Here is a 57671-nt window from a genome sequence, read left to right on the forward strand (position 1 = left end):
CCGAACAGGGTCATGAACCACGGCGCGCCCGCGGCGATCGTCGGCGCCTCGTCCGGCTTGCCGGGCTCGAAGAGCCGCAGCGCGCCGAGATCCGCCTTGGAACGCTCCAGGACCTTGGTCAGGACGCGGTCGGAGGTGACGATGATCGGGCTGAGACGCTCCCAGTCGGCGCGCCGCCTGGCGGGCTCCGCGTGCTCCAGCGGACGGTGGGTGGAGAACCACGCGGGCGACTCCTCGCCCTCCAGGATCGGGTTGACCTGCAGGCTGGCGCTCCACTCACCCCGCGCGGGCACGACGACGCGGAAGATGAGCACCCCGGGCACGGCGAACGGCGACGGCTCGGCCACCACCCTGGTGCCGCGCGAGCGGCAGGTGGAGAAGATCAGCAGTCCCGTCCTGTCGGCCGTCATCTCCACGTCGGTCACGTGCCGGATCCGGCCGGCCTTCACCTCGAACAGGTCGGCCACGTCGGAGGCGACGTGGATGTCGACCACGCATCCCGCGGGCTCCCCGGACAGGTTGCGCAGGGTCAGGTCCTCGCGCAGGCCGCCCCCGACGTAGCGGTCCCTGATCACGAGCAGGCTGCCCTCGGCCCGCCCGGGGCGGGGGGCTGCCCTGCCGAGAAACATCGCGTGGTAGGGCTCGGCCGGAAGCACCCTGAGCGCCTCCACGGACAGCTCGTCCACCCTCAGCTCCCAGCGCGACAGGATCCTGGTGTCGGCGTGGTAAACACCCTGCGCCCCGCCGGGAAGGATGTCGCCGTTACGGGCGCACACGCAGAAGGAACCGCCCTCGACCAGCGTGACCGTGGTGTCGCCCAGCGCGCCCGGCTGGCCCTCGAACGTCCATGCGTTCACTGTTCTCTCCCGGATGTACGAGATGTCGGCTATATAGCCATTCCCGCCACAAACAAGAAAGAACTATGTAAAAGAAGTACATTGTCGCACTTTGCCGTATAAGAGGGATTTTGTCCGAGTCGATCCGGCGCCCGTCCCCCGAGGCCGCCCACCGGCGGAACCGCACACCCCTCCCGGACGGGCCCGCACTCCCTCCAAGGAGGGGCACGCACTCCCCATACGACAAAAGCCGCGAAAGACGGATCCTGCGTGACCGGTTGGAGTCACAACCACAAAGACCCTGGCATACCTGAACTTGAACCGATAGTAGTCATTCAATTACTTACAGTGACTACGAAAGGGAGGATGTCGTGCCAGGGATGAACCGGCGAGGGTTCGCCAGGTTGGCCGGGCTGGGCGCCGTGGGAGCGATGGGCTCGGCCGTGGAACCGGCGGTCGCGGCGGCGGTCTCGCTCACGGGCCCGGCTCCCGCGCGCACCGGGCGGGAGCCGCGCGACGCGGGGCGCTGGGAGACCTGCACCCGGGTGGCCCGGGATCTGCTGCTCGTCGGCGAGGACGGCTCGGACCTCAAGCTCGAATACCTCAAGGTGCTGATCGACAAGGGCCTGCCCAGGACCCGCTCCCCCAAGAGGATCCTCGTCGTCGGCGCCGGGATCGCCGGGCTGGTGGCCGCGACGCTGCTGAAGCGGGCCGGGCACCGGGTCACCGTCATCGAGGCCAACGGCAACCGGATCGGCGGCCGGATCAAGACCTTCCAGACCGGTTTCGCCGACCGGCGGCAGTACGCCGAGGCGGGGGCGATGCGCATCCCCGACTTCCACCCGCTCACCCTGGCCCTGATCGACAAGCTCGGCATCTCCCGGCGCCTGTTCTACAACGTCGACGTGCGGCCGGGCGACGCGGCGAGCGGCCCGACACCGCCCGTCGTCTACACCCCGCGCCGCGGCCCGGTCTGGCGCTCCGGCCCGTCCCGGGGGGAGTTCACCGCGCCGGAGCGGGCGAACCACACCCTGATCCGGGTCAACGGCATCACCCGGCGCCGCGACGAGTACGCCAGGAACCCGCGCGAGATCAACGCCTCGTTCGGGCTGCGGGACGGCAGGACCGCGGGGAGGATCCTGGACGACGCGCTCGACCCGGTCAGGGACTACTTCTCCGTCGTCCGCGGCGCGACGCGGGTCGACAAGCCGCTGCCGGAGCTGATCGAGGGCTGGGCCCGCGTCCTGTACGACTTCGACGACTACTCCATGAACCGCTTCCTGCGTGAGCACGCCCGGCTGAGCGACGCGGCGATCGACGCCATCGGCACCCTGGAGAACCTGACCTCCCGGCTGCCGCTGTCGTTCATGCACACCTTCCTGACCCGGAGCCTGGTCAATCCTTCGGCGACCTACTGGGAGATGGAGGGAGGCAGCCGGGAGCTGCCGTACCGGCTGGCGCCGGGGCTGCGCGGCGACATCCGGATGGACCGGCGGGCCGTGCGGATCCGGCACACCGCGCGGGGCGTCCGCGTCGAGACGGTCACCGAGACGGGCAGCACCGAGTCCGCCTCCAGGCCTCAGGGCAGGGGCGAGACGTTCGAGGGAGACCTCGCGATCATCACGATCCCGTTCTCCGCGCTGCGCCACGTGGAGATCACCCCGGCCCTGCCGTACCCGAAGCGGCGCGCGGTGATCGAACTGCACTACGACTCCGCGACCAAGGTGCTGCTGGAGTTCCGCAGGCGCTGGTGGGAGTTCGACGAGCGGGACTGGCGGCGCGAGCTCGGCTCCCGCTACCGCCCGGGGCCCGCGGCCCACGTGACGGGCGGCGGATCGGTCACCGACAACGCCAACAGGTTCGTCTACTTCCCCTCCCATCCGGTGCGCGGCAGCGAGGGCGGCGTCGTGCTGGCCAGCTACGCGTGGGCCGACGACGCCTCCCGCTGGGACTCCATGGACGACGCCGAGCGCTACGCTCACGCGCTGCGCGGGCTGCAGGAGGTGCACGGGGAGCGCATCTCCGAGTTCTACACCGGCCACGGCAGGACCCAGAGCTGGCTGCGCAACCGCTACGCCTTCGGCGAGGCCGCCGTCTTCACCCCGGGCCAGATGACCGAGATCCACCCCGCCATCGCCGCCCCCGTGGGGCGGCTGCACTTCGCCGGTGAGCACACCTCGCTGAAGCACTCCTGGATCGAGGGCGCCCTGGAGTCGGCGGTCCGCACCGCCCTGGAGGCCAACGCCTGACCCCTCACCCCTCGCCCCTTCGCCGCGGGGGTCTCTCCGCGTGGCCCGCGGCACCGACCTCCGCGGGCCACGCGCCACCGGGGCGCCGTACGATCGGGCGCGCTCCGGGGTCACGGCGCCGGGAACCTCTCTCGGGCGCCAGGGATCGAGTGCTCAACCCTACCCACCTCACCACGCAACGTGTCGGCACGCGGACACTTCCGGAAAGCGCCGGTGTCGTGACGCCGTCCGTGAACGTCGTCCGTGAACGTCGTGCGCGAAGACCGGGTACGAGACCCCGCACGGCCGCTCACCCCCGTTGACCCCTCGGGAACGCGAAGACCCCCGTGCCCCTCGCCGGAAACCGGGAGGAGCACGGGGGTCCCGCCGTCCGGCGCGCGCCGGACGGTCACGTGGTCAGCGCAGGGTGCCGTTGGTCATGCCGACGGGCTCCTCGGGCACCGCGACCAGGCCGAGCTCCGAGGTCGACGCCACCAGCGGGTGGTCGGGAACGACCCGGACGGTGTAGCCGAAGGGCCCGGTGCGGTCGAGGGGGATGGTCCCGGCGAAGACGGCCCTGCCGTCGTCGCCCTCGGACTCGACGGTCAGGTCGGCGTAGGAGGGGGCCGCCAGGTCGTCGTGGTCGCCGACCCGGCCGTAGGCCGCCTGGACCCGGATGTCCCCGGGCTCCAGCTCGCCGAGGGCGATGGTGGCCTTCAGCTCCACGGACGTCCCGAGCTCCGGGGTGCTGTCGCCCAGGCCCGAGGCCTCCACGTGCTCGACTCGCACGCCCGGCCAGGCCCTGCCGACCTTGAGCTTCCACGCCGCGAAGCTCCTGGCCTGCTCGTACCCCTCCCCGGAGAGGGCGCGGGCGGACCTGGCGGCCGGGGCGTAGAGGTCGACCACGTAGTCGCGGAGCATCCGCCCGGCGAGCACCTTGGGGCCGAGCGAGGTCAGGGTGTGCCTGACCATCTCCAGCCAGCGCCGGGGCAGCCCGTCGGCCCGGTCGTAGAACCGGTCGGCCACCTCGTGCTCGATCAGGTCGTACAGGGCGGCGGCCTCGAGCTCGTCGCGGCGGTCGGGGTCGGCGACGCCGTCGGCGGTGGGGATGGCCCAGCCGTTGGTGCCGTCGTACCACTCGTCCCACCAGCCGTCCCGGATGGACAGGTTGAGCCCGCCGTTGAGCGCGGCCTTCATCCCGGACGTGCCGCACGCCTCCAGCGGGCGCAGCGGGTTGTTCATCCACACGTCGCAGCCTTGGACGAGCAGCTGGCCCAGGGCCATGTCGTAGTCGGGCAGGAAGACGATGCGGTGCCGCACGTCCTCGGAGTCGGCGAACTTCACGATCTGCTGGATGAGCTTCTTGCCGCCCTCGTCGGCCGGGTGGGCCTTGCCCGCGATCACGATCTGCACCGGCCTGGCGGGGTCGAGCAGCAGCGCGCGGAGCCGGTCGGGGTCGGACAGCATCAGGGTGAGCCGCTTGTAGGAGGGCACCCGGCGGGCGAAGCCGATGGTGAGCACCTCGGGGTCGAGGGCGTCGTCGATCCAGCCGAGCTCGGCCTGCGAGGCGCCCCGGTTGATCCACGACTGGCGGAGCCGCGCACGGGCCGCGACGACCAGCTTCTCGCGCAGCCGGCCCCTGATGCCCCAGACGTCTCCGTCGGAGATCTTGCCGATGCTCTCCCAGCCCTGGGCGCGGTCGACCAGGGTGGGCAGCTCCCTGCCGGCCAGCTCCATGATCTCCCGGCCGACCCAGGTGGGGGCGTGCACGCCGTTGGTGATGAACCCGATCGGGACCTCTTCGGTGTCGAAGCCCGGCCACAGGCTCTGGAACATCTCCCGGCTCACGGCGCCGTGCAGCTCCGAGACGCCGTTGACCCGCTGGGCCAGCCGCATGCCCATCGCGGCCATGTTGAACTTGCCCGGCTCCTCCTCGGCGCCCAGCGCGAGGATGCGGTCGACGGGGACCGTGGGCCACGCGTTCTCGCCGCCGAACTGGCGGCCGATCATCTCCGCGGGGAAGCGGTCGATCCCGGCGGGCACGGGGGTGTGCGTGGTGAAGACGGTCCCGGCCCGCACCGCCTCCAGGGCCTCGTCGAAGGAGAGCCTGGCCTCGGTGAGCTCGCGGATGCGCTCCAGGCCGAGGAAGCCGGCGTGGCCCTCGTTGGTGTGGAACACCTCGGGCTCGGCGTGCCCGGTGACCCGGCAGTAGGCGCGGATGGCGCGGACGCCGCCGACGCCGAGCAGCAGCTCCTGGAGCAGCCGGTGGTCGCCGCCGCCGCCGTACAGGCGGTCGGTGACGTCGCGGGCGGCGGTGTCGTTCTCGGCCACGTCGGAGTCGAGCAGCAGCAGCGGCACCCTGCCGACCTGGAGCACCCAGACCTGGGCGTGCAGCGTGCGGTGCTCGGGAAGGCTGATCTTGATGCGTACCGGGGTGCCGTCCTCCTCCCGCAGGAGGGTGAGCGGCAGGCCGCCGGGGTCGAGGGAGGGGTAGTGCTCCAGCTGCCAGCCCTCGGGCGACAGGGACTGGGTGAAGTAGCCGTGCCGGTACAGCAGGCCGACGGCCAGGATGGGCACGCCGAGGTCGCTCGCGGCCTTGAGGTGGTCACCGGCGAGGATGCCGAGCCCGCCCGAGTACTGCGGCAGGGCGGCGGCGATGCCGTACTCGGGGGAGAAGTAGGCGATGGCCTTGGGGGCGTCGGACATGGTCTGGTACCACCGGGGGGCGGTCATGTACTCGCGAAGATCGTCGGCGGCGTCGGCCAGTCGCCTCAGGAAGCGGCGGTCGGCGGCCAGCTCGCGGAGCCGGTCGGCCTGCACGGCGCCCAGCAGGGCGACGGGGTCGTACCCGACACGCCCCCAGATGGCCGGATCGACCTCGCCGAACAGATCCAATGTCTCCGGGTGCCACGACCAGCGCAAATTGAGGACGAGCTCGCCGAGGGAGGCCAGCTCCGGCGGCAGGACGGTGCGGACGGTAAACCTGCGGATTGCTCTCACGGTGCCAGACCCTAGTTACTCAGCGCCACGAGGGCGACCCCAACACTCACGCGTCTCCCTCTCACCGCTATCAATCCACCCCAAACACATCAAAGGCAGGTGATCGACTGTTAGGGCGACTCGCGGAAGAGTAAGAGGTGCCGCACTCTATCCAGAGGGACGCATGAAGCTGGACTATTGGGGCACCGGACATACGAGCCAGAACATGCCGCCCTCGGGAACCGGCCGTCCCATCAGGGCATGCTCCCGCTTGCCCCGAGACCGGCCGCCCGGGGATGCTTGAAAAAACGAAGATCCTTCCTTGCTGACTTCCCCGGCGGTACCGGGCGTGCCGCCGCTACCTTGAGACGCGATGATCGGACGAATCCCAATCCAGGACATCCACCCCACGGTCGACTGCGGGCGCCGCCCCGCCAAGGCCGCCGCGGGTGAGACCTTCGAGATCTCCGCGACCGTGTTCCGCGAGGGACACGACGCGGTCGCGGCCGGGGCCGTGTTCACCGGCCCCGGCGGCGTGCGCGGTCCCCTGCTGCCCATGCGCGAGCTCGCCCCCGGCACCGACCGGTGGGGCGTGGAGGTGACGCTGCCCACCGAGGGTGAGTGGCGTTTCCGGGTGGAGGCGTGGAGTGATCCCATGGCCACCTGGTTGCACGACGCGGGCATCAAGATCCCGCGTGACCTGGACGCCGACCTGATGTGCGAGGAGGGCGCCCGTCTCTTCGACCGCGCGGCGAGGGCGGTGCGGGCCGCCGAGTGCGGGCCGGCGGCCGTCCCCGCCACCGGCCCGGTGGCGACCGGCAGGCCGGCGGGCGGCAGGACCCCGGCGGCGAGGACGGCCAGGAGCGCCAAGGTGACGCAGCAGCACGTCTGCGGGCACCGGGCCGCGCTCCAGGCCGTCGCGGCGAGGCTGCGCGACACCGAGATCGACCCGCGCGCCCGGTTCGCCGTGGCCCAGATGCCGGAGACGGCGGCGATGCTGCGCGCCCACCCGCTGCGCGACCTGGTGACGAGATCGGCCCCGCGCACGGTCCTGGTGCACCGCCGCAGGGCGCTGTTCGGGTCGTGGTACGAGTTCTTCCCGCGCTCCGAGGGCGCGATCATCGAGCAGGGCGTCGCCCCCAAGTCCGGGACCTTCCAGACCGCCGCCAAGCGGCTGCCGGCCGTGGCGAAGATGGGCTTCGACGTCGTCTACCTGCCGCCGATCCACCCGATCGGGCACAGCTTCCGCAAGGGCCGCAACAACACCCTGACGCCCGAGCCGTACGACCCCGGCTCACCCTGGGCGATCGGCTCCGAGGAGGGCGGCCACGACGCCATCCACCCCGACCTGGGCACGTTCGAGGACTTCGACGCCTTCGTGGCCAAGACCCGCGAGCTGGGCATGGAGGTCGCCATCGACCTCGCCCTGCAGTGCGCGCCCGACCACCCGTGGGTCAAGGAGCACCCGGAGTGGTTCAACATCCGCGCCGACGGCTCGATCGCGTACGCGGAGAACCCGCCGAAGAAGTACCAGGACATCTACCCGCTGAACTTCGACAGGGATCCCAAGGGGATCTACGAGGAGATCAGGCGGGTCGTGCGGCTCTGGATGGACCACGGCGTGCGGATCTTCCGGGTGGACAACCCGCACACCAAGCCGGTGGCCTTCTGGGAGAAGCTGCTGGCCGACGTCCACACCACCGACCCTGACGTATTGTTCCTGGCGGAGGCCTTCACCCGCCCCGCGATGATGCGGACGCTGGCCAAGGTGGGTTTCCACCAGTCGTACACGTACTACACGTGGAAGAACTCGCGCTCGGACGTCGAGGACTACCTGAGCGAGCTCTCCCACGAGACGTCGCACTACATGCGACCCAACGTGTTCGTCAATACTCCGGACATTCTCCACGAATACCTTCAACACGGGGGAGTCCCGGCATTTTATATCAGAGCAGTACTCGCAGCCACGGCGATGCCGACGTGGGGCGTGTACGCCGGATATGAACTTGCGGAGAATGTACCGGTTAGACCGGGTAGCGAAGAATACCTTGATAGCGAGAAATATCAGTACAAACCCCGCGATTGGGTAGAGGCCGAGCGAGAAGGCCGTAGCCTCGCCCCGTTCATCACACAACTCAATTTGTTCCGAAGAGCACACCCGGCACTCCAGGAACTGCGTAATCTACGGTTTCACAGCGTCAACAACCCGGATGTGATCTGCTTCTCCAAGCGGTTGCCCGGCGCCTACGACACGGCCACACGACGGCACGGCCTGGGCGACGTTGTCCTCGTCGTCGTGAACCTGGATCCGCACAACACCCACGAGGCGACGGTGTCGCTGGACATGCCCGCCCTCGGGCTCGACTGGCAAGCCGAGTTCGTCGTGGACGACGAACTGTCGGGCGAGTCGTATCGCTGGCGGCAGGACAACTACGTGCGTCTCGATCCCCACATCCACCCAGCGCACGTCTTCACTCTGCGTGCCGCGGCGGCGAACCAGCGGTGAGCCGGCCGGGTACGCCTATACCGGCAGAACAGCGGGGAGTCACTGGTGAGTCAGCTACCTGAGCCAATTCCTAACACCTTCGACGAGGAAAAGCCGCGCGACCCGTACTGGTTCAAGCGCGCTGTCTTCTACGAGGTTCTCATCCGGGGCTTCGCCGATTCCAACGGCGACGGCACCGGAGACATCCGTGGTCTCATCCAGAAACTGGACTATCTCCAGTGGCTCGGTGTCGACTGCCTCTGGCTGCTGCCGCTGTACGAGTCGCCGCTGCGCGACGGCGGGTACGACATCGCCGACTTCATGAAGATCCTTCCTGATTTCGGCGACCTCGGAGACTTCGTGAAACTGGTCGACGAGGCGCACAAGCGCGGCATGCGGGTCATCGCCGACCTGGTGATGAACCACACCAGCGACCAGCACCCGTGGTTCCAGGCCTCCCGCCACGACCCCGAGGGGCCGTTCGGCGACTTCTACGTCTGGAACGACCACGACGAGCTCTACAAGGACGCCCGGGTCATCTTCATCGACACCGAGACGTCCAACTGGTCCCACGACCCGGTCCGGGGCCAGTACTACTGGCACCGCTTCTTCTCGCACCAGCCGGACCTCAACTACGAGAACCCGGACGTGCAGGACGCGATGCTGGAGGTGCTGCGCTTCTGGCTGGACCTGGGCATCGACGGCTTCCGGATGGACGCCATCCCGTACCTCTTCGAGCAGGACGGCACCAACTGCGAGAACCTGCCCCGCACCCACGAGTACCTGAAGCGGGTCAGGGCGGAGGTCGACCGCCTCTACCCCGACCGGGTGCTGCTGGCCGAGGCCAACCAGTGGCCCGCCGACGTGGTCGAGTACTTCGGCGACCCCGCCACCGGGGGCGACGAGTGCCACATGGCGTTCCACTTCCCGCTGATGCCGCGCATCTTCATGGCGGTCAGGCGGGAGTCGCGCTACCCCATCTCCGAGATCATGGCCCAGACGCCGAAGATCCCGGAGAACTGCCAGTGGGGCATCTTCCTGCGCAACCACGACGAGCTCACGCTCGAGATGGTCACGGACGACGAGCGCGACTACATGTACTCGGAGTACGCCAAGGACCCCCGGATGCGCGCCAACGTCGGCATCCGGCGGCGGCTCGCCCCGCTGCTGGAGAACGATCGCAACCAGATTGAGCTGTTCACGGCGTTGCTGCTCTCCCTTCCTGGATCTCCCGTGCTGTACTACGGCGATGAGATCGGGATGGGGGACAACATCTGGCTGGGCGACCGCGACGGTGTCCGTACCCCCATGCAGTGGAGCCCCGACCGCAACGCGGGATTCTCCGACTGCGACCCGGGCCGCCTGTACCTCCCGGTCATCATGGACCCGATCTACGGCTACCAGGCGCTCAACGTCGAGGCGCAGCAGCGCAGCGCGGGCTCGCTGCTGCACTGGACCAAGCGGATGATCGACATCCGCAAGCGGCACCCGGTCTTCGGCCTGGGCGAGTTCACCGAGCTGAACTCGTCCAACCCGAGCGTCCTCGCCTTCGTGCGCGAGCTCGGCGACGACCGGATGCTGTGCGTCAACAACCTGTCCCGGTTCCCGCAGCCGGTGGAGCTCGACCTCCGCCGCTTCGAGGGATCGGTCCCCGTGGAGACGATGGGCGGGGTTCCTTTCCCAGCGATTGGCGAGCTTCCGTATCTTTTGACTCTTCCTGGGCATGGGTTCTACTGGTTCACCCTGCCACCCGCATCCCAGGAGGCGTAAAGCCGTGTTGACGGAGCTCCTTACCGGTTGGATCACCCAGCAACGATGGTTCGCCGGTAAGGGGCGCCCGATCGACGACCTCGTCGTCGACTCGGACGTGGAGCTGTCACCACGCCTGCGCCACCTGATCATCTCCGTTCACCAGTCGGGGGCCCGCGACCGCTACCAGCTGCTGCTCGGCAGCGAGGCGCCGGAGTGGGCCCGCTTCAAGCCGGCCCACATCGGCGGCGGCTACTACGACGCCGCCTACGACGCCGACCTCACCGGCACCCTGCTCGAGGGCATGGCCTCCGGCCGCGACCTGGGCGCGCTCCGCTTCCGCCACCTCGACGGGGTGGAGATCGACACCTCCAAACGCAGCCTGGTCCTCGGCGCCGAGCAGTCCAACACCTCTCTGGTGTACGGCGACACCTACATCTGCAAGCTGTTCCGCCGCCTGACCGCCGGGGTGAACCCCGAGCTGGAGATCGTCACCGCGCTGGCCCGCCGCGACGGCACGCACATCGCCCAGCCGTACGGCTGGATCGAGACCGACCTCGACGGCGAGACCACCACGCTGGCGATGACCCAGGAGTTCCTGTCGAACGCCAACGACGGCTGGGCCCTCGCCCTGGCCAGCGTCCGCGACCTGTACGGCTCCCTCGAGCCGTCGGCCTCGGACGCGGGCGGCGACTTCAGCTCCGAGGCCTACCGCCTCGGCGTCACCACCGCCACGGTCCACCAGGAGATGGCCGCCGCCTTCCCGACCGATGTGATCGAGTCGCAGGAGGTCAAGCGGATGGTCGAGGAGTTCCGCCGCCGCCTGGGCGTCGCGGTGGACGAGGTGCCCGCTCTCGGCGAGCACGCCCACGTCGCCGAAGAGGCGTACCAGCGGGTCTCCGACGTGGCCGGGGAGATGCCCGTCCAGCGCGTCCACGGCGACTACCACCTCGGCCAGGTGATGCGCACCACCAGCGACTGGATCATCCTCGACTTCGAGGGCGAGCCCGGCCAGCCCATCGCCGAGCGCCGCGCCCTGTCCTCCCCGCTGCGGGACGTGGCCGGGATGCTCCGCTCCTTCGACTACGCCGCCCGCCACCTGCTGGCCGACCACTCCAACGCCGACGAGCTCCGCCCCCGCGCGGTGGAGTGGGCCGAGCTCAACCGCTCCTCCTTCCTGGCGGGCTACTCCGCCGGAGGCGGCCACCTCCGCGCCGAGGACGCCGTCCTGCTGCGCGCCCTGGAACTCGACAAGGCCGCGTACGAGGTGGTGTACGAGTCCCGCAACCGGCCGACCTGGCTGCACATCCCGATGTCGGCCTTCCAGCTGGGCCGCTGACGGTCCGCGAGATCGTCCGGCGCCTCCGGCGGCCGGCCGCGTCCGGCGGCCGATCCGCGGTCAGCGCGGTTCGCTCGCGCCCTCCGTCTGTACGGGGGTCGTCGGTACGGGGGTCGTGGCCTCGGGAGGCGGCGGGCCCTCGGGCGCGGGCGGGACGCGGTAGTCGCGCAGGGGGCGGTTGACCAGGCCGACGGTGACGACGGCCAGCGCGGCTCCCAGGCCCCCCACGACGAGCGCCACGGGCGCGGACGTCAGGGAGGCGAGAAGTCCCCCGCGGAAGTTGCCGATCTCGGGGCCGGCGACGCCGATGACGTGCTCGACCGAGGAGACCCGCCCGCGGTATTGGTCGGGGGTCTCGAGCTGGACCAGCGCGCCCCGGGTGACCACGGAGACGGTGTCGGCCGCACCGGCGAGAACCAGGCAGCCGAGGGCGAGCCAGAGGGGTCCGGCCAGGCCGAAGCCGGCGAGGGCCAGGCCCCAGACCGTGGCCGCGAGGAGCTGGACGAGGCCGCCGCGACGGAGCCGGGTCACGGTCCCGGAGAGGAGGCCCGCCCCCAGCCCGCCGACCGCGATCGCGGACAGGAAGAGTCCCAGGGTCTGGGGCGCGCCCTCGAAGCGGATCTCGTTGATCAGGGGGAAGAGCGCGATGGGCATGGCCAGGAGGGTGGCGGCGAGGTCGGTGGCGAGGGAGCCCCACAGGGTGGGGCGCCGGAGGATGATCCCCCAGCCTCCCCGGGCCGGGCCGTGCTCCCGGCGCTCCCGGCGCTCCCGGCGCTCCCGGCGCCCGCCGTACCCGGACGGCCGGTCGTCGCCGGCGCGCAGCACGGCCATCGGAGGCAGCCGGACCACCGCGACCAGCGACGCGACGGCGGCGAGGGCCTGGATCGCGTACGCGGCGGGATAGTGCCACCGCGCGAGCACGAGACCGGCGAGGGCGGGCCCGAGGAGCATGGAGGCCTGGAAGGCGACGTTCTGCAGGGCGAGCCCGGCGGCGACCTGGTCGGCGGGGAGCAGCCGGACGGGGAAGGTGCGCTTCGCCGGGGCTCCGAGCGCCGCGCAGCCGGACTGGGCGGCGACCAGGACGAGCAGCAGCAGGACCGACCGGTTGCCCGCGGCGGCCTGCGCCACGAGGCCCGCGGCCAGCAGGACCTGGCCCGCGGTGGTGGCACGGACCAGGGTCCTGCGGTCGACGGCGTCGGCGAGCGATCCGCCGACCAGGCCGAGGACGAGAAGGGGTACGGCCGTCGCGAGGCCGATGGCGCCGGTCCAGAGCGGGCTGCGCGTGAGCTCCCAGACCTGCAGCAGGACGGCGACGCCGGCGATCTGCCGGCCGAGCGAGGAGAGGGAGGAGCCGATCCACAGGTCGCGGAACGGCCGGCTGCTCCGCAGGGGGCGGACGTCGATCAGCCGCTCGCGCCAGGTCACGGGTGCGGCTCCCCCGCCGAGGCGGCCGGGGGCTTTTGGGTGGCGGGAGGCTCGTCGAGGTGGGCCAGGATCCGATCCCGCATGGGCCGCCGTTCCAGGGCACGTTCCAGCTCGGCGACGACGGCGCTGAGCGCGTGCGGGATCTCGTCGTCGAGTTCGGCTACGGCGGCCTCGGTCGCGCGCCACTCGGCTTCGAGGAAGGGGACGAGCGCGCGGCCGCGGTCGGTCAGGGTGATGCGGCGCGTGCGCGCGTCGGTGCCGGACTCGGAGTCGACCAGCCCCTCGCGGCGCATCGCGGTGAGCGTCTGGCTCATCGCGGAGTGCGAGCGGCCCAGCGATTCCGCCAGCTCGCGGATCGTGAGCGGTCCGGTGTGCGCGAGGCGGATCAGCGGATAGGCGAACCGGGGACGGACCCCCCGGATGCCCCGCTCGGTGTACAGCGACTCGATCTGGGCGTCCAGGGCGGCCAGCAGGGCGTGGACCGTGTCCCACCGGCCGGGCGAGGCGGTGGGATCCAGAGATGTCATAGCGCTAATATAACAGCGCTCATACAATCTTCCCCGTTTCGGCCGGTTGACGACGACCGCGCCTCCCGGCCCCGGGACGGTCCGCGCGCCACGCGTCTCGACCGCCTCCCCGGCGGGTACGGCCGCGCGAACGGGCCCGGCCCCTCCCGGGCACGGTCAGCCGGCCGGCGTGACGGAGTGGTTGGCGTGGATCAGGTCGGTGGGGTCGTAGGCGGCCTTGATCCGCTGCAGCCTGATGTGGGTCTCGAGGCGGTCGAACCTCGGCCCGGACCGTTCGGTGAAGTTGCGGTAGGCGGTTTCCGCCTTCCAGGGGGCGAGGCCGGCACTCACCTCGTCGAGGGCGGCGTGCACGGCGGCCACCGCGTCCGCGTCCGGGGTGATCCCGGCGGAGAACACGGCGATCTCGGCGTCCATGCCGGAGACCGCGCCGCCTCCCGGCCGCCCGGGGGCCAGCGCCCCGCCGAGATGGCGCAGCTCGATGGTGAGCAGCGGGACGTCCGCCCGCGGGCCGGCGACGCGCAGCAGGGCCTCCAGGGCGGCGGGCGGGAACCCGGCCAGCTGGAGACCGTCGCCGGTGACCGGGGTCGGCTCCTGCGGGTCCATGTGCAGCGCGCCGAGCTCGGTGATCGGGGTCGGGCGGACGGTGTCCAGCTCGGGGCCGAGCGCGCGCAGCGGGGCGAGCAGGAGGTCGGCCGCGGCGGGGTCCAGCAGGCACGCGGCCTCGACGGCGACGAAGGAGCGCCCGCGCAGCGGCTCGGGGATCTGCGGTATCGGCGGGAGCCTCAGCAACCTGCCCAGCGAGGTCACCGTCTCCGGCGCCGACCGGGTCCACTCCCACCAGGCGCCCAGGACCTCGGCGGCGCGCTCGATCGGCCACAGCAGCATGCCCGCGTGGACCTGGGTGATCGGGAACAGCCGGAACTCCAGGGCGGTGACCACGCCGAAGCTGCCTCCGCCGCCGCGGATGGCCCAGAACAGGGGGGCGTCGCGCCTCGCGTCGATCGTGCGCAGCTCGCCGTCGGCGGTGACGATGTCCGCCGACAGCACGTGGTTGGCCGCCAGGCCGTGCAGGCGGGCGAACCACGACAGCCCGCCGCCGAGGGTGTACCCGACGACACCGACGTCCGGGGCCGAGCCTGCCAGCCCGGTCAGGCCGTGGGCACTCGCCGCCGCGGTGACGTCCGCCCACAGGGCGCCGGCCTCGACCCTGGCGATCTGGCGCTCGGCGTCGATCGTGACTCCTCGCATCGCCGACGTACGCAGCAGGATCGTCCTGTCGAGCGGTCCGAGGGGGGCGGCGTTGTGCCCGGTCGCCTGCGGTGCGACCCGCAGGCCGAGCCTGGCCGCCGCCTCGACGGTGGTCACGACGTCGCGCACGGAGGCCGCCCGCACGACGGCGGCGGGCCGCTGGTCGACGGCCAGCTGCCAGGCGGCCCGTGCCGCGTCCCAGCCGGGCGAGGAGGGGCGGACCAGGACGCCGTCGAGAGCGTCTCTGAGCTCGTCGAGATCCATCACGGGTGATGAGGGGGACATGGTGAAGATTCTCCGTTTCAAACAGTTTTGAGGTGATTTAGGTCACAAACCCCGCGCCGCGGACATGACGATCGGGCTCGGGGGAGGGTGAGCGGGTCGTACGGGCATACCGGCACGGCACGTCCGGGGTGAGAGCCGCTGGGGCCGAAGGAATCGCCGCCGTCCATCAGTCTGTCCAGGGCCGTGAAGCCCGCACATCCCTCAACGCGCTGGTCCGCTCGCGCCGGGGTCCCCCATTCGAGGGAGGTGCGCCGCCGCTCCCGTGTGACAGCATCGATGTATGACGACGTCCACCGAACGGCCCGGAGAGCGCCGTGAATCCGGCGCGGCAGGTCGTGGCGGTGAGCTGTTCGCCGCGGCGTCGCAGCGGTTGCGCCAGGTGATGCCCTTCGACGCGGCGGCGTGGTTCGGCACCGACCCCGCCACGATGCTGCCCATCGCGCCGCTGCGGGTCGAGAACATCGAGCCCGATCACTGCGAGGGATACTGGCGCCGGGAGTACGGCACCGAGGACGTCCTGCTGTTCCGCGACGTCGCGCGCAGCCCCGGCGGCGGCGGCACCCTGGGCCTGGTCACCGGCGGCTTCCCCGGGCGCAGCCCGCGCTACCGCGAGTTCATGCAGCCCCAGGGCTACGGCGACAACCTGCGCGCGGCGTTCCGGATCGGCGAGCGCACCTGGGGTGTGGTGGACCTGTTCCGCGACGCCGGCAGGCGGCCGTTCACCGAGCGTGACGTCAGGCAGGTCACCGCGATGGGCCCGGAACTGGCCCTCGGGCTCGCCGAGCTGGCCATCGCGGCGACCGAGGACGCACCGCCGGTCACCGCCGAGGCGCCAGGCACCGTGCTGTTCGACGAGTCCGGGCAGATCATCTCGCTGGACGCGCACGCCGAGCGATGGCTGAGCGAGCTCACCGAGCCGCGGTGGGACCGCCCGCAGACCCCGCTGCCGATGGCCACCGTGCAGTCGGTCGTGGCCCGCGCCCGGTCCGTCGCGGCCGGCCGCGACCCCGGGCCGGCGGCGGCCCGGCTGCGGGGCGGTTCGGGACGCTGGCTCGTGGTGCACGCCTCGTGCCTGCGCAGCCCCAGCGGCGTGCCCGGCCCGGTGGCGGTGGTCCTGGAACCGGCGAACTCCGCGCAGATCGCCCCGATCATCGTCGAGGCGTACTGCCTGACCCCGCGCGAGCGGCAGATCACCCAGTGCGTCGCGCGCGGGCTGTCGACCGCCGACATCGCCACGGAGCTGCACCTGTCCGCCCACACGGTGCGCCACCACCTCAAGGCGATCTTCACCAAGTTCGGCATCACCAGCCGGGGCGAACTGGTCGCCAAGCTGTTCGCCGAGCACTACGGCCCCCTGATGCACGCCCCGGACGCCGATGTGGAGCACGTCTACATTTGAGACGGTGCTCGCCGGACGTCCCCCCGAGAAGCGGGCGAAGGGTGCCGGGTCTCATCGGGTCACCGCCCCGCCCGTCGCCTCGCCGCCCGTCGCCTCGCCGGCCGTCGTCCGTCCTCCGCCGTCTCGCCGCCCTTCGCCGGGTACGCGACGGATGCCGCCGGCGCGGACGCGGCGAGAGCGCGGCAAGCCAGGTAGGCCAGATAGGCGAAGCCGGTCAGGACGGACAGTCGCTGGAACAGTCCGGCGGGGGCGGGTGACCAGACGCCGGCGTGGTCCAGGCCGTTCAGCACGCCCGCCGCGAGCCAGAGGGCGATCATCAGGCCGCCGGTGGCCAGCCCGTACCACCGGGCGAAGCGACGCGAGTAGATGACGGCCGTCGCCGCGACGGAGAGGAACATGACCGGTCCGGCGATGTCGTGCAGGATGCCGTGCCAGGTCGTCCCGGCCACGGTGCCGGGAGGGCGGTAGGTCCCCGGGTCGATCACGAAGAGGCCGGCGGCGAGCAGGGCGACGCCGGCGGTGGTCACGACCCGCGGACCCCAGGTCGCCGCGGGGCCGCCGGTGAAGACGGCGCGCAGGCCGCGCCCGAAGACGGCGATCAGGGCGCCGCCGATCAGGAAGCCGGCGATCTGGATCCAGCCGCGACCGGACAGGGCGAGTTCGCTGATCCAGCTGCGTACCGGGTCGTAACCCGGCCGGATCACCCCTTCGACCAGCCAGATCAGCGTGAACAGCGAGGTTCCGGCGATTCCGCACCACAGGGGCCACCTACGAGCGTCCATTTATCTGCCTCTCTCATTATCTGCTCGGTGCAGATAATGTCACGCGCAGAGTATGAGCATGTAAGGTAGACGCATGTCAAGTGCCGAGCCGGCCGCCCGTCAGGCCCTGTTGGCGCACCTGCAAGCCGAGCTCACCCAGACGATCGCCGCCGGGATCCTGTTCCAGCAGGCGGTGGCCGACCGCCTGGGGCTCAGCCTGGGCGATTTCAAGAGCCTGACCGCGCTGACCGCGATCGAGCAGGCGACCGCCGGGGACATCGCCGCCCAGACCGGCCTGACCACCGGCGCCGTCACCCGGATGATCGACCGGCTGGAGCGGGACGGCTGGGTCCGCCGCGAGCACGACCGGCAGGATCGCCGCCGCGTGCTCGTCCGGCCGGTCCCCGAACGGCAGGCGGAGATCCGGCCGCTGTTCGAGGGCATGTCGGAGGCCTGGGCCCAGGCCCTCGCCGAATACGACGACGACCAGATCGCCATGGTGCTCGACCTGTTCGGCCGGATGCGCGAAGTCGCCCGCGAACAGGCCGCCCTCCTCCGCGAGCCGTCGCCGGACCCATGACGACAGCCTCACCGACGTCCGTGAAGGCCTCCCCACCCTGACGGCGACGGCCGGGGCTCACAGAGGACAGCGGGGGCGACAGGCTCGTTCGCCCACAGAGGACGCTGGGGCGTGCATCTCGCTTTCCCCAGGTGGGGATCAACCGGTCCCCGCGTGGTCGAGAGATCGGCATTCGCCTCATGAAACAGAAAAGCTCCTGGTAGCCGGGGTGATCGTTCCGATCACGCCCGGCACGCCCAGGAGCTTCAGGCGCCGTTCCACCGCGCCAGAGTCGATATGTCGTTTTCACCGCTGGACTTCGCGAGCCCGCCGAGCCGGCCGCGGCGCGTTCCCGCCCTCACGGCCTGACTCGTACGCGGTCCGATGACGCCGCCGCGCCGTCCGCTCGCCGGCCCCCGGACGCCGGCGAGTTACCAGCGGCCGCCCTTGGTGAGCTGGCCGCGGACCGCGCCGTCGGGGAACTGCTTGGTGTGCAGGTTGGCGTACCAGTTCCTCGGGTTGCTCTTGATGCCCCGCAGCAGGCTGGAGTCCTTGACGACGACGGAGCCGAAGCTCGTGTTGCCGCGGATCTTGCCGTTGGACAGCAGGTCGATGACGACGGGGCCGTTCTTGCCCGCCTTGCCCTTGTGGATGTGGAAGGCGCTGGGCTTGGCGGTCCGCTTCCACTGGACGAAGTAGTAGAAGCGGTTCCCGTGGATGCGGAACTTCGCGATCGCCACGCCGTCCCGGTCGTTGACCTTCTTACCCGGCTCGGGGACCTCGTTCCTGCCCAGGAGCCCGGCGGCGAAGTAGTACTTCCTGGCCTGGGCGGTCTGGGCGGTCTGGACGGTCTGGGACACCTGGCCGTTCGCGGCGGCGGTGATCGAGGCGGCGGGCGCGGCCGCCGCCTCGGCGGGCACCGCCAGCGCACCGGCGGCCAGGGCCACGGTCGCCGCGCCCACCGCCGCGCGGCTCATCGCGAGCTTCCAGGAGATACGTCCGTTGCCGAGCTGTTCACGAGCATTCATGAGGGCCTCCGCCTTGTTTTCGCTGTTTTTGCCGTGCCGTTTTCCCTGACACCGCAGACCGTTTTTCTGGACACCGCAGACCCTAGGCAGTCAGCCGCCGTTGTTATGCGTACAAATCCACATGTGTCGTAAGGGTGGCGAAGGTCACACAATGTCCCCTAAATCCACCCAAATCCACCCACCTCGGTCGACCGGGACACCATGAAGCCGGACAGACCACGTGAAGGGGACGGTGCGGGCCGGATCTCCGGCGACGGCGGCGCACCGCCCGCCGACGCCGGGACCCCGGGGAACGTTTTCGCAGGTCGGCTGGGACACTTGCCGGTGAGCCGCGTTCCTGTACGACGCTCTTACATCGCCTGTGGAACGCTCGGTGCAAAGCGAATGCTGAAGATCGGGTGGGGATCAGGTGTCATCAGGTAGCGGGGGATCCACATGGCGGCGTCCCGTCCGGGCGATCGCCTCGGCGGCGGGGGTCGTCGCGCTGGCGCTCGTCGCGGCGAGCTGTGCCTCCGGCGACACCGCCGGCCAGGCGGTTCCCGCCGTACGGCAGTCGGCCGCCGCCTCACCGGCGGCGCCGGCCACCACGATCCAGAAGGCGCCGCCGGTCGACCCCGCGTGGCCCCGCTGGGGGTTCACCCACACGGGGGTGAGCGCCAACAACGTCACCGAGGAGTTCGAGCAGGTCGTGGCCGGGGCACTCGCGCAGACCCCGATGCTGCAGAACCAGCACATCATGGGGTTCGGGGCGCTCAACCCCCAGCCTCGCCCGCAGGAGTTCTACTGGGAGGACCTCGACAGCCGGACGAACCTCATGAGGAAGTCCGGCGGCACGCAGGTCATCACGCTCTGCTGCGCCCCCGACTGGATGAAGGGCGGACCCGAGGGCCCGACCTCGGACGCGGGCTGGGACGAGCACCTCGAGGACGCCCCCTACCCCAAGCACTTCGACGACTTCGCCAAGCTGTCGGCGGCCGTCGCCACCAAGTACCGCGACGTCAAGTACTTCATGGTCTGGAACGAGTTCAAGGGCTTCTGGAAGGACCACTCCAAGCCCGCGGACTTCAAGGGCTACACCACGCTCTACAACAAGGTCTACGACGCGGTGAAGGCGGCCCGGCCCGACGCCCAGGTCGGTGGGCCCTACCTCGGCTTCGACAGCAACAGGACCGGCAAGTCCGAGCTGCGCGGGCCGTGGGGGGTCGTCAACCAGAACGCCCTGGACGCCTTCGAGTACTGGTTCGAGAACAAGAAGGGCGCCGACTTCGTCGTGGTCGACGGCGCCTCGCTGACCGACGCGCACGAGATGCTGCCGGACGCGTTCGGAGCGCTGGGCAAGTTCGGCGCGGTCACCACCTGGCTGCGGGAAAGGACCGGTGACATGCCGGTCTGGTGGGCGGAGTGGTACTTCGTCCCCGAGGACAAGACCACCTGGCCCGAGCCGCTGCGACTCGCCGTCCAGGCCGCCTCGATGATCGAGTTCGCCGAGAGCGGCGCCGCCACGGCGCTGTACTGGAACCCGCAGTCCGTGAAGGGCTGCCAGGGGTGCATGTGGGATCCGAAGACCGGCGCCATGCTCCCCACCGGCAAGCTGGTGAGCGACTTCACCACCTGGTTCCCGGCCGGAGCCGAGCTGGAGAAGGTCACCTCCTCCGCCCCCGGGATCCGGGTGCTGGCCCAGCCGAAGAAGCTGCTGATGGTCAACACCACCAAGGCGGAGACCACCACGACCGTGGACGGCAGGGAGTTCACCCTCCGGCCCTACGAGATCAGGTGGAGCGACCGCTGACCCCCTCGGCGGCCCGGCCCGGCTCGACGGAGACGGCCGCCGGCCGGGCCTGGAAACTTTCATCAGACCGTGCGGGGATGTCCCCGCCGGTTCCGGCATCGGACGCGTCCTTCACCTGCGAGGAAACGGCACGGGGAGGAAGCAGGAACCGGAGCCGCGCTCGTACCCGCACGCCGATGATTGAAAATTTCGGCGAACAACTTTAACTTTCGGCGACAGGTGTGAGGCGTCGAACGCCGGGGCCACGACGGTCGGGGGGCCCCGGCGATCGGCCGTGGCCGAGAGGAGATCGACGGTGTCCGACAGCGATGTTCCACGCCGGGCCCGACCGGGACCGGGGAGCGGTCGAATGAGAACGGCCCTGCGCGCGGTGTGCGCGGTCCTTCCCCTCCTGCTCGGCCTGGCGCTGACGACCTCGGCGTCCTCCGCCTCCCTGGTGGAGGTCACCGGCTTCGGGACGAACCCCAGCAACCTGCGGATGCACCTCTACGTCCCGGATCGGGTGGCGCCCCGGCCCCCCATCCTGCTGGCGGTGCACTACTGCACCGGTTCTGGCCCGGCCTTCCACTCCGGCACCCAGTTCGCCTCGCTGGCCGACCGGTACGGGTTCATCGTGATCTACCCGTCGGCCACCCGCAGCGGGAACTGTTTCGACGTCTCCTCCCCCGAGGCGCTCAGGCGCGGCGGCGGGAGCGACCCGGTCGGGCTCATGTCGATGGTGACCTACGTCCAGCAGCGCCACAACGCGGACCCCTCGCGGGTCTACGTGACCGGCGCCTCCTCCGGCGCGATGATGACCGAGGTCATGCTGGGCCTGTACCCGGACGTGTTCAAGGCCGGAGCGGCCTTCATGGGCGTGCCCTTCGGCTGCTTCGCGAGCTCCTCGGGGTGGAACAGCGAGTGCGCCAACGGCATGATCGTGAAAACCCCCCAGGAGTGGGGCAACCTAGTGCGGGCCGCCTACCCCGGATACACCGGCGCCCGGCCCCGCGTCCAGCTGTGGCACGGCACCGAGGACTCCACCCTGCGCTATCCGAACCTGGGTGAGGCGGTCAAGCAGTGGACCAACGTCCACGGCCTGAGCCAGACGCCGACCTCCACCGACACCCCCCGGGCGGGCTGGAACCGCAGCCGCTACGCCGACTCCACGGGCACCGTCAAGGTCGAGTCCTACAGCCTGCCGGGTGTCGGGCACAACCTGCCGCAGAGCGGGATGGCCGAGTCCGCGATCCAGTTCTTCGGCCTGGACACCTCCGGTCCCACCCCCACCCCCACCCCCACACCGACGCCCACTCCCACCCCCACGCCCACCCCCACGCCCACTCCCACCCCCACGCCCACGCCCACGCCCACTCCCACCCCCACGCCCGGCACCTCCTCCTGCCGGGTGACCTACAGCGCCAACAGCTGGAACACCGGTTTCACCGCCAACCTGTCCGTCACCAACACCGGCACCTCGGCGATCAACGGCTGGGAGCTCAGGTTCACCTTCCCCGGGAACCAGCAGGTCACCCAGGGCTGGAGCGCCACCTGGACACAGTCCGGCCAGGTCGTGACCGGCCGCAACGCCCCCTACAACGGCACCCTGAACCCCGGGCAGTCCGCCGGGATCGGTTTCAACGCCTCCTACAGCGGCACCAACGCCGCCCCCGGCTCGTTCACCCTCAACGGCTCGCCCTGTAGCTGACCCTCGTACCCCCGCACGCAAACAGTGGGCCGGGGAGTCGACGGAGCCGATCGGCTCCGTCGACTCCCCGGCCCGCCCCCGTACGCTCCCGGCCGTCAGGCACGCCTCGCGGCGGCCTGGGCGTTGTCGGCCCGGACCTGGTTCCGGGTCGCCGGGGTCACGCAGACGCGGTCGGCGGGAGTGGTCTCACGCCAGACGAACCCCTGCTTGCAGGTGTCGGGACCGTAGGGCCCGCCGCCGGCGCGCCTGGCGGCGGCCTGGGCGTTGTCGAGCCGGGTCTGGTTCCGGGTCGCCGGGGTCACGCAGACGCGGTCGGCGGGAGTGGCCTCGCGCCAGACGAACCCCTGCTTGCAGGTGTCGGGACCGTAGGGCTTCTTCTGCGAGCCGCCCGGGTAGTACGGCGGATACGCCGGAGCGGTCCACCTGAGCTCGGTCCAGGGCGAGTAGCGGCTCCCGGAGATGCCGCCGGACCAGGAGCCCTTCACCTTGAACACGTAGGTCCGCCCCGGGACCAGCGTTCCGGTGGTCGCCCTGGTCGCCCTGCCCGACAGGTCCCACTGGGTGCCGGGGTCGTACCGGAACAGCACCTTGTTGTACTGGGAGCTGCCGTTCACCCACTGGACCGTCGCCCGGTAGTCCCCGTAGGTGACCCTCAGGCCGTACGGAGCGGGGACTCCGCGGAGCTGGCCGGTACCCGGCGGGTAGGAGGGGGCCGGACCCGAGGGGATGGGGATGGGGTCGCTGGCGGCGCACTGCGAGACGCCGGGCCACAGGTAGCAGACGGTGACGCGTGGGGCCTGTCCCGCGTAGGACTTCACCCGGGCGGCGGAGATCGTGTGCGAGGTGGTGGCTCCGTTGTCGGTCCAGTGGCCCTCCGCGTAGGCGCCGAAGTGCACGGTCACCGACTGTCCCGGCACACTGCCGGAGAAGAAGGTGTCCGGCCCCCACCGCACCCGGAGCCCGCCGTCGTCAGGCGTGATGCTGATGATCCTCGGAGGGCGGCGGTCATCGGCCGAGTGCGCCGCGGGGGACGCCGCCACCGTGTTCAGGCCGGAGGCGAGGGCGCCGAGCAGGGCGACCTCAAGGGACCTTCTCGCGATCTTGCGGTTCATGTGCTCTCCTCTTTTTCCTCGGTGGGACTCGTGTTCTCCGTGGTTCTCGTCCGGGACGGGAAGTGCCGCCGGCCCGTCCTCCGGACCGTTCCAGAGTCCCCGGAGCCGGGCGCCCGCACATCGGTGCCACCACGTAATCGGAGCCGCGAATATGTGCTCGCACTGATGCGGGCGTCCCGGGTTCCGCGCGACAGTGGCCTATGGCCACCAGACGCCTGCTGATCGTCGACGACGATCCGGCCTTCCGCGAGGTCGCCCGCGCGCTGCTCGACGGGGAGACGTTCCGGGTGGTCGGCGAGGCGGAGACCGCCTCGGCCGGGCTGGCCGAGGCGGCGAGGCTGCGACCGGAGGTGGTGTTGCTGGACGTGCGGCTGCCCGACGTCAGCGGCTTCGAGGTGTGCCCGGCGCTGGTCGGGGGCGGTGCCGACGTCGTGCTCAGCTCGATCCGGGAGGCGGCCGACTACGGGCCGCTGGTGGAACGCTGCGGCGCACGCGGGTTCGTACCGAAAAGGGCGCTGTCGGTGGAGGAGCTGCTCCGTGTCCTGGACGGCTGACCACCTCGGGCGTTATCGCGTTGACCCCGGGAGGGCGCCGGGTGAGACTTCTCCCGTGAAGCCAGGGGCAGCGGGCGACCCGGCTGGATCACGGCGCTGGTGGCACGGGGACGGTGCCATGTGGGCGGTCGCCCTGTGCGGAGCGGCGCTGGGCGGGTGGACCACCCTGATCGCCGCAGGCGTGCCGGACGCGGACATCTTCCGGGTGACGGTCCACACCGTCGCCGGAGCGCTCTTCCTCGTCTCGGGGATCGTGGCGCACCACCGGCGCGCCACCAACAAGGTCGGCCCGCTGATGATGGGGGTGGGCATCGGTTTCTTCTCCGAGGACCTGCAGCTGTCGCCCGTGGCGTGGGTTCACACCGTCGGCCAGCTGACCCTGGCGGCGTCCGGCCCGTTCCTAGCCCACCTGGTGCTCGCGTTCCCCACCGGGCGGCTGGAGTCGCGCCCGCAGCGGCTGCTGGCCGCGATCGCCTACCTCGGGGCGGCGGGCAACGGCCTGCTCAACGCGCTCTTCGTGGACATGCACGCCCGCATCCCCGGCAACGCGCCCGGCCTGCTGCTCATCACCGACAGCCTGGCCATGGAAGACGTCATGAGGGCCGGGGCGCGGCTGACGGCGATCGTCGTGTCGGCCGGTCTGGTCGTGGTGCTGGCCCGCCGATGGCTGAGCGCGCGGGCGTTGATGCGCTCCCTGCTGGCACCGGCCATCGCCATCATGCTGGGAAGCGGCCTGCTCTCCGTGGTCGGGCTGGTCTTCCACGAGGACCGGGAGCTCCGCACCGCGTTCGTCTACGTGTACGACCTGCTCTTCGCGGCGTTACCCCTGGCCTTCCTGGCCGGGATGATCTACTTCTATCTGGGCCGGGGCGCGGTCGACCGGCTGCTGCGGCGGCTGCGCGATCCGAAGGAGACCGGCGAGATCGAGGATCTGCTGGCCCGCTCGCTGCGTGACGAGTCGCTGCGGGTGGCCTTCCTGACCGGCACGGGCCCGGCCGGCCGGCACGGCGAGCACGGCCTGGTGGACCGGCACGGCGTGCCCCTGGACCCGGCGCCGTCCCAGGCCGTCACGCCCATCGGCGGCGGTGACCACCGCCAGGCCTTCCTCGTGCACGACCCGCTGCTGTGTGAGGACCCGCACGTCCTGGAAACGGTCGCCGCGGCGGCCGGGCTCGCCCTGGCCAACCGGTCGCTGGCCGCGCAGGTGGCCGCGCAACTGGCCGAGGTACGCGCCTCACGGGCCAGGATCGTGGAGGCGGCCGACGCCGAGCGGCGCCGGATCGAGCGCGATCTGCACGACGGCGCCCAGCAGCGTCTCGTCACCGCTCTGCTCAAGGTGAATTTGGCCCGGCGCAGGCTCCAGCACGGCGACCCGGCCGTACCCGACGTGCTGGCCTCGGCCGCCGAGGGGCTGACCGCGGCGCTGGCAGAGATCAGGGAGTTGGCGCAGGGCCTGCACCCCGCGCTGCTGGCCGAGGCGGGGCTGGCCGTCGCGCTGGAGGAGCTGGCCGCACGGCTGCCACTGCCCGTCGAGACCGACCTGGGTCCGCTGCCGAAGTTCGCGCCGAACGTCGAGTCCGCCGCGTACTTCGTGGTGGCCGAGGCGCTGACCAACGCGATGAAGCACGCCGAGGCCGGCCTCGTCCGGGTCGGCGTACGGCACGCGGACGGCGTGCTGGCGGTGTCGGTCAGCGACGACGGCCGGGGCGGCGCGGACCTGGCGGGCGGTTCGGGCCTGCAGGGACTGGTCGACAGGGTCGCCGCGCTGGGCGGCGATCTCACCCTCGTCAGTCCCGCCCAGGGCGGGACCACGATCAAGGCGGTGCTTCCCGTTGACGCCTGCTGACCTTGCGTTGACGCCCGGCGGCGGTAGCTCCCCGCGGGTCGTGCTCGCCGACGACTCCGTCTTCCTGCGGGAGGCCATCGCCGGGGCGCTGCGCGGCGAGGGCGTGGACGTGGTCGCCGAGGTCGGCGACGTGCGGAGCCTGCACGCGGCGGCGGCCGAACACGCCCCGGACGTGGCCGTGATCGACATACGGATGCCGCCGGACTTCCAGACCGAGGGGCTCCGCGCCGCGCTCGACCTGCGCCGCGAGCGTCCGGGTACCGGCGTGCTGATGCTGTCGGCGCATCTGGAGACGCGCTACCTGTTCGCCCTGCTCGACGGGGAGCCGCGCGGCGTCGGCTACCTGCTGAAGGATCGGGTCGCCGGGATCGACGCGTTCGTCGAGGCCCTGCGCCGCGTGCACGCGGGTGGCTGCGTGGTCGATCCCGAGGTGGTCGCCACGATGCTCGCCCACCGGCCCAGCCGGACCGGGTACCTCAGCGCGCGCGAGTTGGAGATCCTGGGGCTGATGGCCGAGGGGCTGTCCAACCAGGCCATCAGCGAACGGCTCCATCTGGCGCCGCGGACCGTGGAGGCGCACATCCGGCACGTGTTCGTCCGGCTCGACCTGCCGCCCGCGTCCGACTACCACCGGCGGGTCCAGGCCGTGCTCGCCTACCTGCGGCGGAACGGCCCGCCCAAGTAGGACACGAGAGCCGGCAGGTCACTCCCGGTGGAACACGACCGGCTCCGCGGTCCGGTGCCACGGCGCCCCCGCGCTCCGCCGTGGCACCGTGGAGCACCCACCGCGTCACTTGACCGCTCCGATCGCGAGGCCCGAGATGAAGTGCCGCTGGAACCGCAGGAACACCAGCAGCGTCGGCACCGCGGCGATGATCGTGCCGGCCGCGATGACGTTCCAGGAGGAGACGAACTGGCCCTGCAGCCCGAGCAGCGCCGGGGTGACCGGCATCCTGGTGTCCGTACGCAGCACGGTGATCGCCCACAGCAGGTCGTTGAAGATCCAGGTGAAGGAGAGGGCACCGAGCGCGGCCAGTGCGGGCCTGGTCAGCGGCAGCACGATGCGCCAGAAGACCTGCGCGACGCCCGCGCCGTCGATGGTGGCCGCCTCCTGGATCGCGGCGGGCAGCTCGCGCATGAAACCGTGCAGGACGAAGGTGTAGAAGCCGAGGCCGAACGCGACGTGGACGGCGACCAGCGCGGCGAGCGTGTCGTACGTGCCGGTGAGCTCGGCGAACTTGGAGACAGGGATGAGCAGGATCTGCGGCGGCAGCAGATTGCCCGCGAGCATGACCAGCAGCAGCGTGCGGCGGAACGGGATGCGATAGCGGCCCAGCGCGAACGCCGCCATCGCCGCGAGCAGCAGGCTCAGCGCCACCGCGGGCACGGTCACCAGGAAGCTGTTGACCAGCGACTGGAGCTGGCCGCCGTCGCTCCACGCCTGGCGGTAGGTGTCGAACGTGAACGACCGGGGCAGGCTGCCCACGCCGTTGGCGGCCACGTCGTCGAAGGTGCGCAGCGAGGTGAGCACCACCCAGATGATCGGTGACAGCCAGAGCAGCGACAGCAGCGTCATGCCCCCGTGGAAGGCACCGGTCCGAAGTCCTCTTGTCATGATTCCTCCCGGAACGCACGGACCAGGTAACCGAGGATCACGACGAGCGCGAGCGCGAAGATGACCACCGCGATGGCCGAGCCGTAACCCAGGCGCAGGCTCTGGAACGCCGCCGAGTACATGTAGGTGCTCAGCAGCTCGGACGAGTGGTACGGCCCGCCCCTGGTGAGCGCCCAGACGATGTCGAAGGAGCGCAGCGAGTCGATGACGATCACCGAGAGCACGACGGCGTTGACCCCGCGCAGCTGCGGGAGGGTGACGTTCCTGAGCCGCTGCCAGCCCCCGGCCCCGTCCACCTTGGCCGCCTCGTACAGGGCCGGGTCGATCGCCTTGAGTCCGGCCAGGTAGAGCACCATGACGTAGCCGATCTGCCGCCAGAGGGCGGGCAGGATCACCGCGTAGAGCGCGGTGTCCGGGTCGGCGAGCCAGGGGCGGCTCAGGTGCTCCAGCCCGACCGCGGTGAGGACCTGGTCGGCCAGCCCGTCCGGCTGGTAGAAGACCCGCCACACCAGCGCGGTCACGACCAGCGAGAAGACGACCGGGGTGAACAGCGCCGCCCGGTAGAAGCCGACGCCCCGCCGGTCGCGCTGCAGCAGCAGCGCCATGCCGAAGCCGCCGAGCACGGAGAGCCCGCCGAAGAGCACCAGCCACAGCACGGTGTTGCCGAGCGCGCCCCGGAAGATCGGATCGCCGGCGAGCTCGGCGAAGTTGGCCAGGCCGACGAACTCCGGCGGGGTGAGCCCGTCCCAGCGCGTCAGCGACAGGTAGAGGCCCTGAACCGCGGGCCAGAAGACCCAGACGCTCTCCACCACGAAGGGCACCAGGACGAACACCGCGAGCAGCGGGGACAGGCGCTGAACCGATCGCCGCCGCTTCGCCGGTCCGGCAGGGGTCGTCTGCAAGGGGGTGACCGTCACGTCAGCCCTTGAAGACCTTCTGCGCGGCCGTCTGCCATTCGCTCAAGATGGTGTCGATCTCGTCCGGCTCGTCCATGAACCTGGTCAGCGCCGTGTCGGCGGTCGGCTGCAGGGCGTCGCTGGAGTCGCGGTTGAAGAACTGGGTGAGGTCCGCGGCCTCGTCCAGCATCGCCTTGCCCTTGGCGACGAGCGGCGAGTCGGCCGCCTTGGCCCTGGGGTTGGCCGGGAGCACGATGCCCGAGCTGCTCGCGATGTAGAGCTCCTGCGCCTCGGCCGAGGCCAGGTAGGTGAGCAGCGCCTTGGCCCCGGCCGGATTGGCCGACCTCGCGCTGGCGAAGAAGCCGTCGGTCGGCGCCTCCTCGACGATCGGCACCCCGGGATCGATGATGGGGAACCGGAAGAAGTCCAGGTCGTCGAGGGCGTCCTTGGGGGCGGCGTCGGCGAAGAAGGTGCCGATGAGGAACATCCCCGTCTTGCCCCCGAGCAGGGCGGTGGTCGCCTCCTGGAACGGGTACGCCTTGCCCTTCGGGTCGAAGTAGGGCAGCGCCTCGCGCCACCTGGCGAAGACGGCCTTCACCTTGGGGTCGTCGAAGCGCTGCTCGCCCGCGAGCAGCTCCCGGTGGAAGCCCGCCCCGTTGATCCGGATGTCGAGGTAGTCGAACCAGATGGAGGCCACCCACGGGGTGTCGCCCAGGCCGATGCCGATCGGCGGGATCCCCTTGCCCTTCAGCGTCTCGCACAGGGTGAGGAACTCGGCCCAGGTCTTCGGCTCCTGAACACCCCACTTGGCGAAGTTGGACTTGCGGTAGAAGAAGCCCCACCAGTAGTTGTTCATCGGCACGAAGATCTGCTTGCCCTCGCCGTCGGTGGACAGCTCGCGCAGCGCCGCGGGGTAGTCGCCCATCGAGTCCCACACGTCGGAGACGTCGAGCAGCAGGTCCTTGTCGGCGTAGTTGTTGGCGACCGAGCCCGCGTACCAGGTGTAGAGGTCGGGCGGGTTGGCCGAGGTGAGGTAGGTCGGCAGCTGGGTGCGGTAGGTCTCCGAGGCGACCGTGTTGAGCGTCGCCGTCCCCTTGCCCAGCGCGTTGAACCCGTCGACGATCTTCTGCATCGCCGCCTTGGCCTGCGGCGAGGAGAGGTTGGACTGGAGGGTGACCGGCCCGGCCGGGGCGGCACCGGGCGAGGTGGCGGCGGCCGTCGCGGCGGGCTTCGTCGCGGAGGTGGCGCAGCCGCTCGCCAGCCCGGCGGCACCGAGCGCGCCCAGGCCGGCGAGCCCCATCTGGCCGAGGAACCGGCGGCGACCGGGGTCGAAGTCGCTCAAGGGTGTTCCCTCCTTCGTCGACACGTTACGTGACATTCGCTTTGTGTCGGTCATGTGAACGTCGTGAGCAGAAGGTTGCATCGGTCCTCATCGACTGTCAATATATTTCATAATTAATGATTTAACTGAGATCGGCGAGACGACGGGAGGATGGTCATGAACCGGCTTCCGGAGAAGGTCGCGCTGGTCACAGCGGTATCGGCGGGCACCGGGGTGGCGAGCGCCCGGCGTCCCGCCGCCGAGGGAGCCGCCGTGGTGCCGCGGCGGGGCCGCCGGACGTGCCGGACGCCCGCGACACGACGGGTCTCGCGGACGAGATCCGGCCCACCGGCGGGTGATCACCGTCCGTGGCCGCCGGCGTCCGAGGCGAGACCCGCGGGGCCGCGGCGGTCGCCGCCGACGTCCGGGACGAGACCCGCGGGGCCGCGGCGGTCGCCGCCGACGTCCGGGACGAGACCCGCGGGGCCGCGGCGGTCGCCGCCGTCGCGTTCCTCGCGTCGCCGGACGCGGCTCACGCGACCGGCGCCGGTCCCGTTGTGGACGGCGGCCGGACCGCGGTGAAAGCCTCGGCCTGAAACATCGATCACCAACAGCGATCACCAACAGGGAAGGCGCGAAAACCTTGGCACGGTACGCACATCGCGGCGTCCACGGGCAGACCGTCGAGATCGTCGCACGGCGAATCCTCAGCGGCGGGATCGCCGAGGGCGAGACGCTCAACATCGTGGCTCTGCAGGAGGAGCTGGGTGTGAGCCTCACCGCACTGCGCGAGGCACTCAAGGTGCTCTCCGCCAAGGGCATCGTCGACGCCCGGCAGCGGCGCGGCACCTTCGTGCGGCCGCGCACCGACTGGAACCTGCTCGACGGCGATGTGATCCGATGGCAGTTCGACGAGCACACCGACCCCCGGCTGCTGGACGAGCTGCACGAGGTACGCACCATCGTGGAGCCGGCCGCCGCCCGGCTGGCCAGTGACAGGGCCACCGAGGCGGATCTCGCCGCCCTGGACGCGGCGCTCGACGCGATGGCCGCCGCCGACGGCGACCCCGTCGCGGCCGTCGCCGCCGACCTGCGCTTCCACCGCGCGCTGCTCGCCGCCACGCACAACGAGCTGCTGGAGCGGATGGAGATCGTCATCGAGACCGGCCTGGCCGAACGGGACCGCCTCGTGCACGGCGGCGAGCACCACGACGACCCGGTGCCCAGCCACCGGGCGGTGGTCGAGGCGATCCACGACCGCGACCCGGACACCGCCGAACGCGCCATGCGGGGGCTGCTGGCCAAGGCCGTGCACGACGTGGCCAGGGTTCGCCGATCGAAGGAAGAACAGTGAGGACCTCGCAGGACTCGAAGCTCCCGGACTCCACCCGGATGCCGGGGAACCCCCAGGACTCGAAAGACGTGAAGGAAGCGCAGTGAAGATCGAGCGAGTCGAGACCTTCCTCGTCCCGCCGCGCTGGCTCTTCTGCCGTGTGGAGACCGACGAGGGCATCGTCGGCTGGGGCGAGCCGGTCGTCGAGGGCCGCGCCGAGGTGGTGCGGGCGGCGGTGGAGGTGCTCGCCGGATATCTCGTCGGCGAGGATCCCCTGCGGATCGAGCACCACTGGCAGGTGCTCACCAAGGGCGGCTTCTACCGGGGCGGCCCCGTGCTCTCCAGTGCCGTCGCGGGCCTCGACCAGGCGCTGTGGGACATCGCGGGGCAGGCGTACGGCGCACCGGTCCACGCGCTGCTCGGCGGCCCGGTGCGCGACCGCGTCCGGGTGTACTCCTGGGTGGGCGGCGACGAGCCCGGCGAGGTGGCCGCGGAGGTCGCCGCCCAGGTCGAGGCGGGTTTCACCGCGGTCAAGATGAACGCCGGCGGCCGCCTCTCCCCCCTGCCCACCTCGTCCGAGATCGACGACGTGGTGCGACGGCTCGCCGCCGCCAGGGAGGTGCTCGGCGACGAGCGCGACGTGGCCGTGGACTTCCACGGCCGGGCGGGCGCGGCGGCGGTCCGCCGCATCCTCCCCGAACTCGCGGCGCTGCGGCCGCTGTTCGCGGAGGAGCCGCTGCTTCCCGAGCAGGGCCACGCCCTGCACGACGTCGTCACCTGCTCGCCGATCCCGATCGCCACCGGCGAGCGGCTGTACGGCCGCACCGAGTTCCTCGAACCGCTGCGGGCCGGTGTCGCCGTGGTGCAGCCGGACCTCTCCCACGCGGGCGGCATCTCCGAGGTACGCCGCATCGCGGCCTTCGCCGAGACCTACGGGGCCCTCCTCGCGCCGCACTGCCCGCTCGGCCCGATCGCCCTGGCCGCGAGCGCGCAGGTCGCCTTCGCCACGCCCAACTTCCTCATCCAGGAACAGAGCGTCGGCATCCACTACAACGAGGGGGCGGACCTGCTCGACTACGTCGTCGACCCCGAGCCGTTCCGCTTCGTCGACGGGCACCTGCGCCGGATGGACGCCCCCGGCCTGGGCATCACCGTGGACGAGCGGGCGGTCCGCCGCGCCGACCGCACCGGTCACGCCTGGCGCAACCCGGTCTGGCACCACGACGACGGCTCGTTCGCCGAATGGTGACCGACCGGCTCGCCCCGGTCCCGCCGCGCCGACGTCCGCGTCGAGCCGATGCCCGGCGCCGCGCTCGACCCGACCGGCGCGGGACCGTACCCGCCTCCGGAGCGGTGACCTGGCGGCTCACCGTCTCCGCGTCCCACACCGACCACAAGGACGAATGCCATGCGAATGCCTGATGTCCAGGTATCCGACATCCTCACCCTGGGCGAGACGCTCGTCAGCCTGTACGTGCAGGGGCAGCGCCTCGACAGCGCGTCCTGCCTGGCCAAGTCGATAGCCGGGGCGGAGGCGAACGTCGCCATCGGCCTGGCCAGGCTCGGCGCGCGGCCCGCGATGATCTCGCGGGTCGGCCCCGATCCCTTCGGCGTGGAGGTCCACCGCACCCTGCGCGGGGAGGGCGTGGACGTCGGCCACGTGAAGACGGGCGGGTCCCCGACGGGGATGATGGTCAAGGAGGTGCTCGGCCCGCATCTCACGAACGTGTACTACTACCGGGCCGGATCCGCCGCGACCGAGCTGACCGGCGCCGACGTGCCCGGCGAGCTCGTCGCGGCGGCCCGCCGCGTCCACGTCACGGGCGTCACGCTCGCCCTCGGCGAGGGGCCCGCCGAGGCCGTGCGCACCCTCGTCGGCCTGGCCCGCGACCACGGGGTGCCGGTGAGCTTCGACCCGAACATCCGCCGCAAGCTGTGGACGCTCGAAGAGGCCGCGGCGGCCTGCCGCACGCTGCTGCCGGACGTCGACGACCTGCTCCTCGGCGAGGACGAGGCGCTCGCCATCAGCGCGACCACCACCTGCGCGGACGCGCTGAGCGCCCTGGTCGACCTCGGCGTCCCCCGGGTCGTGATCCGTCGCGGCGAGCGCGGGTGCGTCGCCGTCGAGCGGGGCGGCGAGCCGATCGACCTGCCCGCCCACCCGGCCCCGGTCGTCGTCGACACCGTCGGAGCGGGGGACGCGTTCACCGCGGGCTACCTGTTCGAGCTGCTCCGGGGCCGGTCCTTCGCCGACGCCCTGCGGACCGGGTCGTGGACCGCCGCCCAGGTGGTGGCCCACCGGGGCGACTACGAGGGGTTCCCCCGCCCGCACGAGTACGACGCCTTCGTTTCGGGACAGGAAGGATTCGACCGATGATCGACCTGGTCAGATCCCATCGGCTGGTGGGGATCATCCGCAAGCGGAGCGAGGACGAGGCGCGCGCCGCCGCGACCGAGGTGCTGGCCGCGGGTGTGCGGCTCATCGAGATCACCATGACCACCCCCGGCGCGCTGCGGCTCATCCGCGAGCTGGCCGGCGCGTGGCCGGACGCCGTGGTGGGCGCCGGGACCGTGCTCACGGCGCGGGCGACGGAGGAGGCGATCGAGGCCGGTGCCCGCTTCGTCGTCGCGCCCAACGTCGACCGCGCCGTCATCGAGGCCGCGCACCGCGGCGGGGCCGCCGCCATGCCCGGGGCCTTCACCCCCACCGAGGCGCTGACCGCGATGGGTTTCGGCGCGGACGTCGTCAAGCTCTACCCCGCGTCCGGGATCGGCCTGGCCGCCTTCGGCGACCTGTCCCGCGCCCTCGACCAGGTGCCCTTCATGCCGACGGGCGGGGTGACCGTACGGGACGCGCCGGAGTGGATCCGCGCGGGGGCGATCGCCGTCGGCATGGGCGACGCCCTCACCCGGGCGAGCACCGGCGAGCTGGCCGGCCTCCTGGCCGGGCTCGGCGGCACGGGGTGACCGGACGAGCCTCGCGGTGTCATCGACCGGCCGGCCAGGTGCCCGCCCTCTTCTCACCTCGTATTCGAGTCGCACAAATGACGGACACTTGACTTCCCACAGCGCGTGGAACCCTCCGGGATTCCTAGGCTTGCCGGTCGGCGAACCAGGTGAGAGAGGGATTCATGCGCGTCCTGGGCTGTTCCATCTGCTTGAGTGCCCTCGCTTTGAGCGCGGGGGCCCTTCTTCTGAGCTCCGCCTCGGCGCGGGCGCCGCTCAACCCGGTGAGCGGGAACAACGGTTTCACCGTCGTCGTGGAGTCGGACGCCCGGCTGGCCGGTAACGAGAACGAGGGAACGCTGGCCGTGGGCGGAGACCTCATCCTGACCGGCAACTACCGGATCGCCGGCGCGACGGCGGGCACCTACGTCGCGCCCGGAGACGCGCGGCCCACGGCGCTGGTGGTGGGCGGCCGGGTCGACTTCGCCCAGAGCATCCCCACGGGAAGGGTCCAGGTTCTCTCGAGCGGCTACGTCAAGATCGGCGACCTCTCCGGCACGTTCGTGATGGACACCGACAACAACGGCGCGCTCGTCAACACGCGGGTGAACGCGACCGGCGACTACGAGGCGCCCTCAAGGGTCGAGTTGACCGTACGCCAGCCCGTCGCCTCCGTCGGCCCCGCCTCGATATTCGACTTCCCCCAGCTTTTCGCCACCTATCGCGAGCGGGCCACGACCCTGGCCCAGTGCGCGAACACCGTGATCCTGGAGGACGCCAACGGGGTGCCCTACCCCGGGGGTGTGATCCCTCCCGGAGCCGGCGCCTACGTCAACCTGACTCCCAACGTCACCAACGTTCTCCAGATCAGCGCCGCGAACCTGAGCAACATCGCCAACCTGACCTTCAACGACCGGCCCACGGCCACCAGTCCCCTCATGATCGTCGTGGACACGACCGCCGTGGGCGGTGTCTACACCTGGGCACCGCCCAACTTCGCCGGTGTCGGAGCGGAAGAGAGCCCTTTCATCCTGCTGAACTTCCCCGACGCCACCGCCATCAACCTGCCCTCGGGCATGGGGGCCACGATCGAGGGGACGATTTTCGCCCCGTCCGCCGCGCTGGTCGACGAGAACTCCTCCAACATCGAGGGCAACGTCATCGTCCGCGAACTGACCCACGGCACGTCCACCGCCGACGGCGGAGAGATACACGACACCCCGTTCAGCACCGAACTCAACTGCGGGGCCCCCACACCGACCCCAACCCCGACGCCCACGCCCACCCCGACACCGACCCCCACCCCGACACCCACGCCCACCCCGACACCGACCCCCACCCCCACCCCGACACCGGCTCCTACACCGGCTCCAGTCCCCGCGGTCACCGTCACGGTCACCGCCACCGCCACGGTCACGGCGGAGCCGGCCCTCACCCGTCCGGGATCCCCGGCCACGGGGCTGCACAGTGGTAGCCACCAGTCGAACTCGCTGAAGCTGAAGCGCGACTCCCGGGACCGGTGCCGAGAAGATCGGCGCCACTGCGGGCACTGGAAGAGCTGGAAGAGAACGGACCGGTGCCACGGTGGACATGGGCGGGAATGCCTGCGGCCGCTCAAGGCCGGGAAGGGCTGACAGCCCGGCCGGGAACCCGGAGCGTGGGCCGCCGTGACGGGATTCCGGTGGGAGGAGTGGGACCTCCTGCCGGACGCCCTTCCCGCGGGTGGATGAGGATGCCCCCGCCGCAGGTGAAAGGCGCGGAACGCCTTCCCGAACCCGGCAGGGAAAGTCCCGGCCCGCCCTCGCCCTCCGGGCCCAGAATGCGGACAAAAATCCATTAACGCCAACAAGATAAATCAAAAGTGCAATACGCCTTTGGACCCGCCGGGACACTCCCCGATCGCTACTCTTCGCAATGAAAAGTCAACGGTGAGTAAAGAGGGCGTTCATGGGGCGAAGACTGATGGTGATGACGGTCGCGGGGGCGGGGGTGGCCGTCGTCGCCGGGGCGGTGCTGTTCCTCTCCGGCGAGCAGGGATCCCAGGCCGCGAGGTCCACCCTGCAGATGCCCGCGCGGGAGGACCCGCTGACCGGCCAGGAGGTCGCCCAGGCCACCACGCTCGCGTCGGCGGGGTCCAGGTCGCACATGGCCGCCGGGCGGATCAAGCTGCTCTACGTGGAGCGCGACGACGACAAGGACTCCTCCGATCGCCGCCGCGCCGACGCGTACCTCTACGACTACGGCAACGACAGGCTCATCGTGCGGACCGTCGACCTCGGCCGCGGCGAGATCGTGCGGGAGACCGTGGCGCGGGGGGTGCAGCCGCCGCCGTCGAAGGAGGAGGAGACGACGGCCGCCGGTCTCCTGCTGTCCCACCCGGGATACGGCAAGGTCACGCGCGACGCGTTCGCCAGGGCCGGGGGCGGCCGGCTGAGGTCGGCGGCGGACCTGGGGCTGCGCGGGCTGATCTTCACCCCGTTCGGCGAGAGCGGGCCCGCCAGGGAGTGCGAGGTCCACCGGTGCCTGCGGCTGTTCGTCCGGCTGCCCGACAGCACCTGGCTGGACACCAGCCGGATGGTCGTCGACCTGTCCGCCAAGAAGATCCACACCCTGGAGTGGTAGCCCGTGTTCCTCCGTCTCACCCTCTCCTGCGCCCTGCTCGCCGGAGGGCTCGCCGCACCGCCTTCCGCACCCGGTGCGCCGATACCTCCGCTGCCGCCGCTCACGTCGTCCAGCGCGCCACCGCCGACCGGCGCCCCGGCGGAGGCGCCGGCGACGGCACCGGGGACCGCCGCGCGGCCTGCGGCGACCCCCTGCAACGCGCCGTACCGCGTCGACAAGACCCTGCCCAACGGGGCGCGCTGGCAGCTCTGCTGGGAGATGCGCAACGTCGAGGGGCTGACCCTGACCAGGATCGTCTACACGCCGAGGGGCCAGCGGCCGATCACCGTGCTGCGCAGCACCTCGCTGGCCCAGATCCACGTGCCGTACGACAGGGGCCGTCCCCGCTACCACGACATCGGGTCGCTGGGCTACACCGCCATCCCGCTGCGGGCCGCCGACTGCCCGCTCGGCGAGCGTCGCGAGCAGTTCGTCTGCGTGACGACCAGGGCTCGCGGCCACGCGTACCTGAAGGCGCTCCCCGATCAGCTGAACAAGACGGCTCAGGGGCGTGACCTGGTGGTGTTCGCCGCCTTCCAGGTCGGCTGGTACACCTACCTGGCCGAATGGGCCTTCTCCGACGACGGCGCGATCACCCCGCGGGTGGGGGCCACCGGGTCGCTCGCCGGGTTCACCACCACGCCCGAGCATGGCTGGCCGATCGGGGTGGGCGCGAGCGGGTTCGAGGCGAGCCACACCCACAACATCTTCTGGCGCCTGGACTTCGACGTGGCGGGCCGGGCGGACGACGTCGTGGAGCAGTACGACTTCAGCGGCTCCGGCACCGCGAGCCGGAAGATCCTGCGGACGGCCTTCACGGAGGAGGCCAAGGCCGTCAGCGAACCGATGCGCTGGTGGCGGGTGGTCGACAGGAAGGTGCGCAACGCCGACGGGCACCGCGTCTCCTGGGAGATCAACAACTCCGACACCGCCCAGTACCGGGGCCCCGCCGACGAGGCCTTCACCCGGGCCGATCTCTACGTCACCGACTACCGCTCCTGCGAGCGGCTGGCGACGGTCAACCCGGCTCCCGGGTGCGCCCGGTCCGTCGACCGCTACACCAACGGGGAGCGGCTCGCCGACCCGGTGCTGTGGGTCAACGTCGGCTACCACCACGTCCCCCGCGACGAGGACGCCGACCCCATGCCGAGCCACTGGCAGGGATTCCGCATCACCCCGCGCGACGTCACCGCCAAGAACCCGCACTGACCGCGCCCGGCCGTTCCCGGCCGCGTCGTTCCGGGCCTTTCCCGGCCGCGTCGTCGTTCCCGGCGGTTCCCAGCGGGTCCCGGCCGCGTCGTTCCCGGCGATTCCCCACCGTGACGTTCCCGGCGGTTCCCCGCCGTGGCGGGGAACACCGGTCACCGGCGGCGGCCCGAACCCGCGCACGACGCGGCCCATGATCGGATACGGTCGGCGAACGAGGTTTGACCGGCCCCACATAACCGACAATCGTGACTTTTATCTCGCTTGGATCCGCACGTTTTACCAACACGCATGGTGATAGCGGACAGGGGCATGGGATGGGTCACCCGAGTAGGGCAAGGTAGGGGCTATCGATCTACGGGAGTAAGCCATGAACGCGCACTTGGACCTGGACCGGCTCGCGGGCGGAGCGCACCACGATCCGCACTCGATCCTCGGGTCGCACCTGGGTCCCGAGGGCGTGACGATCCGGACGCTGCGGCCCCTGGCGCAGAGGGTCGAGGCGCTCGTGGACGGCGGGGCCCACGACATGAGGCACGTGGCCCACGGCGTGTTCGCGGTGACCCTGCCCGGGGTCGACAAGATCCCCGACTACCGGCTCCGGATCACCTACGCCGGTGCCGAGCCGTACGAGACCACGGACCCCTACCGGCACTGGCCCACGCTGGGCGAGGTGGACCTGCACCTCATCGGCGAGGGGCGCCACGAGCGGCTCTGGGAGACCCTCGGCGCGCGGGTCATGCGGCACGAGGACGTGGACGGCACGGCCTTCGCCGTGTGGGCGCCCAACGCGCGCGGCGTCCGGGTCATCGGCGACTTCAACCACTGGGAGGGCGTGGCGCACCCCATGCGCTCGCTCGGCAGGTCGGGCGTGTGGGAGCTCTTCATTCCCGGTCTCGGTCCCGGCGACCGCTACAAGTTCAGCGTCCTCGGCGCGGACGGGGTCTGGCGGGCCAAGGCCGACCCGATGGCCCGGCGCACCGAGGTGCCGCCCGCGACCGCCTCGGTGATCGAGAAGTCGGAATACGTCTGGCGGGACGACGAGTGGATGCGCCGCCGCGCGGGCGGCGACGCCCTGCGGGAGGCGATGAGCGTCTACGAGGTGCACCTCGGCTCGTGGCGGCCCGGCCTGTCGTACCGGGAACTCGCCGTCGAGCTGGTCGACTACGTGGTGGACATGGGGTTCACGCACGTGGAGCTGATGCCGGTGGCCGAGCACCCGTTCGGCGGCTCCTGGGGTTACCAGGTGACCTCCTACTACGCCCCGACGTCGCGCTTCGGCTCCCCCGACGACTTCCGCCACCTGGTCGACAGCCTGCACGAGGCGGGCATCGGGGTGCTGGTCGACTGGGTGCCCGCGCACTTCCCGATGGACGACTGGGCGCTGGCCAGGTTCGACGGCACCCCGCTGTACGAGCACGCCGACCCCGCGCGGGGCGAGCACCCCGAGTGGGGCACCTACATCTTCGACTTCGGCCGCAGGGAGGTGCGCAACTTCCTGGTCGCCAACGCCGTGTACTGGCTGCGCGAGTTCCACGTCGACGGGCTGCGCGTCGACGCGGTCGCCTCGATGCTCTACCTCGACTACTCGCGGCGCGAGGGCGAGTGGACGCCCAACGAGTACGGCGGCAGGGAGAACCTCGACGCGGTCGCGTTCCTCAAGGAGATGAACGCGGTCGCCTACCGGGAGGCGCCGGGCATCGTCACCGTCGCCGAGGAGTCGACCGCGTGGCCGGGCGTCTCCCGGCCGGTGCACCTGGGCGGGCTCGGTTTCGGGTTCAAGTGGAACATGGGCTGGATGCACGACACGCTCGCGTACCTCAAGCACGAGCCGGTCTTCCGCCAGTACCACCACCACCAGATGACGTTCTCGCTGATGTACGCGTACTCGGAGAACTTCGTGCTGCCGCTCTCGCACGACGAGGTGGTGCACGGCAAGGGGTCGCTGCTCGGCAAGATGCCCGGCGACGAGTGGCAGCGGTTCGCGAACCTGCGGGCGCTGTTCGCCTTCATGTGGGCCCACCCCGGCAAGCAGCTGCTGTTCATGGGCGGCGAGTTCGGCCAGGGCTCGGAGTGGTCGGAGGAGCGCGGGCTCGACTGGTGGGTGCTCGACTTCGACGGGCACAGGGGAGTGCAGCGGCTGGTCCGCGACCTCAACCGCGTCTACAAGGAGTCCCCGGCCCTGTGGAGCGTGGACGCCTCCCCCGACGGCTTCCGCTGGATCGACGCCGACGACGCGCTGGGCAACGTGTTCTCCTTCCTGCGCTACGCCGAGGACGGCTCGGTGGTGGCGTGCGTGGCCAACTTCTCCGGCGCGCCGCACGACGACTACCGCCTCGGGCTGCCCTTCCCCGGGGCGTGGGAGGAGGTGCTCAACACCGACGCCTACGACTACGCGGGCAGCGGAGTGGGCAACCTCGGCGTCGTCGAGGCCACCGAGGAGCCGCGGCACGGTCTCCCGTACTCCGCGACCCTGCGCGTCCCGCCCCTGGGCGCCCTGTGGCTGCGCCACCCGGGCGAGCTCGCACCCGCCGTGGACGAGCGCGCGGTGGAGATCGTCGAAGCCGCGGAGCGGGAGATCGTACGGGAGCGGCTGGTGACCGAGCTGCCCGCCGCGGACGAGCCGAGGGGACCGGAGGAGCCGGAGGAGCGCAGGGAGGCCGAACCGGCCTGACCGAGCCCCCGAACTCTCCGACAGGGCCTCTGACTCTCTGACGACTCTCTGACAGGCCAGATGCGAAACGGGCCGGACGCGCGGGCGCGCGACCGGCCCGTTTCGCGCTTCACGCTTCCGGCACCCGCGCCGCCGCCCGCCCAGCCGAAAACCTTAAATCGGCCTTATATCCACGAACAAGGCATTGACCGTCGGCGAACGAGAACCTACGCTCAGAAAACTAATAGGAAACTTTCCTATGAATACGGGGACTTGGCACTCTCTGACCTGGAGCGACCCTTGCGACGAATTACCATCGGCTCCTTCATCGCGGCGGCAGCGCTGCTCGTCCCCCTGGGGATCGGCACGGCGACGGCCGCCACACCCGCCACCGCGACCTACTCGACGACTTCGAACTGGGGCTCCGGTTTCGAGGGCAAGGTCGTCGTGAAAGCCGGGACGAGCGCGCTGACCAGCTGGAAGGTCGAGTTCGACCTGCCTTCCGGCACCTCGATCAGCTCGTCCTGGGACGCCGACCTGACGAAGAGCGGCAACCACTACACCTTCGTCAACAAGTCGTGGAACGGCTCGCTCGCGGCGGGCGCCTCGACGAGCTTCGGTTTCGTCGGCGCGCCCGGTGGCATCACCGGCGTGCTGAACTGCAAGCTCAACGGCGCCGCCTGCGACGGCGGCGGCGGTACCCCGGACCCGACGCCCACTCCCACGCCCACGGTCACCCCCACGCCGACCCCCACCCCGACGGTCACCCCCACCGTCCCGCCGCCCCCCGGCGGTAAGAAGATCGTCGGATACTTCACCCAGTGGGGCGTCTACGCCCGCAACTTCCACGTGAAGAACCTGGTCACGAACGGCTCCGCGTCGAAGCTGACGCACATCCTGTACGCCTTCGGCAACACCACCGGCGGCCGGTGCACCATCGGCGACTCCTACGCCGACTACGAGAAGGCCTACACCGCGGCCGACAGCGTCGACGGCGTGGCCGACACCTGGGACCAGCCGCTGCGCGGCAGCTTCAACCAGCTCCGCAAGCTGAAGAAGGCCTACCCGAACATCAAGGTCATCTGGTCCTTCGGCGGCTGGACCTGGTCCGGCGGCTTCACCCAGGCCGCGCAGAACCCGGCCGCGTTCGCCGACTCCTGCTACAACCTGGTCGAGGACCCGCGCTGGGCCGACGTGTTCGACGGCATCGACGTCGACTGGGAGTACCCCAACGCCTGTGGCCTGACCTGTGACAGCAGCGGCCCGAACGCCTTCAAGAACATCATCTCCGCGCTGCGCGCCAAGTTCGGCCCCAACGCCCTCGTCACCGCGGCGACCACGGCCGACGGCTCCAACGGCGGCAAGATCGACGCCGCCGACTACGCGGGTGCCATCAACAACCTGAACTGGCTCATGCCGATGACGTACGACTACTTCGGCGCCTTCAACGCCCAGGGCCCGACGGCTCCGCACTCGCCGCTGACCTCCTACCCCGGCATCCCGCAGGCCGGGTTCAACTCCGACGCGGCGATCCAGAAGTTCAAGTCCAAGGGCATCCCGGCCGGCAAGCTGCTGCTGGGCATAGGCTTCTACGGCCGCGGCTGGACCGGCGTGACCCAGGCGGCTCCGGGCGGCTCCGCCACCGGCGCGGCCCAGGGCACCTACGAGGCGGGGATCGAGGACTACAAGGTCCTCAAGACCAAGTGCCCGCCCACCGGCACCGTCGGCGGCACCGCCTACGCCTTCTGCAACGGCAACTGGTGGAGCTACGACACCCCCTCCACCATCGCCGGGAAGATGACCTACGCCAAGAACCAGGGTCTGGGCGGGGCGTTCTTCTGGGAGACCAGCGGCGACACCACCAACGGTGAGCTGATCACCGCCATCTCCAACGGCCTCAAGTAATATTTCGACCACTCGACCCTCCGTGTGCGCTACGCCGCGGGGGGTCGAGCTTTTCTCCGAAGATCCTCCAAATCTGGGGCAAAGTATTCACGCGGCGCATACGGCTGCTTAGACTCCGAAACGCCCGTTTTACCCCCGGAGGACGTGTGCGACTTCGAGCTCTCGTGGCCATGGCGTTGGTTCTCACCATCGCGCCCGCGGTACCCGCCCTCGCCGAGGACACACCGGCGCCGCCGGCGGCCTCCGCGAGCGAGAGCCCACCCGCGGCCCCGGACGGCGGAGCCGGAGGGACGGAGGGCCAGGAGACGCCCGCCGCCACACCGGCCCCGCCCCCCGCCGACGCGACGCCCCCACCGGCGCCTCCGCTGCCGAAGCTGGAGGCGGGACTCGCCTCCGACGACGACGGGGCCCGGGTCATCGTCGAGCTGGCGGCCCCCGCGGAGGCGGCGCCGGTGGCCGGGGAGGCGCGGCAGCTGCCCGACGCCCAGGTCGTCCTCGAACCCGCGGACACCTCGTTCATCGTGGTCGAGGGGACCGGCGAGTCGCTCGCCAAGCTGGCCGAGGACCCGCGCGTCCTGTCCATCCGCCGCGACCGCACGTACTCCCCCACGTCGCTGGGGTCGCTGGGCTCGGCGAACTCACTCGGCTCGGCGGGCTCGCTGGCCACCAGCCTGCAGGTGATCGGCGCGGACAAGGCGCACGCCGCGGGGACCAAGGGCCAGGGCCAGACGATCGCGATCATCGACACCGGGATCGACGCCGCCCACCCCGACTTCGGGGGCAAGGTCGTGGCGCAGGCCTGCTTCTCCGCGACGGACGACGGCGCGCAGTCCCTGTGCCCCAACGGGCAGACGAGCGACCCCGGGTCCGCCGACGCCAACACCGCCGCATGCGTCCACGAGCAGGTCAACCTGTGTGACCACGGCACCCACGTGGCGGGGATCGCCCACGCCGTCGCCCCCGACGCGGACATCGTGGCGATCCAGGTCTTCAGCAGGATCAACGACTGCGCCGACGAGGGCGGGGTCTGCCTGACCGCGTTCGAGTCCACGATCCTGCTCGCCCTGGAGCACGTCGCGAAGCTCAAGGACGAGGGCAGGAACGTCGCCGCGGTGAACCTCAGCCTCGGCGGCGGCCTCTACGAGGGAACGTGTGACGCCGAACCCGACCTGGCGGCGATGAGGAGCCGGATCGACGACCTTCGCGCCAAGGGCGTGGCCGTCGTGGCCGCCGCGGGGAACGAGGGCGTGTCCGGCGCCGGGGCTCCCGGCTGCTTCTCCGGCCCGGTGACGGTGGGCGCGACGGGCGACGACGACACCGTCCCCTACTGGTCCAATCACGGCTCCGTGCTCGACCTCTTCGCCCCCGGTCTCGAGATCGACTCCGCGGTGCCCGGCGGCGGCCACCAGGTCTACAGCGGGACCTCGATGTCCACCCCGTTCGTCACCGGCGCCCTGGCGCTGATGGCCCAGAAGGCCCCGGGCACCCCGGACGCGCTGGCCGAGCAGCTCAAGACGACGGGCCGCCCGATCACCTACGGCACGGTGACCACCCCGCGCCTCGACCTGAACGCCGCGATCGCCGGGGGCACCCCCGGCCCGCCCGTCACCCAGACGCCCCTTCCCGAGGAGCCCGCCGACCCGCCCTCCGACTCCGACGACCCGTCCGACGAGCCCTCGGAGGAACCTTCCGACGAGCCCTCGGAGGAGCCCGGCCCCGAGCCCAGCTCGGGTCCCTCCCCCTCGGCCACGCCGAGCGACCCGGTGCCGACGCCGATCCCGCTGCCGACGGTGACGGTCACCGTGACCGTGACCGTCCCCCCGACGAAGGCGGCGGCGCCCACGGTGTGCACGCGCGGCAAGTCCACGAAGACGCTGAGCGCCGCGCAGTGGGCGGTGGAGGTCACCCGGGGCAAGGGCAAGATCTCGGACGCGACGCTCGGCTGCTACCTCGGCATGGTGACCAAGGCCAGCAAGGTCTTCTCCGAGGTCACGTCCGCCTCCACTCCGGGCGGCGCGTACAAGGTGCTCAAGCCCGCCAAGAAGACGGCGAAGACCAGGCTGGAGAGCGAGCTGCTGGCCTCCTGGCTGAACTGGGCGAACGGGAGCGTGAACTTCACCGCCAAGATCAAGGAGACGGCCACCCTGAAGACGGTCCTCACCTCGGTGGAGAAGGCACGCCTGAAGGGCAGCGCCCCCGCCGCGTCCACCTCGATGCTCAAGAAGCAGGTGAACGCCCGCCGAGCCGCGTAGGCGCCGCGTGGACCCCGGGGGTCGTGAAGACCCCCGGGGACGGAAAACAGGTGGCCGTTCGCCGGACCGCGCGTGGACGCCGGGGTCATGGAACCCCCCGGGGGCCGGAAAACAGGTGGACGTTCACCGAACCGCATAAGCCCGGTATGTGTCGCTTAGGGTGAGGGGCATGGACGCGACCAAGGTGATCATCGACACTGTCGACCGGTTCAAGCAGCGACGTACCGCTCCACTGGTCCTTGAGCTCGACCTCACCGAGGGCCTGACCGACGGCAGTCCCCCGGCCGATCCGCTGAGCGCCGTCCTGGCGATGCGCAAGACGAGCCTGACCGACGTGCTGGCCGGGCTCAAACGCGCCAGGAAGGACGACCGGGTCAAGGCTCTGATCGTCAAGATCGGCGGCCAGCCGCTGGGACTCGCGATCGTCCAGGAGCTCCGCCAGGCCGTGATCCACTTCCGGGCCTCTGGCAAGCTGACCGTCGCGTTCGCCGAGACCTTCGGCGAGCTCGGCGGGGGCACCGTTCCGTACTACCTGGGCAGCGCCTTCGAGCGGGTCTACCTCCAGCCGTCCGGCGACGTCGGGCTGACCGGTGTCGCGATGGAGCAGCGCTTCCTGCGGGGCGCGCTGGGCAAGCTCGGCGTCGAGTACCAGATCGGCCAGCGGCACGAGTACAAGACGGCCGCCAACACCTTCACCCAGGACCACATGACCGAGGCCCACCGCGAGTCGATGAGCCGCATCACCGAGTCGATCACCGAGCAGGTCGTGGCCGGCATCGCCGAGGGGCGCGGCCTCGAACCGGCCAGGGTGCGCGAGCTCATCGACCAGGGCCCGTTCATCGGCGCCGAGGCCGTCGAGGCCGGTCTCGTCGACCGGCTGGCCTACCGCGACGAGGTCTACGACGAGGTCAAGGAGGCCGTCGGCGACAACACGCTGCTGCTGTACGTCGGCCGCTACGCCAAGGCGCTGTCCGCCAAGAAGCTGCCGCACCCCGGCGAGCAGACCGTCGCCCTGGTCCGAGGCAACGGCCCGATCCGGCTCGGCCGCAGCGGCCGCAGCCCGCTGGGCGGCGGTGGCGCCATGGGCTCCGACACCATCTGCGCCGCCCTGCGCGCGGCCCGCCGCGACGACAACGTCAAGGCGGTCGTCTTCCGGGTCGACAGCCCCGGCGGCTCGTACACGGCCTCCGACGCCATCTGGCGCGAGGTCGTGCTCACCCGCAAGGCGGGCAAGCCCATCGTGATCTCGATGGGCGACCTGGCCGCCTCCGGCGGCTACATGGTCTCGATGGCCGCCGACGTGATCGTGGCCCAGCCGGGCACGCTCACCGGCTCCATCGGCGTGTTCGGCGGCAAGGCGGTCATCGGCGGGCTGCTGGAGAAGATCGGCGTGTCCTCCGAGACCGTCGGCGAGGGCGCCAACTCCGGGATGCTCTCCCCCACCAACGCCTTCTCCGAGGCGCAGTGGGCACGGGTCAACGCCTGGCTCGACCGGGTCTACGACGACTTCGTGAACAAGGTCGCCGAGGGGCGCGGCCTGTCCCGCGAGCGGGCCCACGAGCTGGCCAAGGGCCGGGTCTGGACCGGGGCGGACGCTCTGGAGGGCGGCCTCGTCGACGAGCTCGGCGGTCTGGAGGACGCCCTGGCCCTGGCCCGCAAGAAGGCCGGGCTGCCCGTCGACGCCCCGGTGCGCGTCTACCCCAAGCTCAGTCCCCTGGAGCGGCTGCGCCCCGCGGAGTCCAGCGAGGACAAGGCCGCCGCCATGGCCCGGGTCCGCCTGGAGGCCTGGGGCCCGATCGCCCACCTGGCGGGCGAGCTGGGCCTGCCGTCGTACGGGCCGCTGATGCTCCCCGGCTCGTGGACGATCCGCTGACCCCGTTCTCCCGCGTTTCCTGACTCTTCCCGCACTCCCCGGTGATGGCCATCGCGTCCGGACGGCACGTCCGGCGCGGCGGCCCCGCGCGGAGCCCTGGGCGGCACGGCCACCCTGATCGGAAGGCCTTCTCCGGAGGGGCGGCTCCCTCCGCGCGAAGAACCGTCCTCCGCGCGAAGAACCGTCCTCCGCGCGAAGGGCCGTCCCTCCACGTGGAGCCGTTCCCTCCTTGTGAAAAGCCGGAGCGGTGTTCCGTTGGACAGGTCAGCGGTAGCGGCTCCGGTAGCGGGCCAGCGGCAGGACCGAGGCGTCGACGTAGTCGACCCCCAGGACCTTGGCGATGAAGACCGTGTGGTCCCCGGCCGGGACGACCTTGACCGTCTCGGCCTCCAGCGCGGTGACGCCGCCGTCCACGACGAGGGCCTCGCTCAGCGCGCCCCGGTGGTGCGGCGTCCCCGCGAGCAGCAGCCTCGCCCCCGGACGGCCCGCGGTGGCGAAGCGGCTGGCGATCGCCTTCTGCCCCGCCGACAGCACGCTGGCGGCCCAGCGGTCATGGCGGAGCAGCAACTCGTTGAGGTATCCGGCGTTGTCCAGGCTCACCATCACCAGCGGCGGGTCCAGCGACAGCGAGGTGAAGGTGGCGACCGTCACCCCCACGTCGTCGCGCCCGTCCTTCACCGTGACGACCGTCACACCGGTCACCACCTGGGCCATGGACTCGACGAACTCGTTCATGCGGCCATCATCCCGGAACCGGGCAGGTGCTCGGCCCGGCGCGGTGTGCCGCGAATCACCTCGCCCCGCGACCTCCTCATCGCCGCATTCCGCTCGCGAGAGATCACCTTCCGCCCCTTCACCACCATCGTCACCTGAACCGCGCCGGGATCGATGAAGTGATGTACCCCGAGTTCGGTGGAGTCGGGGCACACCACGGGGTGCATCATCCGGGCGGCCGTCCCAGTGTGGAGCGGGAAACAGCGGCTCGATCAGCGCCCACTGCTCATCGGTCAGATCAGAGGGATAGAAACCGATCTCTTGTCATGCCCTCCCCACACCCACCTGGCAAGACGGTCCAACGACCACCTCTCAACCACCCACTGAGGAACTTCGGTGGTCGCGGGCCTCCCCAGAGGGGTCTGGGCGTTGACCTTTCGTCGTCACGCCGGCCCCCACGGCATACCGATCACCGTCCAGGGCCCCGGCGCCTCGAAGATTCCCTGTATGAGGAAGCCCGGCCTGGATGCCGGCAGCGCGTTCACGATCCCCCGGTCAGGCCGCCCCGCGCAGTGTGTTCACGATCTCATCGGGGGTGAGGCGGCGGGAGGCGACGTAGTACAGGACGGCCCCCGTCGGCAGCCGGGTCTGCCAGCCGGGATTGACCAGCAGCGTGTCACCGGCGCGCGCGGCGAGCATCGTGGCGCCGTGGTGCCGGCCGAGGGAGGTCTGGCAGTGGTCGACCAGCACCGGCCCCAGGGACTTCGGCAACCGCACCGAATAGGTGTCGGCGCCGCCGTGGGTCATCAACTGCGTGTAGATCTCTGTGATGCCGGGATCCTTCAGCTCCTCGGTGATCATGTGAGGGCTGTGCCACTGGACGCAGCGTACGGCCTCGTTGACATAGCGGAGGTGCCGGACCCTGCCGAGATCGCGCAGCGCGACGACGAGATGGGCTCCTTCGACGACGTGGTCGGCGGTGACCGCGACCGCGAGCGCCTCGTTGTCGTCGCGGGCATCGACCAGCATGCTGTGCGCCCGCTGCACGCCGGCCCGGCGCAGCACGCCGTCGTCGGTCAGATCTCCGCGTACGAACGTGACGTCGCGGTCGGGCATCGGGTGGGTCGGCACGTCGTCCCAGGCGCAGAGCACGATGCGGCTCGAACCATCGGCGATCAGCTCGTCCACCATCTGCTCGGTCCGTCCCGGCGTGTAGCCGAGCAGCACGATGTGACCCGACATCTCCACCGTGATGGCACCCTGCATTCTTCGTCCCCTCGCCTTCTCCAATGCGGTCGACAGCCTGGCGAACACCGTCGTCAACGTCGCGATGCCGCCGACGATGACGTACGCGCCGACGACGTGGCCCGCCGCCGACTCCGGGTACAGGTCGCCATAACCGACGGTCGCGGCGGTGACCACGAAGTACCACCAGTAGTTGGCGGGCTGGACGATCGCACTGTCGGCGGGTTCCGCGAGCGTCATCAGGGGCCAACTCGTCAGGAACACGATGCTGAGGACGAGAACCGGCGTCCACCACGTCCCCAGCATCGTGATCCGGGCCAGCAGGCGAGCTAACAAGATCGGCACGCTGCCTCCCGCACGACACGCTTCGGTGCGGCCACCTTAACCAGACAAACAACCCTAAAGAAGCTTCAGGGCATACGAATTTGCTGGACAGTGCATGGTCAATTCGGTAAAAGGCCCTGTCATCTCATGGCGCCCTGGACTCGCTTCTGGAGCGCGACGAATAAATCTCTTTCATCCTCAGGCGGTTTGTGCGACGCGATCTTCGAATACCTGGAGATCTTCCACAACCGGCAACGACGGCACAGTGCTCTAGGGATGCTCACCCCTATCGAGTACGAGATGCTCTATCCGAACGTCCAGTCGGCATGAGAGTCAACCAAGCCGACTCCACCGAACTCGGGGTACATCAAGCGGCGAGAGCGACACGACCGAGAGCACGGGAGGTGACCGAGATGGCAGCGCGACTCCTGTCCGTGCTCGTCAACGATCTCGCCACCCGCCGAGGATTTCACCGTGACTCCGCCGGAACCCTGATCTGGTTCGAACTCGGATCGACAGCGCGGCGCTGAGTCGCCGGGCGAGCGCGAAGGGAAGAACAGCGCCGGACAGGACGCGATCGACCTTTCGTACCAGAACGACCTGCCAGCGAAAAAGGATTTTACGTAGCATGAAGTGATGTTCTTCGATCCCGTACCAACGGAGCAGGAACCCTCCTTCGACCGCCCCGACCTCCCTCCCTGGTCCGCTCCTCCCTCCCTTGAGGCCGGAGCCGTGCTCGCGGTCGAGCGGGTGGTGGCCCGCAGTCCGAACGTCGTGGTGCTGCTGCCGACGATCCGGGTCTTCAGCACCGGCTGCATGCTGGAGGTGGAGGTCGTGTCCCGGCAGGGTGACCTGTCGGCCCAGGACTGGTGGTACCTGCACATGGGCGGCTCCCCGTTCGCCCAGGCGGCCGGGCCGCGCGGCGGGGCTCAGCCGCCCGACTCGCTGCTGCGGCTGGGCGTGCGTTTCGCCGACGGCGCGAAGGCCACCACCGTCGATCAACTGCGGAACAGGATGAGCCCCTTCGGCGAGCCACCGGCCGGGCCCACGCTGGCCTGGTCGCCGGTCGGCAGCGGCATGCGCGGCGGCGAGTTCGGTTTCAGCGACTTCGGGCTGTGGCTGTGGCCGCTTCCCCCGGCCGAGACCTTCGAGTTCGCCGTGGAGTGGCCGCTGGGCGGCATCGAGCTGACCATCGTCGAACTCGACGGCGCGGCGATCGTGTCGGCCGCCGGCCGCTCAGCGCACTACTGGCCGGACTTCGACAGGTAAGGCCGTTCAGCCGAGCGAGGTGGAGCGGCGGCGAGCGGGTTACGCGACGTGAGTGTCGGTGCCACGCAGAATGTAGAGGTCGTCACCGAAGACCGCCGAGATCTGGAGCTGTCCGCCGAGCGCCTGAACGTATCGAGCGATGACTTCGACGGTGGACACTTCGCCACGCTCGATCTGCGAAACCCGGCTCTTGGTCACGCCCATGTATTCGGCCACGTCCGTCTGGGACAGGTTCTGTGCCTTGCGTCGTTCCGCCAGCCGGTGGCCGTCGATGTAAGCCTGGTTGCGGCGCCGCGCTTCGTCCACGGCCTTCTCCCCGCCGGAGTCCGCGACGATGTCCGCACGGATGTCGCTCCACTTGGGAAAGTTCGTCATCGGTCCTTCTCCTCCGCCTCGCGTTCTTTCAGATACTCCTCATACAGCTCTTCCGCCCGGGGAACAGCCCGTCGGCACCAGCCCGACCACTCGCCGGACTTGTCGCCGCCGATCAGCAGGATGGCCGAACGCCACGGATCGAAGACGAACAGGATCCGGATTTCGGAGCGTCCGGCAGAACCCGGACGGAGCTCCTTCAGATTGTGGATCCGCGAGCCTTCGAGCTTGTCGAAAAGAGGACGCCCCAATGAGGGACCTGCCTCTGCCAGTCTGTCGATGGCGTCCACGACCTGGAGCCGGGAACCTACGTCCAGCGGATCCAGTCGCGAATCTCGCCGGTGACCCGGATCTCCCACTCATCCACACACGGAAGTGTAGCAAATCCTTCACCTTGACGATGGGTGATGAGATGCTCACTCAGACGGCATTCGCTTCCAGGACCGACAGCCGATCTTGTACGAGACCGGGCGGTCTCGTACAAGATCGGCTGAACGAACCGTTAGAGCAGGCCGTTCTGCGTCAGCCAGTCCTTGGCGACCATCTCGGCGTCGTCCTTGTCGACCGCGACGCGCTTCATCAGCGCGACCAGACCGGCGGTGTCGAGCTTGGCGGAGACCGCGTCGAGGGTCGTCTTCACGGTGTCGTTCACGCCGGCCTTGTTGACCAGAGGCGCGATGTTCTCGGCCGCGAAGGCGCTCTTGTTGTCCTGGAGGGAGACCAGGTCATTGACGATGATCTTCGGGTCGGTGGTGAAGACGTTGCCGACCTGGACGGTGCCGTCCTTGATGGCGTCGGCGGTGGCGTCGCCGGTCTTCTTCCACTCCTTGAACTCCAGGCCGTAGGTGTCCTTGAAGTTCTTCTCCTGGCGGGTCTGGAACTCCGGCGGGCCGCCCACCGAGTAGTTCTTGGCGACCTTGACCAGGTCCTCGATCGTGGTGAGGCCGTCCTTGGTGGCGGTCTCCTTGGTGACGGTCAGCGAGTTGTTGTCCTCGGCCGCGGCGGGGGTGAGGACCTCCAGCTCGGCGGGGAGCTTCTCCTTGAGACCGGCGACGACGTCGTCCTTCGACTTCGCCGTGGTCGTGTTGTCGACGAAGGCGAGCAGGGAGCCGATGTACTCCGGCAGGATGGTCAGGCCACCGCTCTTGATCTGGTCGTACAGGACCTCGCGGCTGCCGATGTTGAACTTCTCCTCGACCTGCACGCCCTTGGCCGCCAGGGCCTGGGAGTAGATCTCGCCGAGCAGGACGTTCTCCGGGAAGTTGGCCGACCCGATGACGACCTTTCCCCCGGCCGCCGGCGCGGAGGCGGACCCCGACCCGGCCGGAGCCGGGGAGGCGCTGGTGAGCGGATCTCCGCCGCCGCACGCGGTAAGTGTGAGCGCCGCGGACAGGAGGACCGCCGCGGTGCTGATCAGGCGTTTCATGGTGCTGTTCCCTTCCAGAACGGGGGGTAGGAAAACTATCTGATGACCTGGCGCTCGCTCACCCCCGGGGAGACCGTTACGCGCTGCACCAGGGTGAACCCGAGCTGGACGAGAAGCGCCAGCAGTGCTACGAGGACCGCCCCGCCGATCGTGCTCGGGAAGTTCTTGGTCGCGAGACCGTCGATGATGAAGCGGCCGAGGCCGCCCAGGCCCACGTAGGCGGCCACGGTCGCGGTCGCCACCACCTGGATCGCGGCCAGGCGCAGGCCCAGCAGGATCAGCGGCAGCGCGACCGGCACCAGCACCCGGCCGAGGACCTGCCCGCCCTTCAGTCCCATGCCGTACGCGGCGTCGCGCAGGTCGGGATCGACCCCTCGGATGCCCTCGTAGGTGTTGACCAGGATGGGCGGCACGGCCAGCGCCACCAGCGGGATGAGCACCGGCAGGATGGTGCCGACGCCCATGAACAGGACGATGAGGACCAGCAGGCCGAGCGTCGGCAGGGCGCGGGCCGCGTTGGCGGTGAGGATGACGAGCATCGCGCCCCTGCCGGTGTGACCGATCAGCAGCCCCAGCGGGAGCGCGATCAGCATGGCGAGCAGCAGCGAGAGCCCGGCGAACTCCAGGTGTTCGAGCAGCCGGTTGGGAATCCCGTCGGGTCCCGACCAGTTGGCCGGGTCGCCGAAGAAGTCGATCAGCCAGTTCACACGGCCTCCTCTGCCCGCGCCCCGCTCAGCCGGTCCACGCGAACGGTCAGGGACCCGATCAGCCAGTTCACACGGCCTCCTCTGCCCGCGCCCCGCTCAGCCGGTCCACGCGAACGGTCAGGGACCCGATCAGCCAGTTCACACGGCCTCCTCTGCCCGCGCCCCGCTCAGCCGGTCCACGCGAACGGTCAGGGACCCGATCAGCCGGTTCACGCGGACCACGCCAGGCCCGATCAGCCGGTTCACGCGGACCCCCTTGCCCGCGACCACGGGGTGAGCAGGCGTTGCGCCAGGATCAGCAACAGGTCGGCGACCCCCGCGAGCACCACGACCAGCACGATGCCGACGACGATCGGGGTGTAGAACTGCCGCTGCCAGCCGTCGATGAACAGGTAGCCGAGCCCGCCCCTGCCGACCAGCGCGCCGACGCTGACCAGGCTGACGCTGGCGACCGTGGCCACCCTGAGCCCGGCCAGCACGACCGGTACCGCGATCGGCAGCTCGACCTGGAGCAGCCTGCGCAGCGGCGTGAAGCCCATCGCCACCGCGGACTGCCGCACGTGGTCGGGGACCGAGCTCAACCCGTCGACGACCGCGGGGATCAGCACCGCCATGGCGTAGAAGGTGAGCGGGACCATCACGGTCGTCCGCGTGGCGAGACCGGTGATCGGGATGAGCACGATGAAGACGGCCAGCGAGGGCAGCGAGTAGATCACGTTCATGACGCCGACGGTCGGCTGGTAGAGCCAGCGCCACCGCACCCCGGCCAGCCCGAGCGGGAGCGCGATGATCAGCCCGACCAGGATCGGCACCAGCGCCATCACGATGTGGTCCTCGAGCAGGCCCTGGATCGTGGGCCAGTTGCGCCCGATCCAGTCCCAGCGGACCAGCGGTTCCTCATCCATCGACACCTCCCGTGGCCGCGCCGGCGCCTCCCGAGGGACCGCCGCTGCCCCCGGCGGGGCCGCCGACACCTCCCGTCGGGCCGTCGGCGCCCCGCGCCGGTCCGCCGACGTCTCCCGCGACCCTGGTCAGCGCCTCGTCCAGCGACTCGCGGGTGGCGACGCCCACGGCCCTGCCCGACCCGTCCACCGCGACGGCGTGGCCCGAGGGGGACAGCAGTGTCGCGTCCAGCGCCGCGCGCAGCGAGTCGCGCCCGCTGACGAAGGTCCCGTACGGCGCGAGCTCCGCGTCGGCGAGGGTGCCCGGCTCGGGCAGGTCCTTGACGGCGGCCCAGCCCAGCGGCCGGCCGTCCTCGTCCGTCACGGCCAGCCACGGCTCTCCGGTGGCGCGCGCCGCGACGGCGTCGGTGGAGGCGGGCGCGAGCAGGTCGGCGCGGAGCCGCACCCCCTCGTCCGAGACGAACGACAGCCGCCTGATGCCCCGGTCGCGGCCCAGGAACTCGCGGACGAAGTCGTCGGCGGGCCGGGCCAGCAACGTCGCGGGGTCGTCGAGCTGGGCCAGGTGGCCCCCGACGCGGAGCACGGCCACCCGGTCGCCGAGCTTGACGGCCTCGTCGATGTCGTGGGTGACGAACACGATGGTCTTGTTCAGCTCGGCCTGGAGCCGCAGGAGCTCCTCCTGCAGGCTCGTACGGACGATCGGGTCGACCGCGCTGAACGGCTCGTCCATCAGCAGCACGGGCGGGTCCGCGGCGAGCGCGCGGGCCACGCCGACGCGCTGCTGCTGCCCGCCGGAGAGCTGGAAGGGATAGCGGCCGGCCATCTTGGGGTCGAGCCCGACCCGTTCGAGCAGCTCCATCGCCCGGTCGCGCGCCTTCTTCCTGTCCCAGCCGAGCAGCAGGGGCACCGTCGCCACGTTGTCGACGATCTTGCGGTGCGGGAAGAGTCCCGCCTGCTGGATGACGTAGCCGATGCCCCTGCGCAGTGTCGGCGGGTCGATGGTCTTGACGTCGACGCCGTCCAGGAGGATCTGGCCCTCCGAGGCGTCGATCATTCTGTTGATCATGCGGAGGGACGTCGTCTTACCGCATCCCGAGGGGCCGACGAAGACGGTTATCTCCCCGGTCGGCACTTCGAGGCTTAGATCGTCCACGGCGACGGTCCCGTCGGCGTAGCGCTTGGTGACACCGTTGAATGTGATCATGCGCAACCTCTTGTTTTCGCAGGGTTACGGCCCCCCTGCCCCAACCGTCCCCATGATCCCGCACGAGTCAGCCTATGCCCCACTTCTCCGATCTGTCTTCCAGGCTTTCCCGAACCGGCTCCGAAGCAGATCCACAAGTGTATTTCTCAACAAAAGGGCATTGAGTAGTGCGGGAGGTGCCCATGACTTGACATGATTACCCACATCGCTGGAGTCGATCCCTCTGGCACCGTACGTCACAGGCCTCACAGCCGCCCCGACTCTCCACCACGCTCGCCGAACCACCAGAGGAACCGGTCCAGTCAACGACCCCGGTCTGAAGGCCGGGGCTTGAGGTGCCACACCGCGCGCCGATAGCCCCACGTTGACCAGCCCCAGCCATCAGCTCAAGGAGGTGCATTGTGATGGCTACGTTGAACGCAAGACAGCAGACCCACCAGCGAATGCTTCCTCAGTTCGCTGCTCTGGAATCCGTGGGAGCAGACACCCCGCAGGGTCGGGACGAAACGGCTCACCGACACCGTCGCGAGGCGGTACCTGGTGTTCAACATGGGCGAGGGGAGATCGAACGGACCGGCACCCGGACCGTTCGGCGTCACCCCGGCCCGGCTTCGGCCGGGGAGGGAGCGGGCAGTCAAGCCCACCCGGTCGTGTTCGTCCTCGACAAGCACGGCCACCCGTTACAGCCCACGAGTCCGGCCGGCGCGCGGAAACTCCTGCGTTCAGGCCGGGCGGTGGTTCACCGCCACACCCCGTTCGTCATCCGACTGAAGGACCGCGTCCGGGACGAGTCCACGGTTCCCGGCGTCGCGGTCGGCGTCGATCCCGGCTCCAAGCACACCGGCGTCGCCGTGTTCACCGAGCGCGACGGGAGCCGTGCCGGCAGGTACGCACTCCAGCTCGACCATCGAGGCGGAGCGATCCGCGACAAGCTCGCCTCGCGGGCTGCGTTGCGCCGGGGCCGCCGTTCCCGGAACCTGCGCCACCGCGCTCCCCGGTTCTCCAACCGCACCAGGCCCAAGGGGTGGCTCGCGCCGTCCTTGCGACACCGCCTCGACACCACCATGTCGTGGGTGAGTCGGCTCACCCACTGGGCACCCGTCACCGCCGTCCATGTGGAGAAAGCGGCGTTCGACACCCACACCATGTCGGCCGGACGGCCGCTCGAAGAAGTGCAATACCAGCAGGGTACCCTCGCCGGATACGAGGTTCGTGAGTATCTGCTCGCCAAGTGGGGGCGCACGTGCGCCTACTGCGGCACGCAGGACGTGCCGGTGAACATCGACCACATCCACCCGCGTTCCCGGGGCGGTTCGGACCGGATCAGCAACCTCACCTTGGCCTGCATCGGCTGCAATCAGACCAAGAACGCCACCTTGATCGAAGAGTTCCTGAAGGGGAAACCCGCCCTCCTCGCGAAGATCCTCAAGCAGGCGAAAGCCCCGTTGCGGGACGCGGCTGCGGTCAACGCCACCCGATGGGCGCTGTGGCGGGCGCTGAAAGCGACCGGTCTGCCGGTGTCCACCGGCTCGGGCGGTCGCACGAAGTGGAACCGGTCGCGCACCGGCGCGCCGAAGTCGCACACCCTTGACGCGCTGCACGTCGGTGAGCTGGAGAGCGTTACCGCATGGCCCTCCAGGGTCCTTGTGGTCAAGGCAACCGGTCGAGGCGCCTACGCCCGCACCACTTCAGACCGATACGGATTCCCCCGTCTTGTCCGACCACGGATCAAACTGCACCACGGCTTCCAAACCGGCGACCTGGTCCGCGCACATGTCACGACAGGCAAGAAAGCCGGGGTCCACGTGGGACGGGTCCTGGTCCGCTCCTGCGGGAAGTTCGACATCACCACCCGGCATGGTCGCGTCGCCGGGATCAACCACCGCCATGTCCGTCATCTTCAACGCGCGGACGGCTACGGCTACACGACGCAGAAAGAATCTGATCGAGATGACTGACCGGTCAGGGCACGCTCGGGCCTTGGCGGCCCTCCCGCTCCCGATTCCTTCCCGGCCTGAAGACCGAGGCGTCCTCGGGAGAACCTGGTGACCCAACCGCTCCTCGGTCAACGCTCGCGCGTCGAACTCATCGCCGGGCTCTATGACCGCCACGCAGCAGGGCTGTTCGCCTACTCCCACGACCAGCTGGGCAACGCGGACTCGGCCTCCGACGTCCTGGTGGCCGTCCTCTCTGGCGTCTCGGACGCCGAACCGCCGCGCGCCGCGCTGTACGCGCTCGCCCGCCGCGAGATCTTCCTGCGCGACATCGTCTACTCGCCCCCCGCCATCGGTCTTGACCCGGCCGCGGCCCTCGTCGAGCGCGTCCTGGGCGACCTGCGCACGCACCAGCGTGAGGTGCTGTACCTGTCGGGCGTGTGCGAGATGGACGCCTCCGAGCTGTCCTGGGTGCTCGACGTGGCCGTCGACACCGCCGACGAGCTGACGGTGAGCGCCTGCCGCCGCTTCGCCCAGTCGCTGGGCTACGCCCTGGCCTCGGTCAAGGTCCCCGAGAACATGACGGAGGTGTTCGGCGCCCTCGCCGTCGCCCCGGTCCGCGACGTGCTCAACCTCGCCCCCTGGGCCACTCCCCCGGCGGGACTTCGCGCCGCCGTGCTCGGGCCCCATGCACCACCCGCCGTTCCGGTCGCCAGGCGGTCGATGTCCCCGCTGGTCAGGCAGCTGTGGCCGACGACGCCCGCGTGGCCGCTGCCGCTCGCGGAGACCGGCGTCCCGACCGGTCCGCCGATCGGCGCCTCGGCCTTCCCCGTGCCGGACCTGCCGGACCACATGGCGGAGGACCGCTTCCCCGATCCCTTCGCACCGCGGGATCCCGACGCCGTCTCCACCCACGAGGCGACCACGGAGCCGATGCCCAGGCTCGGCGACTCGGTGCTCACCGCCCTGGACACCGCGGCCCTGCGGCCACGCCGCCGCCTCCAGCGCCCCCGGCCGCGCCGGGCGGCACCGCTGACGGCCCCGATCCCCGGGGACGTGCTGGACGACTCCCCCGGG

At 70.6% G+C, this 57671-nt stretch carries 47 protein-coding genes and 1 pseudogene (2 of these 48 cut by a window edge); 27 read left to right on the plus strand and 21 right to left on the minus strand.

All coding sequences use genetic code 11. From position 1 onward, the window contains the following. Positions 1-857: the 5' end (the start) of an amylo-alpha-1,6-glucosidase gene (locus ACTOQ1_RS20130; RefSeq protein WP_440069195.1), read on the minus strand. The gene continues 1264 nt to the left of window position 1, outside the view; only the first 857 of its 2121 coding nucleotides appear in the window; its start codon is at positions 855-857; its stop codon lies beyond the left edge, outside the window. Between the two features lie 359 nt (positions 858-1216). On the opposite strand from ACTOQ1_RS20130, the gene ACTOQ1_RS20135 reads away from it, so the two are divergent. Then, the gene (locus ACTOQ1_RS20135; protein WP_440069350.1) at positions 1217-3085 is read left to right on the plus strand and encodes an FAD-dependent oxidoreductase; all 1869 of its coding nucleotides are present in this window, start codon (positions 1217-1219) and stop codon (positions 3083-3085) included. Between the two features lie 396 nt (positions 3086-3481). Here ACTOQ1_RS20135 and glgP read toward each other — a convergent pair whose 3' ends face one another. Then, positions 3482-6064, minus strand: a complete 2583-nt coding sequence (gene glgP / locus ACTOQ1_RS20140) for an alpha-glucan family phosphorylase (protein WP_440069197.1) — start codon at positions 6062-6064, stop codon at positions 3482-3484. A 352-nt stretch (positions 6065-6416) separates the two neighbouring features. Here glgP and ACTOQ1_RS20145 point away from each other — a divergent pair, with 352 nt between their 5' ends. The 3 genes from ACTOQ1_RS20145 to ACTOQ1_RS20155 are packed head-to-tail and all read left to right on the plus strand — an operon-like array spanning position 6417 to position 11616. Then, the gene (locus ACTOQ1_RS20145) at positions 6417-8549 is read left to right on the plus strand and encodes an alpha-1,4-glucan--maltose-1-phosphate maltosyltransferase (protein WP_440069199.1); all 2133 of its coding nucleotides are present in this window, start codon (positions 6417-6419) and stop codon (positions 8547-8549) included. A 45-nt stretch (positions 8550-8594) separates the two neighbouring features. Continuing rightward, positions 8595-10298 carry a maltose alpha-D-glucosyltransferase gene (gene treS, locus ACTOQ1_RS20150; protein WP_440069201.1) on the plus strand — a complete coding sequence of 568 codons (1704 nt, stop codon included), beginning with the start codon at positions 8595-8597 and terminating at the stop codon, positions 10296-10298. A 4-nt stretch (positions 10299-10302) separates the two neighbouring features. Continuing rightward, positions 10303-11616 (plus strand): maltokinase N-terminal cap-like domain-containing protein, encoded by a 1314-nt coding sequence (locus ACTOQ1_RS20155; RefSeq protein WP_440069202.1) that lies wholly within the window; start codon positions 10303-10305, stop codon positions 11614-11616. 60 nt (positions 11617-11676) lie between these two features. On the opposite strand, the gene ACTOQ1_RS20160 is transcribed toward ACTOQ1_RS20155, so the two are convergent. From ACTOQ1_RS20160 to ACTOQ1_RS20170, 3 genes are all read right to left on the minus strand, one after another. Next, the gene (locus tag ACTOQ1_RS20160; RefSeq protein WP_440069203.1) at positions 11677-13041 is read right to left on the minus strand and encodes an MFS transporter; all 1365 of its coding nucleotides are present in this window, start codon (positions 13039-13041) and stop codon (positions 11677-11679) included. Beyond that, positions 13038-13568, minus strand: coding sequence for a MarR family winged helix-turn-helix transcriptional regulator (locus ACTOQ1_RS20165; protein WP_440069205.1), 531 nt, complete (start codon positions 13566-13568; stop codon positions 13038-13040). The genes ACTOQ1_RS20160 and ACTOQ1_RS20165 overlap by 4 nt, the downstream gene beginning before the upstream one ends. A gap of 156 nt (positions 13569-13724) precedes the next feature. Continuing rightward, positions 13725-15101, minus strand: coding sequence for an FAD-binding protein (locus tag ACTOQ1_RS20170; protein ID WP_440069207.1), 1377 nt, complete (start codon positions 15099-15101; stop codon positions 13725-13727). 280 nt (positions 15102-15381) lie between these two features. On the opposite strand from ACTOQ1_RS20170, the gene ACTOQ1_RS20175 reads away from it, so the two are divergent. Then, the gene (locus ACTOQ1_RS20175) at positions 15382-16500 is read left to right on the plus strand and encodes a helix-turn-helix transcriptional regulator (RefSeq protein WP_440069209.1); all 1119 of its coding nucleotides are present in this window, start codon (positions 15382-15384) and stop codon (positions 16498-16500) included. Positions 16501-16559: 59 nt separating this feature from the next. On the opposite strand, the gene ACTOQ1_RS20180 is transcribed toward ACTOQ1_RS20175, so the two are convergent. Beyond that, complete coding sequence (locus ACTOQ1_RS20180; protein WP_440069211.1) at positions 16560-17282, minus strand: DUF998 domain-containing protein; 723 nt, start codon at positions 17280-17282, stop codon at positions 16560-16562. A gap of 73 nt (positions 17283-17355) precedes the next feature. On the opposite strand from ACTOQ1_RS20180, the gene ACTOQ1_RS20185 reads away from it, so the two are divergent. Next, positions 17356-17841, plus strand: coding sequence for a MarR family winged helix-turn-helix transcriptional regulator (locus ACTOQ1_RS20185; protein ID WP_440069213.1), 486 nt, complete (start codon positions 17356-17358; stop codon positions 17839-17841). Positions 17842-18251: 410 nt separating this feature from the next. Here the strand turns inward: ACTOQ1_RS20185 and ACTOQ1_RS20190 are convergent, their stop codons facing one another. Further along, entirely contained in the window at positions 18252-18848 is a 597-nt protein-coding gene (locus ACTOQ1_RS20190; RefSeq protein ID WP_440069214.1) for a CHRD domain-containing protein, read from the minus strand. Between the two features lie 409 nt (positions 18849-19257). Here ACTOQ1_RS20190 and ACTOQ1_RS20195 point away from each other — a divergent pair, with 409 nt between their 5' ends. Next, entirely contained in the window at positions 19258-20637 is a 1380-nt protein-coding gene (locus ACTOQ1_RS20195; protein ID WP_440069216.1) for a xylan 1,4-beta-xylosidase, read from the plus strand. Between the two features lie 349 nt (positions 20638-20986). Next, positions 20987-22324: an extracellular catalytic domain type 1 short-chain-length polyhydroxyalkanoate depolymerase gene (locus tag ACTOQ1_RS20200; protein WP_440069218.1), complete on the plus strand. Its 1338-nt coding sequence runs from the start codon at positions 20987-20989 to the stop codon at positions 22322-22324. Between the two features lie 95 nt (positions 22325-22419). On the opposite strand, the gene ACTOQ1_RS20205 is transcribed toward ACTOQ1_RS20200, so the two are convergent. After that, entirely contained in the window at positions 22420-23436 is a 1017-nt protein-coding gene (locus tag ACTOQ1_RS20205) for a hypothetical protein (protein WP_440069220.1), read from the minus strand. Between the two features lie 200 nt (positions 23437-23636). On the opposite strand from ACTOQ1_RS20205, the gene ACTOQ1_RS20210 reads away from it, so the two are divergent. The 3 genes from ACTOQ1_RS20210 to ACTOQ1_RS20220 are packed head-to-tail and all read left to right on the plus strand — an operon-like array spanning position 23637 to position 26521. Beyond that, entirely contained in the window at positions 23637-23990 is a 354-nt protein-coding gene (locus tag ACTOQ1_RS20210; RefSeq protein ID WP_440069222.1) for a response regulator, read from the plus strand. A gap of 55 nt (positions 23991-24045) precedes the next feature. Then, the gene (locus ACTOQ1_RS20215; protein ID WP_440069224.1) at positions 24046-25836 is read left to right on the plus strand and encodes a histidine kinase; all 1791 of its coding nucleotides are present in this window, start codon (positions 24046-24048) and stop codon (positions 25834-25836) included. Beyond that, the gene (locus ACTOQ1_RS20220) at positions 25823-26521 is read left to right on the plus strand and encodes a response regulator transcription factor (protein WP_440069226.1); all 699 of its coding nucleotides are present in this window, start codon (positions 25823-25825) and stop codon (positions 26519-26521) included. The genes ACTOQ1_RS20215 and ACTOQ1_RS20220 overlap by 14 nt, the downstream gene beginning before the upstream one ends. Positions 26522-26626: 105 nt before the next feature. Here the strand turns inward: ACTOQ1_RS20220 and ACTOQ1_RS20225 are convergent, their stop codons facing one another. From ACTOQ1_RS20225 to ACTOQ1_RS20235, 3 genes are read right to left on the minus strand one after another with little or no spacing between them, the layout of a single operon-like run. Further along, the gene (locus ACTOQ1_RS20225; protein WP_440069227.1) at positions 26627-27451 is read right to left on the minus strand and encodes a carbohydrate ABC transporter permease; all 825 of its coding nucleotides are present in this window, start codon (positions 27449-27451) and stop codon (positions 26627-26629) included. After that, positions 27448-28353 carry a carbohydrate ABC transporter permease gene (locus ACTOQ1_RS20230; RefSeq protein WP_440069229.1) on the minus strand — a complete coding sequence of 302 codons (906 nt, stop codon included), beginning with the start codon at positions 28351-28353 and terminating at the stop codon, positions 27448-27450. Before ACTOQ1_RS20230 ends, ACTOQ1_RS20225 begins: the two co-directional genes overlap by 4 nt. A 16-nt stretch (positions 28354-28369) precedes the next feature. Beyond that, entirely contained in the window at positions 28370-29689 is a 1320-nt protein-coding gene (locus ACTOQ1_RS20235) for an ABC transporter substrate-binding protein (protein WP_440069231.1), read from the minus strand. Positions 29690-30036: 347 nt separating this feature from the next. On the opposite strand from ACTOQ1_RS20235, the gene ACTOQ1_RS20240 reads away from it, so the two are divergent. The 12 genes from ACTOQ1_RS20240 to sppA all read left to right on the plus strand — a co-directional run bounded on the left by ACTOQ1_RS20240 (position 30037) and on the right by sppA (position 46497). Beyond that, a complete protein-coding gene (locus tag ACTOQ1_RS20240) occupies positions 30037-30264 on the plus strand; it encodes a hypothetical protein (RefSeq protein WP_440069233.1) in 228 nt (75 codons plus the stop codon). 47 nt (positions 30265-30311) lie between these two features. Then, entirely contained in the window at positions 30312-31022 is a 711-nt protein-coding gene (locus tag ACTOQ1_RS20245; RefSeq protein ID WP_440069235.1) for a FadR/GntR family transcriptional regulator, read from the plus strand. Positions 31023-31104: 82 nt separating this feature from the next. Further along, complete coding sequence (dgoD, locus tag ACTOQ1_RS20250) at positions 31105-32250, plus strand: galactonate dehydratase (RefSeq protein WP_440069237.1); 1146 nt, start codon at positions 31105-31107, stop codon at positions 32248-32250. Between the two features lie 159 nt (positions 32251-32409). Then, complete coding sequence (locus ACTOQ1_RS20255) at positions 32410-33378, plus strand: sugar kinase (RefSeq protein WP_440069239.1); 969 nt, start codon at positions 32410-32412, stop codon at positions 33376-33378. Further along, positions 33375-33968, plus strand: a complete 594-nt coding sequence (locus tag ACTOQ1_RS20260; RefSeq protein ID WP_440069240.1) for a bifunctional 4-hydroxy-2-oxoglutarate aldolase/2-dehydro-3-deoxy-phosphogluconate aldolase — start codon at positions 33375-33377, stop codon at positions 33966-33968. The genes ACTOQ1_RS20255 and ACTOQ1_RS20260 overlap by 4 nt, the downstream gene beginning before the upstream one ends. 263 nt (positions 33969-34231) lie before the next feature. Then, complete coding sequence (locus ACTOQ1_RS20265; protein ID WP_440069242.1) at positions 34232-35581, plus strand: collagen-binding domain-containing protein; 1350 nt, start codon at positions 34232-34234, stop codon at positions 35579-35581. Between the two features lie 313 nt (positions 35582-35894). Then, complete coding sequence (locus ACTOQ1_RS20270; RefSeq protein WP_440069244.1) at positions 35895-36569, plus strand: hypothetical protein; 675 nt, start codon at positions 35895-35897, stop codon at positions 36567-36569. 3 nt (positions 36570-36572) lie between these two features. Further along, positions 36573-37817 carry a copper amine oxidase gene (locus ACTOQ1_RS20275; protein ID WP_440069245.1) on the plus strand — a complete coding sequence of 415 codons (1245 nt, stop codon included), beginning with the start codon at positions 36573-36575 and terminating at the stop codon, positions 37815-37817. A 367-nt stretch (positions 37818-38184) separates the two neighbouring features. Beyond that, positions 38185-40488, plus strand: coding sequence for a 1,4-alpha-glucan branching protein GlgB (gene glgB / locus ACTOQ1_RS20280; protein WP_440069247.1), 2304 nt, complete (start codon positions 38185-38187; stop codon positions 40486-40488). A gap of 279 nt (positions 40489-40767) precedes the next feature. Beyond that, on the plus strand, positions 40768-42372 hold the full coding sequence (locus ACTOQ1_RS20285; RefSeq protein ID WP_440069248.1) for a glycosyl hydrolase family 18 protein: 1605 nt from the start codon (positions 40768-40770) through the stop codon (positions 42370-42372). 146 nt (positions 42373-42518) lie between these two features. Continuing rightward, the gene (locus tag ACTOQ1_RS20290; RefSeq protein ID WP_440069250.1) at positions 42519-44624 is read left to right on the plus strand and encodes a S8 family peptidase; all 2106 of its coding nucleotides are present in this window, start codon (positions 42519-42521) and stop codon (positions 44622-44624) included. Positions 44625-44793: 169 nt separating this feature from the next. Further along, complete coding sequence (gene sppA / locus ACTOQ1_RS20295) at positions 44794-46497, plus strand: signal peptide peptidase SppA (protein ID WP_440069251.1); 1704 nt, start codon at positions 44794-44796, stop codon at positions 46495-46497. Between the two features lie 264 nt (positions 46498-46761). On the opposite strand, the gene ACTOQ1_RS20300 is transcribed toward sppA, so the two are convergent. The 4 genes and pseudogenes from ACTOQ1_RS20300 to ACTOQ1_RS20315 form a co-directional block, all read right to left on the minus strand. Beyond that, entirely contained in the window at positions 46762-47232 is a 471-nt protein-coding gene (locus tag ACTOQ1_RS20300) for a flavin reductase family protein (protein WP_440069253.1), read from the minus strand. Further along, a complete protein-coding gene (locus ACTOQ1_RS20305) occupies positions 47229-47429 on the minus strand; it encodes a hypothetical protein (protein ID WP_440069255.1) in 201 nt (66 codons plus the stop codon). The genes ACTOQ1_RS20300 and ACTOQ1_RS20305 overlap by 4 nt, the downstream gene beginning before the upstream one ends. Further along, a pseudogene (locus ACTOQ1_RS20310) lies at positions 47428-47529 on the minus strand (transposase); the annotation flags it as partial. The pseudogene ACTOQ1_RS20310 and the gene ACTOQ1_RS20305, both read right to left, overlap by 2 nt. Positions 47530-47766: 237 nt before the next feature. Further along, complete coding sequence (locus ACTOQ1_RS20315; protein WP_440069257.1) at positions 47767-48801, minus strand: ion channel; 1035 nt, start codon at positions 48799-48801, stop codon at positions 47767-47769. A gap of 126 nt (positions 48802-48927) precedes the next feature. Between ACTOQ1_RS20315 and ACTOQ1_RS20320 the strand changes: the two genes are divergently transcribed. Together ACTOQ1_RS20320 and ACTOQ1_RS20325 are read left to right on the plus strand one after the other, a co-directional pair. Next, positions 48928-49110, plus strand: a complete 183-nt coding sequence (locus ACTOQ1_RS20320) for an IS3 family transposase (protein WP_440069259.1) — start codon at positions 48928-48930, stop codon at positions 49108-49110. 306 nt (positions 49111-49416) lie between these two features. Beyond that, positions 49417-50049, plus strand: coding sequence for a hypothetical protein (locus ACTOQ1_RS20325; protein WP_440069260.1), 633 nt, complete (start codon positions 49417-49419; stop codon positions 50047-50049). 39 nt (positions 50050-50088) lie between these two features. Here the strand turns inward: ACTOQ1_RS20325 and ACTOQ1_RS20330 are convergent, their stop codons facing one another. The 6 genes from ACTOQ1_RS20330 to ACTOQ1_RS20355 all read right to left on the minus strand — a co-directional run bounded on the left by ACTOQ1_RS20330 (position 50089) and on the right by ACTOQ1_RS20355 (position 54660). Continuing rightward, the gene (locus tag ACTOQ1_RS20330; protein ID WP_440069262.1) at positions 50089-50424 is read right to left on the minus strand and encodes a helix-turn-helix domain-containing protein; all 336 of its coding nucleotides are present in this window, start codon (positions 50422-50424) and stop codon (positions 50089-50091) included. Beyond that, complete coding sequence (locus ACTOQ1_RS20335; RefSeq protein ID WP_440069264.1) at positions 50421-50711, minus strand: type II toxin-antitoxin system RelE/ParE family toxin; 291 nt, start codon at positions 50709-50711, stop codon at positions 50421-50423. Before ACTOQ1_RS20335 ends, ACTOQ1_RS20330 begins: the two co-directional genes overlap by 4 nt. 212 nt (positions 50712-50923) lie before the next feature. After that, positions 50924-51847, minus strand: a complete 924-nt coding sequence (locus tag ACTOQ1_RS20340) for a glycine betaine ABC transporter substrate-binding protein (protein WP_440069265.1) — start codon at positions 51845-51847, stop codon at positions 50924-50926. Positions 51848-51882: 35 nt separating this feature from the next. After that, complete coding sequence (locus ACTOQ1_RS20345; RefSeq protein ID WP_440069267.1) at positions 51883-52554, minus strand: ABC transporter permease; 672 nt, start codon at positions 52552-52554, stop codon at positions 51883-51885. Positions 52555-52796: 242 nt separating this feature from the next. Further along, positions 52797-53459, minus strand: coding sequence for an ABC transporter permease (locus ACTOQ1_RS20350; RefSeq protein ID WP_440069268.1), 663 nt, complete (start codon positions 53457-53459; stop codon positions 52797-52799). Beyond that, positions 53452-54660 carry an ABC transporter ATP-binding protein gene (locus ACTOQ1_RS20355; protein ID WP_440069270.1) on the minus strand — a complete coding sequence of 403 codons (1209 nt, stop codon included), beginning with the start codon at positions 54658-54660 and terminating at the stop codon, positions 53452-53454. The genes ACTOQ1_RS20350 and ACTOQ1_RS20355 overlap by 8 nt, the downstream gene beginning before the upstream one ends. 650 nt (positions 54661-55310) lie before the next feature. On the opposite strand from ACTOQ1_RS20355, the gene iscB reads away from it, so the two are divergent. Together iscB and ACTOQ1_RS20365 are read left to right on the plus strand one after the other, a co-directional pair. Then, the gene (gene iscB / locus ACTOQ1_RS20360) at positions 55311-56618 is read left to right on the plus strand and encodes an RNA-guided endonuclease IscB (RefSeq protein ID WP_440069272.1); all 1308 of its coding nucleotides are present in this window, start codon (positions 55311-55313) and stop codon (positions 56616-56618) included. Between the two features lie 87 nt (positions 56619-56705). Then, positions 56706-57671, plus strand: partial view of a hypothetical protein gene (locus tag ACTOQ1_RS20365; protein ID WP_440069273.1) — the beginning only. 1185 nt of this gene lie beyond the right edge of the window; 966 of the gene's 2151 nt are visible here — the first part of the coding sequence; it begins with the start codon at positions 56706-56708; the stop codon falls past the right edge of the window.

This window comes from Streptosporangium sp. OZ121, assembly GCF_051918885.1.
In the GTDB taxonomy this organism is placed as follows: domain Bacteria; phylum Actinomycetota; class Actinomycetes; order Streptosporangiales; family Streptosporangiaceae; genus Streptosporangium.

Coding starts and splice junctions, on each gene's coding strand:
- ACTOQ1_RS20270 (WP_440069244.1), top strand. CDS start 35,895: ATGGGGCGAAGACTGATGGTGATGACGGTCGCGGGGGCGGGGGTGGCC.
- ACTOQ1_RS20330 (WP_440069262.1), bottom strand. CDS start 50,424: ATGACGAACTTTCCCAAGTGGAGCGACATCCGTGCGGACATCGTCGCG.
- ACTOQ1_RS20165 (WP_440069205.1), bottom strand. CDS start 13,568: ATGACATCTCTGGATCCCACCGCCTCGCCCGGCCGGTGGGACACGGTC.
- ACTOQ1_RS20145 (WP_440069199.1), top strand. CDS start 6,417: ATGATCGGACGAATCCCAATCCAGGACATCCACCCCACGGTCGACTGC.
- ACTOQ1_RS20260 (WP_440069240.1), top strand. CDS start 33,375: ATGATCGACCTGGTCAGATCCCATCGGCTGGTGGGGATCATCCGCAAG.
- ACTOQ1_RS20170 (WP_440069207.1), bottom strand. CDS start 15,101: ATGTCCCCCTCATCACCCGTGATGGATCTCGACGAGCTCAGAGACGCT.
- ACTOQ1_RS20320 (WP_440069259.1), top strand. CDS start 48,928: ATGGCGCCCTGGACTCGCTTCTGGAGCGCGACGAATAAATCTCTTTCA.
- ACTOQ1_RS20350 (WP_440069268.1), bottom strand. CDS start 53,459: ATGGATGAGGAACCGCTGGTCCGCTGGGACTGGATCGGGCGCAACTGG.
- ACTOQ1_RS20340 (WP_440069265.1), bottom strand. CDS start 51,847: ATGAAACGCCTGATCAGCACCGCGGCGGTCCTCCTGTCCGCGGCGCTC.
- ACTOQ1_RS20255 (WP_440069239.1), top strand. CDS start 32,410: ATGCGAATGCCTGATGTCCAGGTATCCGACATCCTCACCCTGGGCGAG.
- ACTOQ1_RS20180 (WP_440069211.1), bottom strand. CDS start 17,282: ATGGACGCTCGTAGGTGGCCCCTGTGGTGCGGAATCGCCGGAACCTCG.
- ACTOQ1_RS20210 (WP_440069222.1), top strand. CDS start 23,637: ATGGCCACCAGACGCCTGCTGATCGTCGACGACGATCCGGCCTTCCGC.
- ACTOQ1_RS20190 (WP_440069214.1), bottom strand. CDS start 18,848: ATGAATGCTCGTGAACAGCTCGGCAACGGACGTATCTCCTGGAAGCTC.
- ACTOQ1_RS20135 (WP_440069350.1), top strand. CDS start 1,217: ATGAACCGGCGAGGGTTCGCCAGGTTGGCCGGGCTGGGCGCCGTGGGA.
- sppA (WP_440069251.1), top strand. CDS start 44,794: ATGGACGCGACCAAGGTGATCATCGACACTGTCGACCGGTTCAAGCAG.
- ACTOQ1_RS20205 (WP_440069220.1), bottom strand. CDS start 23,436: ATGAACCGCAAGATCGCGAGAAGGTCCCTTGAGGTCGCCCTGCTCGGC.
- ACTOQ1_RS20225 (WP_440069227.1), bottom strand. CDS start 27,451: ATGACAAGAGGACTTCGGACCGGTGCCTTCCACGGGGGCATGACGCTG.
- ACTOQ1_RS20185 (WP_440069213.1), top strand. CDS start 17,356: ATGTCAAGTGCCGAGCCGGCCGCCCGTCAGGCCCTGTTGGCGCACCTG.
- ACTOQ1_RS20175 (WP_440069209.1), top strand. CDS start 15,382: ATGACGACGTCCACCGAACGGCCCGGAGAGCGCCGTGAATCCGGCGCG.
- glgB (WP_440069247.1), top strand. CDS start 38,185: ATGAACGCGCACTTGGACCTGGACCGGCTCGCGGGCGGAGCGCACCAC.
- ACTOQ1_RS20355 (WP_440069270.1), bottom strand. CDS start 54,660: ATGATCACATTCAACGGTGTCACCAAGCGCTACGCCGACGGGACCGTC.
- ACTOQ1_RS20325 (WP_440069260.1), top strand. CDS start 49,417: ATGTTCTTCGATCCCGTACCAACGGAGCAGGAACCCTCCTTCGACCGC.
- ACTOQ1_RS20300 (WP_440069253.1), bottom strand. CDS start 47,232: ATGAACGAGTTCGTCGAGTCCATGGCCCAGGTGGTGACCGGTGTGACG.
- ACTOQ1_RS20200 (WP_440069218.1), top strand. CDS start 20,987: ATGAGAACGGCCCTGCGCGCGGTGTGCGCGGTCCTTCCCCTCCTGCTC.